At 64.8% G+C, this 55,320-nt stretch carries 55 protein-coding genes, 4 tRNA genes and 1 pseudogene (1 of these 60 only partly in view); 23 read left to right on the top strand and 37 right to left on the bottom strand.

Translation table 11 applies throughout. From position 1 onward, the window contains the following. The 5 genes from ACFTOW_RS01120 to ACFTOW_RS01100 form a co-directional block, all read right to left on the bottom strand. Positions 1–448 carry the beginning of an oxidoreductase gene (locus ACFTOW_RS01120; protein WP_379912207.1) on the bottom strand. It extends 1,622 nt beyond the left edge of the window, so only the first 448 of its 2,070 coding nucleotides appear in the window; it begins with the start codon at positions 446–448; its stop codon lies beyond the left edge, outside the window. Positions 449–538: 90 nt separating this feature from the next. Then, entirely contained in the window at positions 539–1,480 is a 942-nt protein-coding gene (locus ACFTOW_RS01115) for a LysR family transcriptional regulator (RefSeq protein WP_379912205.1), read from the bottom strand. A gap of 64 nt (positions 1,481–1,544) precedes the next feature. After that, positions 1,545–2,219, bottom strand: a complete 675-nt coding sequence (locus ACFTOW_RS01110; RefSeq protein ID WP_379912203.1) for a DUF1028 domain-containing protein — start codon at positions 2,217–2,219, stop codon at positions 1,545–1,547. 73 nt (positions 2,220–2,292) lie between these two features. Continuing rightward, entirely contained in the window at positions 2,293–2,709 is a 417-nt protein-coding gene (locus tag ACFTOW_RS01105; RefSeq protein ID WP_379912201.1) for a RidA family protein, read from the bottom strand. After that, positions 2,699–3,865 carry an aromatic ring-hydroxylating oxygenase subunit alpha gene (locus tag ACFTOW_RS01100; RefSeq protein ID WP_379912199.1) on the bottom strand — a complete coding sequence of 389 codons (1,167 nt, stop codon included), beginning with the start codon at positions 3,863–3,865 and terminating at the stop codon, positions 2,699–2,701. The genes ACFTOW_RS01105 and ACFTOW_RS01100 overlap by 11 nt, the downstream gene beginning before the upstream one ends. A 199-nt stretch (positions 3,866–4,064) precedes the next feature. Here ACFTOW_RS01100 and ACFTOW_RS01095 point away from each other — a divergent pair, with 199 nt between their 5' ends. Together ACFTOW_RS01095 and ACFTOW_RS01090 are read left to right on the top strand one after the other, a co-directional pair. Then, the gene (locus ACFTOW_RS01095; protein WP_379912197.1) at positions 4,065–5,330 is read left to right on the top strand and encodes a flavin-containing monooxygenase; all 1,266 of its coding nucleotides are present in this window, start codon (positions 4,065–4,067) and stop codon (positions 5,328–5,330) included. After that, positions 5,327–6,094: a carbon-nitrogen hydrolase family protein gene (locus ACFTOW_RS01090; protein WP_379912195.1), complete on the top strand. Its 768-nt coding sequence runs from the start codon at positions 5,327–5,329 to the stop codon at positions 6,092–6,094. Before ACFTOW_RS01095 ends, ACFTOW_RS01090 begins: the two co-directional genes overlap by 4 nt. A gap of 126 nt (positions 6,095–6,220) precedes the next feature. Here the strand turns inward: ACFTOW_RS01090 and ACFTOW_RS01085 are convergent, their stop codons facing one another. The 7 genes from ACFTOW_RS01085 to ACFTOW_RS01055 all read right to left on the bottom strand — a co-directional run bounded on the left by ACFTOW_RS01085 (position 6,221) and on the right by ACFTOW_RS01055 (position 15,367). Next, positions 6,221–7,357, bottom strand: a complete 1,137-nt coding sequence (locus ACFTOW_RS01085; RefSeq protein ID WP_379912193.1) for a M20/M25/M40 family metallo-hydrolase — start codon at positions 7,355–7,357, stop codon at positions 6,221–6,223. After that, positions 7,354–8,535: a M20 aminoacylase family protein gene (locus tag ACFTOW_RS01080; RefSeq protein WP_379912191.1), complete on the bottom strand. Its 1,182-nt coding sequence runs from the start codon at positions 8,533–8,535 to the stop codon at positions 7,354–7,356. Before ACFTOW_RS01080 ends, ACFTOW_RS01085 begins: the two co-directional genes overlap by 4 nt. Before the next feature lie 33 nt (positions 8,536–8,568). Beyond that, on the bottom strand, positions 8,569–10,221 hold the full coding sequence (locus tag ACFTOW_RS01075; protein WP_379912189.1) for an ABC transporter ATP-binding protein: 1,653 nt from the start codon (positions 10,219–10,221) through the stop codon (positions 8,569–8,571). After that, positions 10,218–11,108: an ABC transporter permease gene (locus tag ACFTOW_RS01070; RefSeq protein ID WP_379912187.1), complete on the bottom strand. Its 891-nt coding sequence runs from the start codon at positions 11,106–11,108 to the stop codon at positions 10,218–10,220. Before ACFTOW_RS01070 ends, ACFTOW_RS01075 begins: the two co-directional genes overlap by 4 nt. Further along, positions 11,105–12,049, bottom strand: a complete 945-nt coding sequence (locus ACFTOW_RS01065) for an ABC transporter permease (RefSeq protein WP_379912185.1) — start codon at positions 12,047–12,049, stop codon at positions 11,105–11,107. The genes ACFTOW_RS01070 and ACFTOW_RS01065 overlap by 4 nt, the downstream gene beginning before the upstream one ends. Before the next feature lie 102 nt (positions 12,050–12,151). Next, positions 12,152–13,777 carry an ABC transporter substrate-binding protein gene (locus ACFTOW_RS01060; RefSeq protein ID WP_379912183.1) on the bottom strand — a complete coding sequence of 542 codons (1,626 nt, stop codon included), beginning with the start codon at positions 13,775–13,777 and terminating at the stop codon, positions 12,152–12,154. A 66-nt stretch (positions 13,778–13,843) separates the two neighbouring features. Then, positions 13,844–15,367: a M81 family metallopeptidase gene (locus ACFTOW_RS01055; RefSeq protein ID WP_379912181.1), complete on the bottom strand. Its 1,524-nt coding sequence runs from the start codon at positions 15,365–15,367 to the stop codon at positions 13,844–13,846. Between the two features lie 141 nt (positions 15,368–15,508). Here ACFTOW_RS01055 and ACFTOW_RS01050 point away from each other — a divergent pair, with 141 nt between their 5' ends. Further along, positions 15,509–16,321, top strand: a complete 813-nt coding sequence (locus ACFTOW_RS01050; protein WP_379912179.1) for an IclR family transcriptional regulator — start codon at positions 15,509–15,511, stop codon at positions 16,319–16,321. A gap of 13 nt (positions 16,322–16,334) precedes the next feature. Next, positions 16,335–18,659: a penicillin acylase family protein gene (locus ACFTOW_RS01045; RefSeq protein ID WP_379912177.1), complete on the top strand. Its 2,325-nt coding sequence runs from the start codon at positions 16,335–16,337 to the stop codon at positions 18,657–18,659. Here the strand turns inward: ACFTOW_RS01045 and ACFTOW_RS01040 are convergent. Continuing rightward, the gene (locus tag ACFTOW_RS01040; RefSeq protein ID WP_379912175.1) at positions 18,599–19,567 is read right to left on the bottom strand and encodes a hydrogen peroxide-inducible genes activator; all 969 of its coding nucleotides are present in this window, start codon (positions 19,565–19,567) and stop codon (positions 18,599–18,601) included. The genes ACFTOW_RS01045 and ACFTOW_RS01040 overlap by 61 nt on opposite strands. A 175-nt stretch (positions 19,568–19,742) precedes the next feature. Here ACFTOW_RS01040 and katG point away from each other — a divergent pair, with 175 nt between their 5' ends. After that, entirely contained in the window at positions 19,743–21,917 is a 2,175-nt protein-coding gene (gene katG, locus ACFTOW_RS01035) for a catalase/peroxidase HPI (protein WP_379912173.1), read from the top strand. Between the two features lie 77 nt (positions 21,918–21,994). On the opposite strand, the gene cueR is transcribed toward katG, so the two are convergent. The 8 genes from cueR to ACFTOW_RS00995 all read right to left on the bottom strand — a co-directional run bounded on the left by cueR (position 21,995) and on the right by ACFTOW_RS00995 (position 29,958). Beyond that, a complete protein-coding gene (gene cueR, locus ACFTOW_RS01030) occupies positions 21,995–22,381 on the bottom strand; it encodes a Cu(I)-responsive transcriptional regulator (protein ID WP_379912171.1) in 387 nt (128 codons plus the stop codon). Beyond that, positions 22,378–24,870: a heavy metal translocating P-type ATPase gene (locus ACFTOW_RS01025; RefSeq protein WP_379912169.1), complete on the bottom strand. Its 2,493-nt coding sequence runs from the start codon at positions 24,868–24,870 to the stop codon at positions 22,378–22,380. The genes cueR and ACFTOW_RS01025 overlap by 4 nt, the downstream gene beginning before the upstream one ends. A gap of 100 nt (positions 24,871–24,970) precedes the next feature. Beyond that, positions 24,971–25,312, bottom strand: a complete 342-nt coding sequence (locus ACFTOW_RS01020) for a RidA family protein (protein WP_379912167.1) — start codon at positions 25,310–25,312, stop codon at positions 24,971–24,973. An 81-nt stretch (positions 25,313–25,393) separates the two neighbouring features. Next, positions 25,394–26,032: an ABC-type transport auxiliary lipoprotein family protein gene (locus ACFTOW_RS01015; protein ID WP_379912165.1), complete on the bottom strand. Its 639-nt coding sequence runs from the start codon at positions 26,030–26,032 to the stop codon at positions 25,394–25,396. Next, positions 26,029–27,768, bottom strand: a complete 1,740-nt coding sequence (locus tag ACFTOW_RS01010) for an MlaD family protein (protein ID WP_379912163.1) — start codon at positions 27,766–27,768, stop codon at positions 26,029–26,031. Before ACFTOW_RS01010 ends, ACFTOW_RS01015 begins: the two co-directional genes overlap by 4 nt. 3 nt (positions 27,769–27,771) lie before the next feature. Then, positions 27,772–28,551, bottom strand: a complete 780-nt coding sequence (locus tag ACFTOW_RS01005) for an ABC transporter ATP-binding protein (protein ID WP_379912161.1) — start codon at positions 28,549–28,551, stop codon at positions 27,772–27,774. Beyond that, positions 28,551–29,618, bottom strand: coding sequence for an ABC transporter permease (locus ACFTOW_RS01000; protein WP_379912297.1), 1,068 nt, complete (start codon positions 29,616–29,618; stop codon positions 28,551–28,553). The genes ACFTOW_RS01005 and ACFTOW_RS01000 overlap by 1 nt, the downstream gene beginning before the upstream one ends. Before the next feature lie 264 nt (positions 29,619–29,882). After that, positions 29,883–29,958 (bottom strand) — tRNA-Val (locus tag ACFTOW_RS00995). Between the two features lie 96 nt (positions 29,959–30,054). On the opposite strand from ACFTOW_RS00995, the gene ACFTOW_RS00990 reads away from it, so the two are divergent. After that, a complete protein-coding gene (locus tag ACFTOW_RS00990) occupies positions 30,055–30,519 on the top strand; it encodes a MaoC family dehydratase (RefSeq protein ID WP_379912159.1) in 465 nt (154 codons plus the stop codon). Positions 30,520–30,522: 3 nt separating this feature from the next. Here the strand turns inward: ACFTOW_RS00990 and ACFTOW_RS00985 are convergent, their stop codons facing one another. From ACFTOW_RS00985 to tgt, 5 genes are all read right to left on the bottom strand, one after another. Continuing rightward, a complete protein-coding gene (locus tag ACFTOW_RS00985; protein ID WP_379912157.1) occupies positions 30,523–31,092 on the bottom strand; it encodes a histidine phosphatase family protein in 570 nt (189 codons plus the stop codon). 65 nt (positions 31,093–31,157) lie between these two features. Beyond that, positions 31,158–31,232: transfer RNA gene (locus ACFTOW_RS00980), tRNA-Val, on the bottom strand. A gap of 19 nt (positions 31,233–31,251) precedes the next feature. Next, entirely contained in the window at positions 31,252–31,689 is a 438-nt protein-coding gene (locus tag ACFTOW_RS00975; protein ID WP_379912155.1) for an HU family DNA-binding protein, read from the bottom strand. Positions 31,690–31,971: 282 nt separating this feature from the next. Beyond that, entirely contained in the window at positions 31,972–34,383 is a 2,412-nt protein-coding gene (lon, locus tag ACFTOW_RS00970; RefSeq protein ID WP_379912153.1) for an endopeptidase La, read from the bottom strand. A 439-nt stretch (positions 34,384–34,822) separates the two neighbouring features. Next, positions 34,823–35,950 carry a tRNA guanosine(34) transglycosylase Tgt gene (gene tgt, locus ACFTOW_RS00965; protein ID WP_379912151.1) on the bottom strand — a complete coding sequence of 376 codons (1,128 nt, stop codon included), beginning with the start codon at positions 35,948–35,950 and terminating at the stop codon, positions 34,823–34,825. A gap of 108 nt (positions 35,951–36,058) precedes the next feature. Between tgt and ACFTOW_RS00960 the strand changes: the two genes are divergently transcribed. From ACFTOW_RS00960 to ACFTOW_RS00905, 12 genes are all read left to right on the top strand, one after another. Next, entirely contained in the window at positions 36,059–36,847 is a 789-nt protein-coding gene (locus ACFTOW_RS00960; protein ID WP_379912149.1) for an enoyl-CoA hydratase-related protein, read from the top strand. 82 nt (positions 36,848–36,929) lie between these two features. Next, positions 36,930–37,292: an SUF system Fe-S cluster assembly protein gene (locus ACFTOW_RS00955; protein ID WP_379912147.1), complete on the top strand. Its 363-nt coding sequence runs from the start codon at positions 36,930–36,932 to the stop codon at positions 37,290–37,292. A gap of 57 nt (positions 37,293–37,349) precedes the next feature. Further along, complete coding sequence (locus ACFTOW_RS00950; protein WP_379912145.1) at positions 37,350–38,033, top strand: hypothetical protein; 684 nt, start codon at positions 37,350–37,352, stop codon at positions 38,031–38,033. Next, entirely contained in the window at positions 38,030–38,761 is a 732-nt protein-coding gene (locus ACFTOW_RS00945) for a DUF3307 domain-containing protein (RefSeq protein WP_379912143.1), read from the top strand. The genes ACFTOW_RS00950 and ACFTOW_RS00945 overlap by 4 nt, the downstream gene beginning before the upstream one ends. Positions 38,762–38,787: 26 nt before the next feature. Beyond that, positions 38,788–39,165, top strand: coding sequence for a HesB/IscA family protein (locus ACFTOW_RS00940; RefSeq protein WP_379912141.1), 378 nt, complete (start codon positions 38,788–38,790; stop codon positions 39,163–39,165). 168 nt (positions 39,166–39,333) lie between these two features. Further along, complete coding sequence (gene tpiA / locus ACFTOW_RS00935; protein ID WP_379912139.1) at positions 39,334–40,083, top strand: triose-phosphate isomerase; 750 nt, start codon at positions 39,334–39,336, stop codon at positions 40,081–40,083. Positions 40,084–40,141: 58 nt separating this feature from the next. Next, positions 40,142–41,380: a chromate efflux transporter gene (gene chrA, locus ACFTOW_RS00930; RefSeq protein ID WP_379912137.1), complete on the top strand. Its 1,239-nt coding sequence runs from the start codon at positions 40,142–40,144 to the stop codon at positions 41,378–41,380. A gap of 77 nt (positions 41,381–41,457) precedes the next feature. Beyond that, on the top strand, positions 41,458–41,925 hold the full coding sequence (locus ACFTOW_RS00925) for an SspB family protein (RefSeq protein WP_379912135.1): 468 nt from the start codon (positions 41,458–41,460) through the stop codon (positions 41,923–41,925). Positions 41,926–42,100: 175 nt separating this feature from the next. After that, positions 42,101–42,658, top strand: a complete 558-nt coding sequence (locus ACFTOW_RS00920; RefSeq protein WP_379912133.1) for a class I SAM-dependent methyltransferase — start codon at positions 42,101–42,103, stop codon at positions 42,656–42,658. 55 nt (positions 42,659–42,713) lie between these two features. Continuing rightward, a complete protein-coding gene (fumC, locus tag ACFTOW_RS00915) occupies positions 42,714–44,108 on the top strand; it encodes a class II fumarate hydratase (protein ID WP_379912131.1) in 1,395 nt (464 codons plus the stop codon). A 57-nt stretch (positions 44,109–44,165) separates the two neighbouring features. Then, the gene (locus tag ACFTOW_RS00910) at positions 44,166–44,342 is read left to right on the top strand and encodes a DUF4169 family protein (protein WP_379912129.1); all 177 of its coding nucleotides are present in this window, start codon (positions 44,166–44,168) and stop codon (positions 44,340–44,342) included. Then, positions 44,339–44,587 carry a ribbon-helix-helix domain-containing protein gene (locus ACFTOW_RS00905; protein ID WP_379912127.1) on the top strand — a complete coding sequence of 83 codons (249 nt, stop codon included), beginning with the start codon at positions 44,339–44,341 and terminating at the stop codon, positions 44,585–44,587. The genes ACFTOW_RS00910 and ACFTOW_RS00905 overlap by 4 nt, the downstream gene beginning before the upstream one ends. Here the strand turns inward: ACFTOW_RS00905 and ACFTOW_RS00900 are convergent. After that, positions 44,562–44,969: a SufE family protein gene (locus ACFTOW_RS00900; protein WP_379912125.1), complete on the bottom strand. Its 408-nt coding sequence runs from the start codon at positions 44,967–44,969 to the stop codon at positions 44,562–44,564. The two genes, ACFTOW_RS00905 and ACFTOW_RS00900, sit on opposite strands and share 26 nt — an antisense overlap. A gap of 185 nt (positions 44,970–45,154) precedes the next feature. Between ACFTOW_RS00900 and ACFTOW_RS00895 the strand changes: the two genes are divergently transcribed. Further along, entirely contained in the window at positions 45,155–45,598 is a 444-nt protein-coding gene (locus ACFTOW_RS00895) for a hypothetical protein (protein ID WP_379912123.1), read from the top strand. Here ACFTOW_RS00895 and rnd read toward each other — a convergent pair whose 3' ends face one another. The 3 genes from rnd to purM form a co-directional block, all read right to left on the bottom strand. Then, the gene (rnd, locus tag ACFTOW_RS00890) at positions 45,599–46,759 is read right to left on the bottom strand and encodes a ribonuclease D (protein WP_379912121.1); all 1,161 of its coding nucleotides are present in this window, start codon (positions 46,757–46,759) and stop codon (positions 45,599–45,601) included. It lies immediately after the preceding gene. Between the two features lie 95 nt (positions 46,760–46,854). Continuing rightward, the gene (gene purN, locus ACFTOW_RS00885; protein WP_379912295.1) at positions 46,855–47,445 is read right to left on the bottom strand and encodes a phosphoribosylglycinamide formyltransferase; all 591 of its coding nucleotides are present in this window, start codon (positions 47,443–47,445) and stop codon (positions 46,855–46,857) included. Next, positions 47,442–48,488, bottom strand: a complete 1,047-nt coding sequence (gene purM, locus ACFTOW_RS00880) for a phosphoribosylformylglycinamidine cyclo-ligase (RefSeq protein WP_379912119.1) — start codon at positions 48,486–48,488, stop codon at positions 47,442–47,444. The genes purN and purM overlap by 4 nt, the downstream gene beginning before the upstream one ends. Positions 48,489–48,596: 108 nt before the next feature. Between purM and ACFTOW_RS00875 the strand changes: the two genes are divergently transcribed. Then, positions 48,597–48,672, top strand: a tRNA-Ile gene (locus ACFTOW_RS00875). 11 nt (positions 48,673–48,683) lie between these two features. Here the strand turns inward: ACFTOW_RS00875 and ACFTOW_RS00870 are convergent. Continuing rightward, the gene (locus ACFTOW_RS00870) at positions 48,684–49,976 is read right to left on the bottom strand and encodes an ATP-binding protein (RefSeq protein ID WP_379912117.1); all 1,293 of its coding nucleotides are present in this window, start codon (positions 49,974–49,976) and stop codon (positions 48,684–48,686) included. A gap of 40 nt (positions 49,977–50,016) precedes the next feature. Here ACFTOW_RS00870 and ACFTOW_RS00865 point away from each other — a divergent pair, with 40 nt between their 5' ends. Together ACFTOW_RS00865 and ACFTOW_RS00860 are read left to right on the top strand one after the other, a co-directional pair. Next, a complete protein-coding gene (locus ACFTOW_RS00865; RefSeq protein ID WP_379912115.1) occupies positions 50,017–50,928 on the top strand; it encodes an MBL fold metallo-hydrolase in 912 nt (303 codons plus the stop codon). A gap of 85 nt (positions 50,929–51,013) precedes the next feature. Next, a tRNA-Asn gene (locus tag ACFTOW_RS00860) sits at positions 51,014–51,088 on the top strand. 236 nt (positions 51,089–51,324) lie between these two features. Here ACFTOW_RS00860 and ACFTOW_RS00855 read toward each other — a convergent pair. The 6 genes from ACFTOW_RS00855 to ACFTOW_RS00830 all read right to left on the bottom strand — a co-directional run bounded on the left by ACFTOW_RS00855 (position 51,325) and on the right by ACFTOW_RS00830 (position 55,002). Next, positions 51,325–51,570, bottom strand: a complete 246-nt coding sequence (locus tag ACFTOW_RS00855) for a hypothetical protein (protein ID WP_379912113.1) — start codon at positions 51,568–51,570, stop codon at positions 51,325–51,327. Further along, a complete protein-coding gene (locus ACFTOW_RS00850; protein WP_379912111.1) occupies positions 51,567–52,025 on the bottom strand; it encodes a phage terminase small subunit P27 family in 459 nt (152 codons plus the stop codon). Before ACFTOW_RS00850 ends, ACFTOW_RS00855 begins: the two co-directional genes overlap by 4 nt. Positions 52,026–52,091: 66 nt before the next feature. After that, a complete protein-coding gene (locus tag ACFTOW_RS00845) occupies positions 52,092–52,382 on the bottom strand; it encodes a hypothetical protein (RefSeq protein ID WP_379912109.1) in 291 nt (96 codons plus the stop codon). Between the two features lie 144 nt (positions 52,383–52,526). After that, a complete protein-coding gene (locus ACFTOW_RS00840) occupies positions 52,527–53,726 on the bottom strand; it encodes a phage major capsid protein (RefSeq protein WP_379912107.1) in 1,200 nt (399 codons plus the stop codon). A 3-nt stretch (positions 53,727–53,729) separates the two neighbouring features. Continuing rightward, a complete protein-coding gene (locus ACFTOW_RS00835; protein WP_379912105.1) occupies positions 53,730–54,170 on the bottom strand; it encodes a hypothetical protein in 441 nt (146 codons plus the stop codon). Then, positions 54,139–55,002, bottom strand: coding sequence for a hypothetical protein (locus ACFTOW_RS00830; RefSeq protein ID WP_379912103.1), 864 nt, complete (start codon positions 55,000–55,002; stop codon positions 54,139–54,141). The genes ACFTOW_RS00835 and ACFTOW_RS00830 overlap by 32 nt, the downstream gene beginning before the upstream one ends. Here ACFTOW_RS00830 and ACFTOW_RS00825 point away from each other — a divergent pair. Continuing rightward, a pseudogene (locus ACFTOW_RS00825) lies at positions 54,989–55,320 on the top strand (IS21 family transposase); the annotation flags it as partial. The gene ACFTOW_RS00830 and the pseudogene ACFTOW_RS00825 overlap by 14 nt on opposite strands.

Here is a 55,320-nt window from a genome sequence, read left to right as displayed (position 1 = left end):
GCAGGTCGCGGATCTCGTCCTTGCTCAGGGCGCGGGCCTGCACCGGATCGTTGGTGAAGGTGCGGATCGGCATGGCCGACACGGCCAGCGGCACCTCGCGCGTGTACAGGTTGGGGCCGTTCACCCCGGAATAGGCCAGCTGGATGCCCGCCAGCGCGCCGTGTTCCTTCATCTTGCCCGCCATGCGCGCAAGCCCGGGGATATCCTTGTCCTCCCACAGGCGCAGTTCGATGAACGGCGTGATCTCGGATGTATGGTGCATCTCGCACTGCTCGGTGAAGATCACGCCCCAGCCGCCCTGCGCCTTGATCCCGCGCATCTCTGCCGCCGCCGACGGATCGCGATAGCCGCCTCCGTTGCAATGCGGCACCTGGTAGAAACGGTTCTTGGCCGTCACCGGCCCGATGGTCAGCGGCTGAAACAGGATGTCATAGCGGGGATCGCGCAAGGTCAGGCTCCTCTGGCTGGGTTCGGGGCAGGATAGCCACGGCGCGCGGAAGGCCAAGAACCCCCTGCGAAAGCACCGCTTAGGCGCAGGCTAAGGCGCGGTCACCGCGATCGCCCCGATCGAGGGCCAGCCGCCTTGCGTCACCGCCGCGCGGGCATGCTCGCCAAAGGCGCGCACCGCGTTGGATTTGGTCGCATCGCGCGCCATCAGCAGCCCCATCTGCAAGGGCCGCACCGGCCCGGCGATCGGGATGAAGCGCAACGGCTTGCCATCGGGCGACAGCGGGTTCAGCGGCCGGACATTGGCGATGGAATAGCCAAAGCCGTTGCCCACCATGCTGCGCATCACCGCCATGTCGCGGGTGCGCTCGGCCACCATCGGCTTGACGCCGATCTCGGCAAAAAAGCTTAAAAAATAGTCGGAACTCAGCGGCAGATCCAGCAGCACCATCGGATGATCCTTCAGATCCGCCACCGTCACCCTGTCGCGCCCTGCCAGCGCGTGCCCCTCGTCCACCAGCGCAAAGGGCGGCAGGGTCAGCAGCGGGTCGAAGCGCAGATCGGCAGGCACCTCAAGGTCATAGGTCAGCGCCACGTCGATTTCCGACCGGCGCAGCGCGCTGAAGATCTCAAGCTGGTTCAGCTCCAGCTGGCGCAGGCGCACATCGGGAAACGTCGCCTCGAACCCGCGCCGCAGGGTGGGCAGGACGATCTGCGCGAATGTCACCAGACAGCCCACCGCCATCGGCCCGCGCACCGTGCCCGCGATGTCGCCTGCAATATCCATTAGCGCGCCCGCCTCGCGCAGGGCCACGCGCGCCTGTTCCAGCATCTGTCGCCCGCCCTGGGTCAGCGACAGGCCCTGCGCATGCTGGCGCACGAACAGCGGCAGCCCGAACTCCTGCTCCAGCTGCGTGATCGCGGCGGAAATCGAAGGCGAAGAGACGTTGATCCGTTCCGACGCCCGCGCGATGCTGCCTGCCTCGCCCACGGCGACGAAATATTCCAGCTGCCGCAGGGTGTACCTCAGCATCCCCGATCCCCATCCGATGTCATGGGATCAGAGTGACCGCGCGCGCGACCGTTGGCAAGCGGCGCTAGTCGTCGCCGGGTACGCCGTAGGACGGGGCGGCCCGCGGGTCCAGCGCGCGCTGCACATAGGCATCAAGCTGGGGTTTGTAGACTTCCCACGCCCGCGCCACCGCCTCGATCGGGCAGCCTTCGGTCCAGTCGCAGCGCAGGTCGGCCACAGGCCATGGCACCTGGTCGACCAACATCAGGCCCGCCGAATGCACCGGCCCGGCCTCGCCCCCCGCCGCCAGCCCGGCACGCAGCGCGGCAATCAGCCGGTCGCCCAGATGGCCGGAGCTGGCCAGAAAGCCGTCAACGATGGCCTGCGGCACGCAGTCATTGGCCAGCAGGTTCCCGCCCGAGGCCACATCCGGCCCCTGCGCCTGCGTCCATATCCCCAAAGAATTCGGCCCGGAATGAATGCCCGTCTGCCCGGATCCGTCCACCACCAGAACCTGCCGGTACTCGATAAAGGCCCCGCGCCGCCGCACCTCGGCCACCGCCTGGTCCGCGCCCATGCCCCCCGCCATCATGTCCAGCGCCAGCGGCCCCAGCGTCGGGTCGGTCACGTTCTGCGACGCGACCGCCCCCACCCCTGCCCGCGCATAGGCACAGCGCGCCGCCACCGCAGGCGAGGATGACGAGATCGCCACCCCGAACATGCCCGTCTTCGCACAGCGCGCCACCAGTGAGAACGTCATGTGTTTCCTCTCTCTGAAAATATCCCGGGGGAGTCCTCGGAACGAGGACGGGGGCAGCGCCCCCAGCCCGCCCTCAATCGGGAATGACCGCCGTGCCGTCGATCTCGACCAGCCACTCGGGCCGCGCCAGCGCCTGAACCACCAGCCCGGTCGAGACCGGATGCACGCCGCGGATATACTCGCCCATGGTGCGATACACCGCCTCGCGGTGGCGCACGTCGGTGATATAGACCACCACCTTGACCAGATGCTCCATGCTGCCGCCCGCTTCTTCGATCAACTGCCGGATGTTCTGCATCACCTTGTGGGTCTGCTCCACCGGGTCATGGCTGGCGATGTTTTGCGCCGTATCCAGCTCCTGCGGGCATTGCCCGCGCAGCCAGACGATCCGCCCCCCCGTGGTGACCACCGCCTGCGCCAGATCATTGTCCAGATTCTGTTCGGGATAGGTCTCGCGCGTGTTGAATTTGCGTATCCGTTCATGTGCCATGCTGTGCCCCTGCCTCTTGCCCCGTTTCGATCCGCCCCAGCAGATACCGCGCGAAATCATAATTCGGCCGTTCCAGATGCGACAGATGCCCCGCCCGCGCCATCGGCGAGGACAGCCCGCGAAACACCTTTTCGGTGCAGCCGCGATCCTCGATGTTCACGTCGTCCAGCAGCGTCTTGAGATCCGCGAAATTCGCATCCGCATCGGTATCGCCCGCAAAATCATCCGACATGCCGCCGCCAAAGCGGATATGCACCTGCCCCGGCCCTTTGGGCAGCAGCGACAGGTACCAGAAATACCCCGGCGTCAGCGTGATCAGCAGCGAGGGGTAGACCGCGATCAGATAGGTCATCCGCCGCGCATCGCCGCTCAGCCGGTCGTTGGACGGATGCGCGCAGGCGATGCGCAGGCTCTCGTCCTTCAGGATGGTATGGTAATTGAACCCCGCCTGCCCGGGCGGGCAGACCATCTCTTCCAGCTTGCTCAGCCCCCCGATGGTGCCCGAGTGACAGACCGGCAGGTGATAGCTTTCCATGAAATTCTCGGCCAGCACCTTCCAGTTGGTGTTCCAGACATGCTCCTCGGAAAACGCCTGAGTATAGCGCGCCATTTCATAGCCCGCGATCATCGCCTCAAGGCCGGCCAGCCGCTCGGCCACCGGCACCGCGTCGGGGTTCAGCGTGATGAACACCCAGCCCAGCCACTCTTCGCAGCGCAGGTGCGGCAGGCGATAGGCATCCTTGCAGAACCCTTCGTTCTGCGTCATCGCGGGCGCCCCGCGCAGGCTGCCATCCAGGTTGTAGGTCCAGGCATGATAGGGGCACACGATACTGCGGGTGTTGCCGCTACCTTGCAGCAGCGTGGACATCCGGTGCAGGCACACGTTCGACATGGCCCGCAACATCCCGCCCTGATCGCGGATCACCGCCACAGGTTGCCCTGCCAGATCGCAGGTCAGGTAGTCGCCCGGATTGGCCAGCTGATCCGCGCGCCCCACGCAATACCAGTCACGCGCAAAGATGTGCTGCGTCTCAAGCGCCAGAAAGGCATCGGTGGTATAGACCTCGGGCGGCATCGCGCGCGCCTGTTCGAACGGCGCATTGGCCGCTGCGCGCAGCCCGTCCAGTATGGTGCTTTCGGAAATGTCCCTGGCCATCGGTTGCTGTCCCCGGTCGTGTCACCCGACGATCCGACTTTTGACCGCGCGTGCCAAGCATGGATAGCCTCAGTACCGCTTAGGGCTTGGCTAAGGCATCTTAGCGTATGCCCAACCAATGCTTCACCAAACAGTATTTTTGGCAATGCGCCCCCTGCCTTACCCTACCCGTCAAGCAATTCGAAAAAGGACAGGTGGCATGGAAAAGACACACACGGTCGTCGTGGGCGGCGGTCAGGCAGGCATCGCGATGAGCGAGCATCTGAGCAGCCACAACATCCCCCACCTCGTGCTGGAACGCCACCGCATCGCCGAACGCTGGCGCTCCGAACGGTGGGACTCGCTGGTCGCCAACGGCCCGGCATGGCACGACCGCTTTCCCAACCGCGACTTTTCCTGCGGCCCCGATGACTTTCCCGACAAGGAAAGCGTGGCAGAGTACTTCGTCGCCTATGCCCGGAAAATAGGCGCGCCGATCCGCACCGGGGTCGAGGTGACGCGCGCCGCACCGCTGGACGGGCGGCAGGGCTTTCGCGTCGAAACCTCGGATGGCGTGATCGAGGCGCAGACCGTGGTCGCCGCCACCGGCCCGTTCCAGCGGCCCATCATTCCGCCCATCGTGCCACAGGACGCGCCGGTGACGCAGATGCATTCCAACGCCTACCGCAACCCCGGCCAGTTGCCACAGGGCGCGGTGCTGGTAGTGGGCGCAGGCTCGTCCGGCGTGCAGATCGCCGAGGAACTGATGCGTTCGGGCCGGCAGGTGTATCTGTCGGTGGGCCCCCACGACCGCCCCCCGCGCAGCTATCGCGGGCGCGATTTCGTCTGGTGGCTGGGCGTGCTGGGCAAATGGAACGCCGACACACCGGCGGCGGGCGCCGAGCATGTCACCATCGCGGTCAGCGGGGCCGATGGCGGCAAGACGATCGAGTTCCGCAAGCTGGCCAACCAGGGCATGACGCTGGTGGGCCGCACCGAAAGCTACCGGGACGGCAAGATGCGCTTTGCCCCCGATCTGGCCGACAACCTGCACAAGGGCGACGCCAATTACCTGTCGGTGCTCGACGAGGCCGACGCCTGGGTCACCTCCAACGGTGCCGATCTGCCGCCCGAGCCGCAGGCCCGCGACATCCCCGCCGATCCACCCTGCGTCACCGACCCGGTGCTGGAGCTTGACCTGGCACAGGCCGGGATCACCACGATCCTCTGGGCCACCGGCTATGCGCTCGACTATGGCTGGTTGCAGGCCGACACCTACGATGATCGCGGCCGCCCCTTGCACACGCGCGGCGTTTCGCGCACACCGGGGGTCTATTTCATCGGGTTGCCATGGCAATCGCGGCGCGGGTCGTCCTTCATCTGGGGCGTCTGGCACGACGCCAAATATGTGGCCGACCAGATCGCGATCCAGCGCGACTACATGGCCTATCAAGGCGCAGAGCAGCGCCAGCAGGAAGACGCATGAAACTTGCCCTCTACCAGGGCCCCTCGCCCGCCGGAGACATCGACCGCGCCTTCGAGGTGATCGCGCGGGTTCTGTCCGCGGCGGCGACAGGCGGGGCCAGGATGGCCGTGATGCCCGAACTGTTCCTGCCCGGCTACAACCAGCCCGACCGCTTTGCCGATCTGGCCCAGCCGCAGGGCGGCGACTGGCAGAAACGGCTGGCCGATCTGTGCCGCAGCCATGGCTGCGGGTTGACCATCGGCTGGGCCGAGCGCGCGGGCGACACGCTCTACAACGCGGCCACCTGCCTTGACGCATCCGGCGCGGTGCTGGCGCATTACCGCAAGATCCAGCTTTTCGGCCCGATGGAGAACACGGCCTTCACCCCCGGCGACAGCCACTGCAGCTTCGATCTGGAGGGCCGGCGCGCCGCCGTGCTGATCTGCTATGACGTGGAATTCGCCCACCATGTGCAGGCGCTGGCCGACCGGGGCGTCACCCTGTTGCTGGTGCCCACGGCAAATCCGGCGGGCTTCGATCTGGTGGCCGACACGCTGGTGCCCGCCCGCGCCGCCGAAAACCGCATCACCATCGCCTATGCCAATTTCTGCGGCACCGAAAACGGGCTGAGCTATGGCGGCAAATCCGTCATCACCGGCCCCGATGCCCAGCCCCTTGCCAGCGCGGGCCGGGGCGAGGCGCTGCTGATCGCCGATCTCGACGCGATCGCCACGATAGACCCGGCCACCCTCGGCACGCAGGCGCGCGACCGACGACAGGTCTGATCCTTCCTCTCTCCGGAAATATCCCGGGGGAGTTTGAGGGGGCAACGCCCCCTCATTCCGCATCGCGACCGCGATGCGCCCACAGCGCGCGCGGAACGCGCGCTCCTTCAGATCAGGTCAGGCTGGTCACGTCAGCCGCATCATCATCGCCGCCATCAGCTTGCCGCGCTCGGGCAGGCTGGCCACTTCGATATGTTCGGTCAGCGTGTGCAACCCCTTGCCCCGCACGCCCAGCGAATCCAGCGTGGGAATACCCATCGCGCCGGTGAAATTGCCGTCCGAACCGCCGCCCGAACTCGATCCGGTCAGCTCGAACCCCAGCTCGGCGGCAATTTCCCTGGCCATCTCGAACATCGCCATGGTGCCGGGATGGTCAGGCTCCCACACGGGCCGGGTGACGCCACGGGTGATGCGGAACTCCACCCCGTTCTCTTCGCCGGCCAGCGCCATCATCCGCGCCACGCCATCGTCCAGATCCTTCTGCGTCTTGGCCATGCTCAGCGATTGCCCCTCGCACAGCGACGACACGCAGTTCACCCATTGCCCGCCATGGATCACCCCGACGCTGAAGGTGCAGTCCTCGCCGGTCATCGCCTCGATCTCAAGCAGCTTGCGCGCCATCAGGGCAATCGCGCTGCGCCCTTCGGACAGGCGCGCGCCGGCATGGCTGGGCCGTCCTTTGGTCATCAGGTTGAACCGCGCGATGGCATAGCGCCCGATCACTGCGCCGCCGTCGTCGCGGGCGGGCTCGGGCACCAGCACGTATTTGTTGCGCGCGGCCTCCGCCTCGATCAGCTCGCGGGTCGAGGGCGTGCCGACCTCTTCATCGGGGGTGAACAGCACCGTCACCGGCAGCGGCGTTTCCATGCCCGCGCGGATCAACTGGCGCAGCGCCTCGGTCGCGGCATAGTTGCCGCCCTTCATGTCCATGATGCCGGGGCCATAGCAGATGTCGCCCTCGCGCCTGAACGGCAGTTTCGCCAGCGTGCCGACCGGGTGCACCGTGTCCATATGGCCCAGGATCAGCACCCCAGGCTCGCCCGCCTTCGGGTGCGGGAACCTCGCCCGGACCGATCCGCCAAAGCCCAGCCGCCCCGGAATGCGCTCGACCTGCGCCATCTGCGCCAGGTCATAGGCGGCCAGATCCATCATCCGGTCCACCGCTGCCGCATCATGGGTGGGGCTTTCGCATTCGATCCAGGGCCGCAGCCCGGCCAGCATCTCATCCGCGTCGAACGGCAGTTTCAGCGGGTCCATGCTCATGCCGCCACCTCCGTTGCCATCGCCAACCGGCGTTCGACAATGCGCGCCATGATCGACGCCCCCACCGGCAGAACCGACGGGTCCAGCACGAAACCGGGGTTGTGCAGCGGCAGCGTGCCCGCGTGCCCGACCCGGCAATAGGCGCCCGGCACGACCTTGAGCATGTCGGCGAAATCCTCCGAGCCTGTCGCGGGCTCGTCCGTGTCGCTGATGTTCTCGACCCCGACGATATCCGCCGCCGCCTCCATATAGGCATCCGACAGCGCGTCATCGTTCATGAGCACGTCGAATATGTTGCGCAGGTCCAGCTCGATCTCGACTCCATACGCCTTGGCCATGCCGTCGCACAGGTCGCGCAGGCGGGATTCGGCAATCTCGCGCACCTCGTCCTTGAAATACCGGATCGTGCCGGCCAGCGTGGCGGTGTCGGGCACGATGTTGTAGGCGCTGCCGGCATGGCTTTGCGTGACGGAGAACACGCAGGCATCCAGCGGCGCCACGTTGCGCGCCACGATGGTCTGGATCTGCGCCACCAGCATCGCCGCGATCACCAGCGGATCGCGCGAGTGCTGCGGCATGGCGGCATGGCTGCCCCGCCCCTGAATCTTGATGTCAAAGAACGAGGCACCCGCCATCGCCGCGCCCTTGCAGATGCCCACGGTGCCCGGCTGGCCGTTGGGCGAGTTGTGCATGCCATAGACCTCGTCACAGGGGAACTTGTCGAACAGCCCCTCGGCCAGCATGCCGCGCGCCCCGCCAAGGCCCTCTTCGGCGGGCTGAAAGATGACCACTGCTGTGCCGTCGAAATCGCGCGTCGCGGCCAGATGTTTCGCCGCGCCCAGCAGCATGGTGGTGTGGCTGTCATGGCCGCAGGCATGCATCACGCCTTCGGTTTTGGACGCATAGGGCAGGTTTGTCCGCTCGTCGATCGGCAGCGCATCCATATCCGCGCGCAAGCCAATCCGGCGGGTGCCACCTCCCTTGCCCTTGATCAGGCCCACGACGCCGGTTTTCGCGATACCGGTGTGCACCTCGTCCACGCCATAGGCGCGCAGCTTTTCGGCCACCACCTGCGCGGTGCGCGTCTCGGTAAACCCGATTTCGGGATGGGCGTGCAGATCCTTGAAGATCTCGGTCAGCTCGTCTGTGCTGTCCGCGATCACGGGGAGAACGGGCATGGATGGTCCTTTCGGGTTGTGTGTTGTTGTGCCTCAGCCGTGCACCGCATCTGCGGCGGGGCCTTCGGAAAAGGGTCGGAAATTGGCGAAATCCCAGTGCCGGCCTGGGGCGGCGGACAGCAGTGCCTTGGTATAGTCCTGCTGTGGATCGCCTAGCACCTGCCCAGCGGGGCCGTATTCGACGACGCGGCCGTATTGCATCACCATCACCTCGTCGCAGATCTGCGCCGCGACGCCCAGATCATGGGTGATGAACAGGATGCCAAGGCCCAGACGTTGCTGCAATTCGGCCAGCAGGTCCAGCACCTGCGCCTGCACCGAGACGTCCAGCGCCGACACCGCCTCGTCCGCCACCAGAATGTCGGGATCGACCGCCAGCGCGCGCGCAATCGCGATACGCTGCCGCTGACCGCCGGAAAACTGGTGCGGAAAGCGGTCGATGGCGGTGGCCGGCAGGCCCACCAGTTCCAGCAATTCGCGCGCACGCTCCATCGCCTTGGCGCGTGGCACACCGAAATTCAACGGGCCTTCGATGATCGAGTCGCCCACCTCCAGCCGGGGGTTGAGCGAGCGCATGGGATCCTGGAACACGATCTGGATCTTGCTGCGGCGCTGTTTCAGATCGCTTTGCCTCATGGTGGCGATATCCTCGCCGCCCACCATGATCTCCCCCGATGTCGGGTCGATCAGCCGCATGATGCAGCGTGCCACGGTGGATTTGCCCGAGCCACTTTCGCCCACGATACCCAGCGTGCGGCCCTGCGTGACCGACAGGTTCACGCTTTGAGCGGCGTGCACCTCGCGCGAGCGGCTGAGGAACCCGCCACCGCCATAGGTCTTGCACAGGTCTTTCGTTCTCAGCACGACCTTGTCCGACGCCGCCGGGCTGGGCGGGCGCGGCACATGGCTGGGCACGGCGCGCAGCAGGTCGCGGGTGTAATCGGTGCGCGGATGGCGCAGCAACTGGTCGATCGGCTGCGTCTCCATCTCTTCGCCCAGTTGCAGCACGGTGACCGTATCCGCGATTTCAGACACCACGCCCATGTCGTGGGTGATGAACAGAACGGCGGTTCCCTGATCCTCGCGCAGCTCGCGGATCAGCGACAGGATCTGCGCCTGCGTGGTCACATCAAGGGCGGTTGTCGGTTCATCCGCGATCAGAAGTTGCGGCCGCATGATCAGCGCCATCGCGATCATGATGCGCTGCCGCTGCCCGCCCGACAACTGGTGCGGAAAGCTGCGATACATCTTTTCCACATCGGGCAGGTGCACCGCCTCCATCATCTCCAGCGCACGTTTCTTTCGGGCCGACTGGCTCATGTCGGAATGAAACTCCAGCACCTCCTCGATCTGCTGACCGACGCGGGCGACCGGGTTCAGCGCTGTCATCGGCTCCTGAAAGATCATCGACATCGCCGTGGCGCGCAGCTTGCGCAGCCGCTGGGGCGAGGCGTTCAGGATGTCCTCGCCCTTGATCCTGATCGACCCTTCGATGGGTTGCAGCACCTTGGGCAACAGGCCCATCGTGGCAAGTGCGGTCAGCGACTTGCCCGAGCCGGATTCGCCCACCAGACAGGTGGTCTGCCCCGGTTCGATCGACAGGTTCAGCCCCTTGACCACCTGATTGTCGGGATTGCCTTCCAGCGCGATGCGCAGGTTGCGGATGTCCAGAAGTGTATCGCTCATCTGTCGATCCCCCGTTTTGCCATGCGCGGATCCAGCGCGTCACGCACCGCGTCCCCCAGAAGGTTGATGGCCAGAATGGCCAGCGACACCACCAGACCGGGCCACAGAACGATGCCCGGGTTGATCTGGAAATAGATCCGCCCCTCGGCCATGATGTTGCCCCAGCTTGGGGTTTCGGGGCTGATGCCTGCGCCGAGAAACGACAGGATCGCCTCGACCAGGATGGCAGAGGCGCAGATATAGGTGCCCTGAATGATCAACGGCGCGATGGTGTTGGGCAGCAGATGCCGCCGCATGATCAGGAAGGTGGACGAGCCCGCGGCGATGGCCGCCTCGACATACGGCTCTTCGCGCGCGGACAGCACGACCGACCGGACCAGCCGGACGACGCGTGGCACCTCGGGGATGGTGATGGCAATCAGCACGGTCCAGAGACCGGCCCCCCACAGCGACACGATGGCAATCGCCAGCAGGATGTTGGGGATCGCCATCAAGCCATCGACCATGCGCATCAGCACGGCATCCATCCAGCGGATGTAGCCTGCCAGCAGACCCAGGATCAGCCCCGACAACACGGCGAACACCGCCGCCCCCAGCCCCACGACCAGCGAAATCCGCCCGCCATAGATCACGCGCGAGAACATGTCGCGACCAAAGGCATCGGTGCCCAGCCAGTAGACGTCGGACGGCGCCTGCAAACGCTGCGACGGCGTCAGCCGTACCGGATCATGCGGCACGATCCAGGGCGCGAATATCGCGGCCAGCACGATGATCGTCAGCACGATCGACGCCACGAACACCACCGGGCTGGAAAACACGATGTCGCGGGCGCGTGACAGCGGCGATGGCTTGGCCGCGCTTGTGGATATGGTGGATTGATCGGTCATGCGTAACGGATCCTCGGGTCAAGCAGCACATAGGCGATGTCGATCAGCAGGTTGATCACCACGTAGATCAGCGAGGCCAGCAGGATCACCGCCTGAATGACGGGGTAATCCCGCGCCAGCACCGCATCCACGGTCAGACGGCCCAGCCCCGGCAGGTTGAACACGCTTTCGGTCACCACCACGCCCGAGATGATCAGGGCAAAACCGATGCCGATGACGGTGATGATCGGCACCGAACAGTTGCGCAGCGCGTGGCGTGTCAGCACCCGCCATTCCGGCAGGCCCTTGGCGCGCGCCGTGCGCACATAGTCATCGCCGAGGATCTCCAGCATCGAGGTGCGGGTGATGCGTGCGATCAGCGCGATATACAGCAGTGTCAGCGTGAATGTCGGCAATGCTATGCGGTGCAGGAAGTCGCCCAGCCCGTCGCCGATGGGGCGGAACCCCTGCACCGGGAACCAGTTGAGCTGCATCGCGAACAGCGAGATCATCAGATAACCGATGACAAAGACCGGCACGGAAAATCCCAGGACCGAGATCACCATCACGAACTTGTCGATCAGTGTGCCCTGTTTCCAGGCCGCGATCACCCCCAGCGGCACAGCGATCAGCACCGACAGGATGATCGTGGTCAGCGCCAGGCTGATCGTCGGCTCCATCCGCGCCGCGATCAGGTCGATAACGGGCCGGTTCGAAATCACCGAAACGCCGAAATCGCCACGCAACAGGTCAGCGACCCACGAAAAGAACTGGATGTGCAGCGGATCGTTCAGACCCAGCGCATCGCGGATACGCTCAAGCTGTTCAGGCGTCGCGGTGTCACCGGCGATGATCGCCGCAGGGTCGCCCGGCGTCAGCCGCAGCATCAGGAATACGAACAGCGCCACGAACCCCATGACGGGAATGGCGGCAAGGATACGTTGCACGATATAGCCCAGCATCGGCACGACCTTTCATTGCGCGGGCAGCGTCCCGGCGCGGTATTGCAGGAAAAAACAAAGGTCCGCGCCACCCGCCGGTGGCGCGGAACCAAAGATCACGGATCAGTTCTTGGTGATGTTCCAGAAGAACGGTGCGGGCCCGTCCAGCACGCCCTCAAGGTTCGTCGACCAGGCCGTGGGGATGAAGTACTGACCGATGGGGGCATACATGCCCTCTTCGTAGGCCAGTTCCTGAATCTTGGCAGCGATCTCCTGCTGCTCTTCCAGGGTTCCCGCTGTGGCGTATTCCATCCGCAGTTCCTCGATCTCGGGCACTTCGGGCCAGCCGAACCAGCCGCCTTCGGCGCCCTTACCGTTGACCATGTTGTTGACCAGCGGGTTGAACACATCTGCGCCCACCCAGTTGGTCATGAACATGTTCCAGCCACCATCGCTTGGCTCGGCCTGGCTGGCGCGACGACCTACGAGGGTCTGCCAGTCCATCGCCTGCAGATCGACGGTAAAGCCGACATCGCGCATGGCCTGCGCCACGACAACCGGCTGCGTGCGCAGCGAGCCCACGTCGGTGGGGTGCATGATCACGATCGGCGTGCCGTCATATCCGGCCTCTTCCAGCAGTTGCTGGGCCATCTCCTTGCCATTGCCGGTGGTCAGGGTTTCCGATCCGACTTCGGTCGCCAGCGGGGTGTCACAGACGAACATCGCGCCGCACAGCTTGTAGTACTGCGGATCCCCCACCAGCGCATCCAGCACGTCCTTTTGATAGACCGAGGCGATGGCCGCCTTGCGGATCAGCGGGTTGTCCATCGGCGGATGCAGCGCGTTCGGGCGCATGATCGTCTGATAGCCAAGGATGTTGAGGTTGCGGGTGTTGATATCGGGGTTGGCATCCAGGATCGGCAACAGATCGTTGGGCGGGCTTTCCCAATAATCGATCTCGCCGGCCATCAGCGCGTTCAGCGTCGTCTGATCGTCGGGAAACACCACCCATTCCACGCGGTCGACATTGACGTTCTTGCCGCCAGCCGCCCAGCTCGAAGGCTCCTCGCGCGGCACATACTCTTCGAACTTCTCATAGACCGCCTTGACGCCGGGCTGGAACTCTTCCTCGACCCACTTGAAGGGGCCGGACCCGATCTGCTCGGGGACTGCCTCGGTCGAGGGGGTTTCGGCCAGCCGCGCGGGCATGATGAACGGCACGTTCGACGACGGTTTGGCGAGGCTGTCGATGACCAGGCCATAGGGTTCCTTCATCTGCATGATGAACAGGTTGGGGTTGTCGGCGTCACCGCTCATGCTGTCGACGAATTCCATCATGACCTGGCCCATGCCATCCCGCTCGCCCCAGCGTGCGATCGAGGCTGCAACGTCCTCGCCGGTCACGGGTGCGCCATCGTGGAACATCAGACCCTCGCGCAGGGTGAAGGTATAGGTCAGCCCGTCGTCCGACACCTCCCACGTATCGACCATCTGCGGCTGCGGGGCCACGTTTTCATCCAGCGCGAACAGCGTATCATAAATCATGTAGCCGTGGTTGCGGCTCATGTAGGCGGTGGTCAGGATCGGGTCCAGCACGCGCAGCGACGAGTGTTTCACCGCCACCAGCGTCTCTGCACTCAAAGGTGCCGCCGCCGCGGCAAAGCCCAGCAGCGCCACGGCCATCGCCGAATGGCGCAGGGCACCGCCCATCGTCTTGGGCAGGTGGGACAGGTTCAGTCGTTTGGTCATCTTAGTCTCCCGTTGGTTGATCTTTGCGCCGGGTCTGACACCCTTTATATGGCGCGGTTCTTGAACTCAGGCGTGCGCCGGCGTGGTCCCTTTCGGTTGAAAGGCACGGCCCAGCGGTTCCAGCCGCATTCCCGGCGCAAGCCGGGTAAAGGGCAGGCTGGCAGGGCTGACCGGCATCGGCCCGGGGGCGGTACAGGTCAGGATGGTTTCGGCGATCGTGTCGAAATCAGCGCGGAAATGAACCGAACTCTTGTTGACGAGGATCGCCTGTTCCGTCGGGTCGATGCCGACCATGCGGTACATCTGCTGATCGGCCATCTGCGCCTTGTGGCTGGTCACCACCACCCGCACATCGCCGATGCGCAGGCAGGCGGACGGGCCCAGATTCAGATGCGCACCGCCATAGAAGGGCCCGGTGGCGTGGCACTGCCCGTCAGACAGGGTTTCGACTATGAAAGTCGCCTGAAACGGTGCATCGCCGGGGATGTTCGAAAACCCGCCAAGGGCGATCTCGACCTCGGCCCCCTCGCCCGCCTTGTGGGCTGCTGCTGCCGCCTTTGGGTCGACCATGTTGCCAAGCGCGCCGCTGGCACGATTGGCCACCATCGCGCGCAGCATGCCGGTGGTGTTGCTGTCGCCGCCTGCACCGGGATTGTCCTGCGTGTCGGCAATGACGATCGGGCGGGTGGCGGTCTGCGCCAGGCGCATCGCCTCGCGCACGCCTGCGTCGGGGTCGAACGTCTGGCCTGCGAACTCGGTTTCTGCTGCCAGAACAGCGGCTTGGATGCGATCGGCTGCGGCGTTGGCGGCATCCTGCGTGTCGCCGTAGCAGATCACTGTCGGGCCGCAGCCGGGGAAATCCGCGGCCGGAAAGCCGAAGAAGAACGAGGTGCTGGGAGCAGCCGCGGATTCGCACTCGGCCACCAGATCATAGATGCCGCGCGCGGGTTCGGCCCGCGTGCTTTGCCAGGCGATCGGGATCAGAAAAGGCAGGCGGCGGAAGGCTTTGGCCGTTGGCACGCCGCGATCCATCAGCAGGTCAAGCTGCACGGCGGCGCGCCGTCCAGTCTCGGCCATGTCGACATGGGGATAGGTGCGGAATCCCACCAGCACATCCGCCGCATCGACCATTTCCTGCGTGATATTTCCATGCAGATCCAATGCACAGGCGATACGCACGTCCGGGCCCACCGCCTCGCGCACGCGGATCAGGAAATCGCCCTCGCCGTCCTCGACATGTTCGGCCACCATCGCACCGTGCAGGTCCAGAAACACGCCGTCGAGCGGACCCGCCGCGCGCAGGCCCGCGATGATCTCGTCCGTGATGCTGTCATAGGCGTCGCTTGCCACGTGGGCCGACGGGATCGCACCGGCCCACAGGATCGGCACCATGTCCCAGCCTTCCGACGCGCCGTGATCGACCGCCCCGCCGATGCCGAGGTTGATGCCACGCCCGCGCGTCAGAACATCCGCCCCGCGCGCCATCGGCATGTATCCACCGCCTTGCACGAAATCGGACATCTGCGCGCGGGTCGGCGCAAATGTGTTGGTCTCGTGCAGGAACCCTGCCAGCGCCACCCTGCGCGTCATGAACTTCCCCACCTGTTTGCCGCGTGCCGACCGCGTCTGTCCGTCCAAGTGTATTGCAATGCGATACACTTGCATTGTACTCTGAGCGTAGAGTGCAGATTTACCCTATGTCAACTTTGTAATTGCCGGAGGATACCCGGGATGACGCGAAACACGACCCGCGCCGAACCCGGTGCCCGTGATCTGACCGAGGACCAGCGCACCGATCCGTTGTTCGTGCGCGGGGTCGAGCGGGCCATGAAGGTGTTGTCGGTGTTTCACCATTCCGACCGCCCCATGTCGCTGTCGCAGATCGCCCAGACCGCAGGCGTGGACCGCAGCGCCGCCCAACGAATGGTGCATACGCTGCGCAGCCTGGGCTATATCCGGCGCGATCCATCCGGCCACGGGTTCGTGCCCGGCATCCGCATCCTGGATCACACGCTGGATGTGCTGCGGCTGGACCCTCTGGTGCGGCGGGCGACGCCGGTGCTGCAGGAGTTGCGCAAGTCGGTGCGCGAACGGGTGGATCTGTCACTATTCGATGATCTGCGCGTTGTTTACGCGGTTCGCCTGCAAAGTAAGCGCCAGACATTCTATACCACGCTGGTGGGACACAGCGTACCGATGTTTTGCAGTTCGGGCGGCTGGGCGATTCTGTCGAAACTGCCCGACGACCGGGTGCGCGACATTCTGGAGCGATCCGACAGGCAGCCCTTTACCCCCCACACCGTGACCGGGATTCCCGACATCCTTGCCAAGGTCGAGCAAACCCGCGAGCGTGGGTTTGCCGTCGGGGTCAGCCAGATCCTGACCGGCGAGATCGCCTTGGGCTTTCCGGTTCTGGATGCCGGCGGCACGCCGTTGGCGGCGATCCATGTGGCCGGATCGCAGGCCGAATGGACGCCCGAGGATTTTGCCGCGAATTTCGCCCCGCTCGCCTCGGAAGCGGCGCGCGCCATCAGCCAGTTTTGAAAGGCACCTTTCCATGACCGACCTGACCCTGCCCGGCCTGCACGCCCCTGCCACCATCCGCATCGACCGCTGGGGCCTGCCGCATATCACCGCCGACAGCACGCGGGATGCGTTTTTTGTGCAAGGGTTCAACGCGGCGCGCGACCGGCTGTGGCAGATCGATCTGTGGCGCAAGCGGGGTCTGGGCCTGCTGGCGGCCGACTTTGGCCCCGGCTACCTGATGCAGGACCGCGCGGCGCGGCTGTTTCTGTATCGCGGCGACATGGGGCCGGAATGGGCGGCCTATGGCCCGGATGCGCAGGACATCTGCACCGCCTTTGCCCAAGGCATCAATGCGGGCGTCGATCTGGTGCTGGCGGGCACCCTGCCCTTGCCGCCCGAGTTTGCCGAGCTTGGCACAAAACCATCCCACTGGGCGCCCGAGGATGTGGTGCGCATCCGCACGCATTGCCTGTCGCGCAACGCCGCGTCGGAACTGGCGCGCAAGATCGTGCAGGGGCTGGCAGACCCCGAAGCCGACCTGATGCGCGCACCGTTGACCCCGCCCGTGCCGGACGAGGAATGGGCCGTGGCCCATCCCGCCGACCTGCCACCCGATGCGCTGGCGGTCTACGAGCTGGCCACCGCGCCTGTGACCTTCAGCCCTGAACGCCTGAACGCCCGGCTGGAGGATGCAGCCCTCTGGTCTGCCGTCGATCCGCGCAAGACGGTGGTTGCGCGCGAAACCCCGCCCGAAGGGTCGAACAACTGGGCCATTGCACCAGACCACACCGCCACCGGCCGCGCGATCATGGCCAGCGATCCGCACCGCGCCCATGCCGCGCCGTCGCTGCGCTATATGGTCCATCTGACAGCCCCTGGGCTGGACCTCATCGGCGCGGGCGAGCCGTCGTCACCCGGCATCATGGCCGGTCACAACGGGACGGCAGCCTTCAGCCTGACCATCTTTGTCGCGGATCAGGAGGATGTCATGGTCTATGACACCCTGCCCGGCGATCCCATACGCTATCGCCACGAGGATGGCGACGAGAGCATGACCCGCGTGGACGAGGTGTTTGCCGTCAAGGGCGCCCCGGATCAGACGCTGCCGCTGTGGTTCACCCGGCATGGTCCGGTGGTCTGGCAGGACAGCGCGCGCAACCTGGCGCTGGCCGTGCGCACGGTGTTCACCGATCCGGGCAGCGCGCCCTACATGGCCAGCCTGAAATCCATGCGCACCACAGATCTGGGTGGGTTCCGCGATGCGCTGCGGACCTGGGGCGCGCCCTCGGTCAACATGGTCTATGCCGATACTGGTGGCGACATCGGCTGGCAGGCGGCGGCCTATGTGCCGCGCCGCACCGGCTGGCGCGGGCTGACCCCGGTGGCGGGCGACGGGCGGTTCGAATGGGCGGGCTACATGACCGCCGCCGATCTGCCGGGGGTGGAGAACCCCGATACCGGCTTTGTCCAGTCGGCCAATGAAATGAACCTGCCTGCATATTGGGACCATGACGCCGCCCCGGTGGGGTTCGAGTGGCTGGAGGACAACCGCGCCAAGCGCATCACGGATGTTCTGGGGGCCGGTGGCGGCCATGACGTCGCCAGCACCTGCGCGTTGCAGACGGATACGTTTTCGGATTATGTCACGCGGCTGGTCGCGCTGATCCCCGAGAGTGCCCCGGCGGCGGCGCGCGATCTGCTGCGCGGCTGGGACGGGCATGCGACGACCGACAGCGCGGCCACCCTGCTGGCCGAGCTGTGGGTGTCTTGCCACCTGCGCCCGGCGCTGCTGGAGCGGATCGCCCCCGACATGGGCCTCCGCCGGTTCTTTGGCGCGGGCAGCATCGCCACCACGGTCAGGATGCTGGAAGGCGCGCATCCGGGTCTGGCCGCGCGCGCGGGTCTGGACGATGACGCGGCGCGCGCGGCGGTTCTGTCGCAGACGCTGGAGGCCGCTTGGGCAGACGCCAACGCACGGTTCGGGGACGATCCGGCACAGTGGCGCTGGGGTGATCTGCACAAGGGGTATTTCGATCATGCGCTGACGCCGGTGCGGCCCGGGTTCGACGTGGGGCCATTCGACAAGGGCGGCAGTTCCAGCACGGTGATGATGGCCCATTACGAGGCGTCGGATTTCCGCGTGCGCAATGGTGCGTCGGTGCGGATGGTGGTGGATGTGGGTGCGTGGGACAACAGCGTCTGGATCAACGCGCCTGGACAGTCGGGCGTGCCGGGCACCGCGCATTACGACGATCTGGCCCCGCTCTGGGCGCGCGGCGACTATGTGCCGATGTGCTATTCCGAAGAGGCGGTGGCCGCGGCCACGGTATCGACCATCTCGCTGCTGCCGGGCTGAGCGCGCGAACCGATCCGCCCGGCCATATGCATCTGCCGCAGGGTTTCGGCCATCTGCGCCAGATGCGGGGCCAGCGGCGAGGTGCCGCGCCAGACCATGCCGATGCGCCGCTTGGGGCGTGGCCGCGCCAGCCGCGCGACCGAGACGGCGGCCGATCCGGTTTCGGTCTGGACCGCCATTTCGGGGATCAGTGTCACGCCGATGCCCACGCCCACCATCTGCACCAGCGTGGCCAGCGTGCTGCCCTCCATCAGATCGCGCGGCGTGGCCTGCCCGATGTTGCAGAACGACAGCGCCTGATCGCGAAAGCAGTGCCCCTCTTCCAGCAGCAGCAGGCGCATTTCGCGCAGGCGTTCGGCGGGGGGAACGGGTTTGGCCGCGTCGGTCAGCGGGCGGACCAGCACGAATTCCTCGTCAAACAGCGTCTCTTCGTGCAGCGACGGCTCGGACACCGGCAGCGCGACGATGGCGACGTCCAACGTCATGTCCAGCAACTCGTTGATCAGGGTCTGGGTGATCGCCTCGCGCGGGCGGATGTCGAGCGCGGGAAAGCGCAGGGTCAGATCCTTGATCAGCGCGGGCAACAGATAGGGCGCGATGGTGGGAATCACCCCGATCCGCAGCCGACCCGCCATCATGTCGCTGGCCGCGCGGGCCAGATCCTCGACCTCGTCCACCGCATGCAGGATGTCCTGCGCGCGTTCGGCCAGCGCCTCGCCCAGGCGGGTCAGGCGGATCTGGCGTGTGCTGCGTTCGATCAGCGGCGCGCCCACCAGCGCCTCGAGTTCTTTCATCTGCACCGACAGGGCGGGCTGGGATATCGAGCAGGCCGCCGCCGCACGTCCGAAATGGCCGTGCCGGGCCAGTGCGGCGAAGTATCGAAGGTGGCGCAGGGTCAATCCATTCATAATCCACGATTATCATATTCATTACGATTTCCAAATTCTTTCTAATGCAAACCAGTGTTAGTGTCACGCTCGACAGAACAAGGGAATCGCTGCGACCCGGGCACCGCGCCCGCAGGTTCGCAACCGCAGGCCCTTGTGATGAGAGATAGCAAACCAAGACAGTAAGGAGAGCCAAATGGACGGGAACGACATGCCGACAGGCAAATGCCCGGTGATGCACGGCGGGAACACCGCCACCGGGACATCGGTGGTAAGCTGGTGGCCCAATTCGCTGAACCTGGACATCCTGCACCAGCACGACACCAAGCCCAATCCGCTGGGCCCCGATTTCAACTATGCCAAAGAGCTTGAAACGCTTGATTTCGACGCCCTGAAGGCCGATGTGCACGCGCTGTTGAAAGACAGTCAGGAGTGGTGGCCGGCAGACTGGGGCCACTATGGCGGCCTGATGATCCGCCTGTCCTGGCACGCGGCGGGCACTTACCGGCTGTCCGACGGTCGTGGCGGCGGGGCCACCGGCAACATCCGCTTTGCGCCGCTGAACTCGTGGCCCGACAACGGCAACCTGGACAAGGCGCGCCGCATCCTTTGGCCGATCAAGAAGAAATACGGCAACAAGATCAGCTGGGCCGACCTGATCCTGCTGGCGGGCACCATCGCCTATGAGGACATGGGGCTGAAAACCTATGGTTTCGCCTTTGGCCGCGAAGACATCTGGCACCCGGAAAAGGACACCTATTGGGGTGCCGAGATGGAGTGGCTGGCCCCGTCGGACACCCGCTACGAAGACGTGATGCAGCCCGACACGATGGAAAACCCGCTGGCCGCCGTGCAGATGGGCCTGATCTATGTGAACCCCGAAGGCGTGAACGGCCAGCCCGATCCGCTGAAGACCGCAGCACATGTGCGCGAGACATTCGCCCGCATGGCGATGAACGACGAGGAAACCGCGGCCCTGACCGCCGGTGGTCACACCGTCGGCAAGGCGCATGGCAATGGCGACGCCGAAAAGCTGGGCGCCGAGCCCGAGGCGGCCGGTCTGGAAACGCAGGGCTTTGGCTGGATGAACGCCAACCTCGACGGCAAGGCCACCAATGCGATCACCAGCGGCATCGAGGGCGCATGGACGACCGAGCCGACCAAGTGGGACATGGGCTATTTCAAGCTGCTGTTCGGCTATGAGTGGGAGCTGACCAAATCGCCCGCCGGTGCCAACCAGTGGCAGCCCGTCGACATCAAGGAAGAAGACATGCCGGTGGATGCCACCGATCCGACCAAGCGTGTCATGCCGATGATGACCGACGCCGACATGGCGATGAAGATGGACCCGACCTATCGCGCGATCTGCGAAAAGTTCATGGCCGACCCGGCCTATTTCGACGATTGCTTTGCGCGCGCATGGTTCAAGCTGACTCACCGCGACATGGGGCCGAAAGTGCGCTGGATCGGGCCGGACGTGCCTGCCGAAGACCTGATCTGGCAGGATCCGGTGCCTGCGGGTTCGACCGGCTATGATGTTGATGCAGTCAAGGCAAAGATCGCCGCGACCGACCTGAGCATCGCCGACATGGTGGCGACCGCCTGGGACAGCGCGCGGACCTTCCGCGGATCGGACATGCGCGGCGGTGCCAATGGCGCGCGCATCCGTCTGGCCCCGCAAAAGGACTGGGAAGGCAACGAGCCTGACCGCCTGGCGCGTGTCCTGTCGGTGCTGGAGCCGATTGCCGCCGACACCGGTGCATCGCTGGCCGATGTGATCGTGCTGGCCGGCAATGTCGGGATCGAGCAGGCAGCCAAGGCGGCCGGCATGGACGTCACGGTGCCCTTCGCACCCGGTCGGGGCGACGCGTTGGCCGAACAGACCGATGCCGACAGCTTTGACGTCATGGAGCCGGTGGCCGACGGTTTCCGCAACTTCCTCAAGAAAGACTATATCGTCACGCCCGAGGAACTGATGCTGGACCGCGCCCAACTGCTGGGCCTGACCGCGCCGGAAATGACCTGCCTGATCGGCGGCATGCGCGTGCTGGGCACCAACCACGGCGGCACCGGGCACGGGGTTTTCACCGACCGCGTGGGCGCGTTGACGAACGACTTTTTCGTCAACCTGACCGACATGGGCAACAAGTGGGAGCCGACCGGCAAGAACAGCTATGCCATCGTCGACCGCCAATCGGGCGACACCAAATGGACCGCGACGCGCGTCGATCTGGTGTTCGGGTCGAACTCGATCCTGCGCGCCTATGCCGAGGTCTATGCACAGGATGACGGCCACGCGAAATTCGTGGGTGATTTCGTCAAGGTCTGGACCAAGGTGATGAACGCCGACCGGTTCGATCTGGCAGCGTAAACCGCCCTGCACACAAGGCAGGATAAAACGCAAAGCCCCCCGCGTGACATCGCGGGGGGCTTTGTCGTTTCAGCCACTCAGGGGTTGGCCAGCCCTTTCAGGATCGGGCAATCGGGGCGGTTGTCGCCCGCGCAGGCCCGCACCAGATGCGACAGCGTCGCGCGCATGTCCTGCAACTCGGCGATCTTGGCGTCGATCCGGGCCAGGTGATCCTGCGCCAGATGCTTGACCTCGGCGCTGCTGCGGCCTTCGTCCTCGTACAGCGCCAAGAGGGTGCGGCATTCGTCGATGGTAAACCCCAGCGCGCGGGCGCGTCCGATAAAAGCCAGCTTGTGCAGGTGCGTTTCAGCAAAACTGCGATAGCCGTTGTCGCGCCGGTCGGGGCGGATCAGGCCGATATCCTCATAATACCGGATGGTTTTCGCGGGCAGGCCCGAGCGTTCTGCCACCTCGCCGATGTTCATGCGTGTGCCTCCTGCAAGGGGTGTGCGGGCGCGCCCTGCCCTTCGTCCATGACCGGGCGCAGGCGACGCAGGCGCAGCGCGTTGCTTAGCACAAAGACCGAGGACAGCGCCATCGCCCCAGCCGCCAGCATCGGCGACAGCATCAGCCCCAGCGCCGGGTACAGCACCCCCGCCGCCACCGGGATCAGCGCCACATTGTAGCCGAAGGCCCAGAACAGGTTCTGCCGGATGTTGGTCATCGTCGCGCGCGAGATGTGATGCGCGTTGACCACCCCGCGCAGATCGCCCGAGATCAGCACCACATCCGCCGCCTCGATCGCGACGTCGGTGCCGGTGCCGATGGCGATGCCCACATCCGCCGCCGCCAGCGCCGGCGCGTCGTTGATCCCGTCGCCGACAAAGGCCACGGTGCCATGGCGGCGCAGATCGTCCAGCGCGGCCTGCTTGCCATCGGGCAGCACGCCCGCGATCACCTGATCGATGCCGACCTCGGCGGCGATGGCCTGCGCCGTCGCCTCGCCGTCGCCGGTGATCATCGCCACCCACAGACCCTGCGCCTGCAGGGCGGCGATCGCCGCGCGGCTGCCGGGCTTGACCGGATCGGCCACGCCGATCACCGCCGCCAACTGCCCGTCGATGGCCGCAAACAGCGCGCTGCGCCCCTTGCGCGCCAGTGCCAGCGCGGTATCTGCGTGATCGCCCATGTCGATGCCCTCGCGGGTCATCAACCGTTCCGCACCCACCAGCACCCGGCGACCGTCCACCAGCCCGCTCAGGCCATGGCCGGTGATGGAGTCGAACTCTTCCAGCGTCGCCGGGGCGACCCTTTCGGTCTTGGCCGCGCGGGTGATGGCGCTGGCGATGGGGTGTTCCGAGCGCGATTCAACCGCCGCCAGATGCGCCAGCAGGTCAGCGCGCGACCAGTCGCCCAGCGTGACCAGATCAGTCAGTTCGGGGCGGCCTTGGGTCACGGTGCCGGTCTTGTCCAGCGCCACCACCTTGACCGCGCCCAGCTTTTGCAGGGCATCACCCTTGCGGAACAGCACCCCCATCTGCGCCGCGCGGCCCATGCCGACCATGATGGATGTGGGCGTGGCCAGACCCATCGCGCAGGGGCAGGCGATGATCAGGACCGACACGCCCGCCACCAGCGCCAGCGTCAGTGCCGGATCGGGGCCGAAGACCAGCCAGACCAGCACGGTCAGCGCAGCCGCCACCATGACGGCAGGCACGAACCACAGGGTGATGCGGTCGACCATGCCTTGTATCGGCAGCTTGGTGCCCTGTGCGTCCTCGACCATGCGGATGATCTGGGCCAGCACGGTATCGCGGCCCACGGCGGTGGCGCGGATGCGCAGCGACCCTGCCCCGTTCACCGTGCCGCCGGTCACCGTGTCGCCGGCGCCCTTGGCCACAGGGGCGGGTTCGCCGGTCAGCATCGATTCGTCCACGCGGGTGGCACCGTCGATCACCTCGCCATCGCTGGGCACGCGTTCGCCCGGGCGGATCACGATCACGTCGCCGGTTTGCAACGCCTCGACCGCCACGGTGACCTGCTCGCCATCGCGTTCCACCCGCGCCTCGCGCACCTGCAAATCCAGCAGCGCGCGGATCGCGGCACCGGTGCGGCCCTTGGCCCGCGCCTCGAGCCAGCGACCCAGCAGGATCAGGGTGACGATGACCGCTGCCGCCTCGAAATACACCGCGCGATTGGCCTCGGGCAGCAGGGCGGGCGCGAAGGTGGCGACCAGCGAATAGACGTATGCCGCCATCGTCCCCAGCGCCACAAAGCTGTTCATGTCCGGCGCGCCCTTGGCAAGCGCCGGCAGGCCGATGCGGTAGAACCGCCGCCCCGGCCCGATCAGCACCAGCGTGACCAGCGCGAACTGGATCAGCCAGCTTGTCTGCATGCCGATGGTATGGGCAATCCAGTGGTGAAAGGCGGGAAACAGATGCCCGCCCATTTCAAGCACGAACACTGGCAGGGTCAGCGCGCCTGCGACGATGGCATCGCGCGCCAGCACCTGCGCCTCTTGCGCCTTTTCCTCGCTGCGGTCGCGGGCGTCGCCGCCTTGCGACAGGTCCGCAGGATATCCCGCCTGCGCGGTGGCGGCGGTCAGCGCGGCAGCATCCGTCACACCGGTCAGATAGCGCACATGCGCCGTTTCCGCCGCAAGGTTGACGCTGGCCGACAGCACACCGGGCACCGCCGACAGCGCCTGTTCGACCCGACCCACGCACGAGCCGCAATTCATGTTGCTGACCTGCAATACCGCCTCGGAGGTGCGGGCGGGGTATCCGGCCTGCGCAAGCGTGTCTGCCACTTGCGGCAGGTCGGCGGCATCGCGCAGCGTGACATTGGCGGTTTCCCCGGCAAGGTTCACGCTGGCGCTCTGGACGGCGTCCGCGCCGGTCAGCGCGCGATCGACCCGCGCGGCGCAACCGCCGCAGGTCATGCCGGAAATCTGTAGTGTGGTCTGGAACGACATCGCGCCCTCCTGCTGCTTTGAGGCACAGATAGGGGTTCCAGTCACCGGAAGGTCAAGGGGGCGGCGCAGAAAGAACCGCCCCCCGTCCGTCAGCGGCGGATCAGTCGCAGGCGGCGGTCACGATGACCTCGACCTTGTAGTCCGGGGTTGCCAGCCTGGCCTCACCGGCCGCGCGTGCGGGGCTGTGGCCTGCGGGCACCCAGGCGTCCCAGACCGCGTTCATTTCCGCGAAATCGGCCATGTCGGCCATCCAGATCACGGCTTGCAAAATGCGCGTCTTGTCAGAGCCGGCCAGTTCCAGCAGGCGGTCGACCTGCGCCAGACAATCACGGGTCTGTTCGGTGACCGATGCGCCCTTGCCGACCTGCCCCGCCAGATAGACGGTGCCGCTGTGTTTGACTGCCTGGCTCATCCGTGCGCCGGTCTCAATCCGTTCGATCATGGGCTTTCCTTTCGTGATGCCGTTGTGGCATCGGCGTAGCCCGCAACGGCGCCCATCGCAAGAGAAGCGCGCAGCCGCCCCTCAGCCGCTGACCCGCAAGCCCATGAGGCCGACGGCCCAGCCGACCAGATCCTTCAACGCGGCCGAGGTGGCCCGATCAAAGCTTTCCACGACGTCCTGCGTGTCGCTGGACGTGGCGGCGGCAACGGTGTTGATCGTGCGGCTGCCAAGGATGCTGCTGTCGGATTCGCGCACCAGCCGCGCGACCAGCCGCACGCGGGTGGTCACGGCTTCGCCGTCGGGGGCAAGTTCGGCCTGAAAATCCGTCAGTTCCGACACCAGCACATAATCGCCCGATCCGCCCAGGGGTCTTCGGCCCACATAGCGCAGGGCGTTGGTATCCTCGAACGACCGCAGCATCAGGGTCTGGAGCATGACCGGGGCCGTGTCCGTCCACCTGGCCTCGGGCAGGTACTGCGCCTCGAACGGGCCGGGGCGGATCATGATCCTGTCGGTGTCCAGCGCGCCGCCCGTGGTCGGGGCCTCGATCGCCAGTTCACGGCGCAAAGAGCCGCGCACGGCGGGGGCGGGCAGGTCGGCGGGCGCGCGCAACTCGTACGCCTGCAACGGCGTGGTGGCATCGGTCAGCGAGGAAATCGCCGAGCACCCCGCAAGTGTCATCGTGGCAGCGACGAGAAAGGCCTTGGGGAATAGGGTCATCGTCTGAACTCCGGTGACTGACGGTTGAGGAAAAAGCGGGCAGGATCGCGCTCGATCTGGCGGGCCAGACCTTCGAGATTGGAAATCAGCGCGCGGGTTTCGCTGGCAAGGCGGGTGTATTGCGCCAGCCCGTTGGCGGCAAAGTCGCCGATCGGCCCGCGCGAGTCAGAAACCAATCGGCTCAGCTCGACAAAGGTGGCGTTCGCGGTTTCCGCGGCGCGGCGCAGGTCTGCCGTGACCTCGGGGATGTCCTGCGACACCTGCGCGATGGCCCCGTCCAGACGGGTCATGATCTGGCGCATGTCGGCGGTGATGCCGTCGATATCCTCGTTGATCACGCGATCGGCACCGGCAAAGGCGCTTTCCGCCGCGACCAGCGTGCGTTCGCCGGTGACAAGGGCGCTGTTGATCGCGTCCAGCGTCTGGTTGGCGTTGGCGAACGTGTCGGTCACCTGCGCCATCGCATCCGTGGCCCCTTCGGCCAGACCGTCGATCCGCCCGGCGGCGTCGGAAATCTGCTGGCCCACTTCGGAGGTGACGCGATTGGCGGTCTGGGTCGCGTTGCGGATGTCGGCCACGATTGCGGGCAGATCGTTTTCGGCGGCTTCGCTGATCATGCGGACTGTGCTGTCGGCATTGGCGATCATGGCGCGGGTTTCGGCCACCAGTGCCGCGCCATTGTTGGTTACCAGACCATCAAAGGACACGGCCGCCTGATCGATGCTTTCGAGTGTTTCTGACAACCGGGCAATCGTCTCTTCGGTCGCCTGCAGGGTTGATTGCGCCTCGGTCAGACGCGCGGTGGCGGCGGCGCCCGTGGCGGTGAATTCTGACATCAGGTCGCGCGCATCCGCGACAAGAACCTGGGCCTGGTCGCGCAGGAAAAAGGTGGTTTCGGTCAGATCCTGAATGATCACCGGCAGATCGCCGGTCATGAAAACCTCGGCCGCATCCATCGCCACCCGTGCGCTGGACAGGGTGGCATCGCCCACATCCAGCGAGGAAATCACCCGCTCGGACAGCCGGGTGAAGGATTCCAGCGTGGTATCCACGTTTGCAAGCGTGCCCTCGACGGCGCTGACCACGGGTTCCAGCTCTTCGGCGAAGCCCGCGATATCCACCGAGGCGCTTGCGATCGTGGTGCTGACAACGGCGAAATCGTCCAGCGCTTGGCTCAGCCCTTCTGACGACTGCTCCAGATTGTCCAGAATGCCCTGCACCTTCTGCTGGTTTTCCTCGCTCAGGATGTCGCTGACCCTTTCCATGACGGAAAGCGCCTCGGCGATGATCTCTGGCGCGTCTTCGCTCAGCGTTTGCAGGACCGAGCGGCCCGCCTCGATTTCCGGTATGGCGCCGTCGGCGGTGTCACGCAGGAAGGGCGCATTCGGATCGCCCGAACTGATACCGACATAGGACACGCCCGTCACACCAAGCGATTCAATGGTGGCAATACTGTCGGCGCGAATGGGCGTGCCGCCCGCCACCTCGAGCCGCACAAGAACCGTGCCATCGTCATCGGGCGACAGGCGCACATCCGCAACCTGCCCCACCGGCAGCCCGGCAAACCGCACCTCGGAGGCGCGTGACAGGCCGGAGACCGAGGTATAGCGCACGTCGTAATATTCGAACTGGCGGTCCAGCTCGTACTGGGCAAACCACAGGAAAAACCCCAAAAGCCCGAAAAAGCCCGCCAGGGCAAAGGCCCCGATCAAAACGTAATTTGCCCGTGTTTCCATAGATTATTCGTTCCCGTCCTTGGCCACCATCGCCGCGCGTGCGCGCGGACCGTGGAAATACTCGTGCACCCACGGGTGATCGACTTTCATCATATCGGCCATCGTGCCGGTGACCAGCACGCGCTTTTCGGCCAGCACGGCGATCCTGTCGCAAGTCGCATGAAGCGTATCAAGATCATGGGTGACAAGGAACACCGTCAGCCCCAGTTGCCGTGACAATCCCTTGATCAGCGTGTCGAATTCCGAGGCCCCGATGGGGTCGAGCCCCGCCGTCGGCTCGTCCAGAAAGACGATCTCGGGGTCCAGCGCCAGCGCCCGCGCCAGCCCGGCCCGCTTGCGCATCCCGCCGGACAGCTCGGAGGGATACTTGTCCCCCGCCGACCACGGCAGGCCCGACATCGAGATCTTGAGATCGGCCAGAGCCCGGCGCAGTTTCGGGGTCAGCCCGTCGACGGCGCGCATCGGCACCTCGACATTCTCGCGCACGGTCAGCGACGAAAACAGCGCGCCGTCCTGAAACATCACGCCGGTGCGGCGGTCCAGCATGGCGCGCTCTTCCTCGTTGGCGGCTGTCGCGTCGATGCCGAACATGTGCACCGTGCCCGCCTGTGGACGCCGCAGACCGGCGATCGTGCGCAGAAGAACGGACTTGCCGGTGCCCGACCCGCCAACCACGCCCAGCACCTCGCCGCGCCAGACATCCAGATCAAGGTTGTCATGCACGACCGTCTGGCCGAACTGGCTGCGGATGCCGCGCAGGGAAATGATCGCCTCGCGCTCCATCACATCTCCATCTGCGCGAAAAAGACGGAAAACAGCGCATCAGCCACAATCACCGCAAAGATCGCCGTCACCACCGCACTGGAGGTCATCCGGCCCAGCGATTCCGCATCGCTGCCGACCTTCATGCCCGCGTGGCAGCCGACAAGCCCGATGATCAGGGCAAAGACCGGGGCCTTGACCATGCCAACGATCAGATGCGAGGTTCCGGTGCCTTCGATAAGACGGGTCTGGAACATCGCCGGGGAGATCCCCAGCTCGATCCATGACATGATCGCGCCGCCCAGCAGCCCCATGATATTGGCGATCAGCCCGAGGATCGGCAGCATCAGCAGCAGTGCCAGGATGCGCGGCACGAACAGCGCCATCGCCGGGTCGATCCCCAGAGTCTGCATGGCATCGATCTCCTCGCGCATCTTCATCGAGCCGATGGCCGCGGTAAAGGCCGATGCCGTGCGCCCCGCGACGATGATCGCCGTCAGCAGGATGCCAAGCTCGCGCAGGATCGACACCGCGATCAGATCGACGACAAACACCTCGGCCCCGAACTGGCGCAACTGCGCCGAGCCCTGAAAGGCCAGCACGACACCGATGAGGAACGCCATCAGCGACACGATGGGCACGGCGCGCAGGCCGACCTCGTGGCAGTGATGCACCAGCGCGGTCAGGCGAAACTCGCGCGGGTGGACAACGGCACGCCCCATCCGGGCCAGAAAGATGCCCAGAAAGCCTGTCAGTTCCATCAGAAAGACAAAGCCCGACACCACACCTCTGCCGATCGATTCCATCCGGTCGATCAGGCTGACGGCGGTGTCCGGGGCCTCGGGCGTGTCGGGAAAGGCGTCGGTCACGGTGGCCAGCAGGTCCCTCTGGCGCTGATCGGCGCCGTCTATCTCGGCGCCGAACCCGGCATCGGCCATGCGTTGGCGGAACGTGACAATGGCCCAGGCCCCCGCCGTGTCCAGCATGGTGACCGAGGACATGTCGATGGTCGTGTCCTTGGGCGACAGGGCAGTCAGCTCTTCCTCGACCCGGGCAAGTGTGCGCACGGTCAGGGCACCCGACAGCATCAAGGAGCGGCTTTCGCCACTCTCTTCAACCACGATGTCTGCAATATCCGACCCGACGTCCTGCACAGATACCCCCGAAAAACAGCGACCTAGCACAGATATCTGCCTAGTGGTAGTCACGAAACCACCCGGGGCGCGTGGCGTTCCAAGACCGCCCACGATCGCCTGTTTCGCCATCGAAGGCGTCGACGCCGGCACTATTCATCGCGGGCTATTTGGAGTGGTCTGGCTACCCTGCAGTCCCGGCGTGGGTGGCCTGTGGGCTGGTGGGTGATGAGAGACTCGAACTCCCGACATCTTCGGTGTAAACGAAGCGCTCTACCAACTGAGCTAATCACCCGGTGCGCTGCGTTTAGCCAAAGCGCGCGACGCATGCAAGACAGGATTGACAGCGATGCGCCCTGCCCCTTTCCTGCCGGCAAAAAGGACCACCGCGATGACGTTCGACCCCACACAGCACAGCATGCTGCCGACCCGGCATTTCGACGATTTCGCGGTGGGCGAGGTGTTTCGCGCCCCGTCGCGCACCATGACCGAGGGCGTGTTTGCCGCCTTTCAGGCCAGCAGCGGCGACAATCACCCGATCCATTACGACCGCGTCTATCTGGCCCGGCTGGGTCATCGCGACCTGATGGCCCACGGCTATCAGACGCTGATCCAGGCGGCGATCGGCGCCAGCCCGCTGGCGCATCAGATGGGCGAGGCGCTGATCGGCTTTCTGGCGCAGTCCAGCCGGTTTCTGGCGCCGGTCTATTGCGGGGATACGCTGTATCCCGCGTTTGAAATCACCGGGCTGCGGCGGCAGGCCAGCACCGGCGTTATGGAACTGGCGGTGACCATCCACAATCAGGACGGGGTGCTGGTGGTGTCAGGCACGCAGGACTACCTGATGCGGCTTTGACCCTCAGGCGTGGGTGATCTCGCGCCCGTCGCGCAATTCCCAGACGACGCCTTGATCGCGGCTCATTGCCTCCATCTGGGGCATCGTGGCATTCAGGACCAGACCGCGCAGGATGGTCAGCGCGACACCATGGCTGACCACCACGGCCGGGCCGGTCAGATCGTCCAGAAATCCGGCGATGCGGGCGCGCAGGGTATCATGCGTCTCGCCGGGGCTGTTCAGGCACAGGTGCAGGATCGACCCGGCAGAGAACGCCTCGGGCTCGGCCAGCTTGAGTTCGGCGTAATACTGCCCCTCCCAGCGGCCCATCTGGACCTCTTTCAGCCGGTCGTCAAAGCACGGCACCAGCCCGGCGGCCGGCAGTGCAATCTCGGCGGTCTGGCGCGTGCGCCGCAGGGGCGAGACATGGGCCACAATGCCGGCGGGCAGATCAAGCCCGGCAAGGATCGCGCCCTGCCGGGCGGCCTGTTCGCGGCCCAGATCGGTCAGGTCGGATTCCATCTGGCCCTGAATCCGGCGGTCGCGGTTCCAGTCGGTCTGGCCGTGGCGCAGCAGGTAAAGCGGGGGAATCATTGCGGGGCCTTTCGGTTGCCAAAAACGAAAATGGCGCGCCGACCATGGTCAGCGCGCCCGAATTCTGGTGGGTGATAAGAGATTCGAACTCCTGACATCTTCGATGTGAACGAAGCGCTCTACCACTGAGCTAATCACCCGGTGACGGCGGTATTAGCGTCACTCGGCTGCGTCTGCAAGGGGGTCCGCATCAGGTTTTCCCAGCGTTTCGTTCTGGCGCAATTTGCACATCACGACCTTGGCGCCGGACAGCTGCTTGATGCGGTTGATCTTCATCTTGCCCAAGGGTTGCAGGTTCAACTCGCGCCCCTGCCCCATCTCCTCGCCCAGCACGGCCAGCATCGCCTCGACCACGGGCTTGGCGTCTTTCTTTTTGATGCCCGAGCGCGCAACCACGGCGTCGATCAGTTCTTTCTTCTTCATCTCGGGGGATGCAGCGTCGGGCACCGTGCTGGTGACGACCGTGGGTTCGGGCGCTGCCTGCTCGACCGAGGCGATGGCCGCGGATTTCGCCGCGGTGCCGCTTGCGGCGGCGGATTTCGACGTGGTCTTGCGGGTGGTGGTCTTTGCGGGTGTCTTGCGTGTGGTCGTGGCCATAGCTGTCACTGCCCCTGGATTGTTTGCCTTTCACGGACCTTAACGCGCTTCCTTTCGCGCCTCTAGCGGGAAATAGGCGGCGAACGCCATTGCATATGGGGTTTTTGCGAATTTACCACCATGGGTGAGAGGGTGCCTGAAATTTCAACCTGACCGCCGCCGGTTTGCAGAGGTCGTCGCGCAGAGGGCCGCGTTTGCGCCGGATTGACCCGCCGCCGCATGGGGACCAACAAAAAAGGCGCGCCATTGTGGCACGCCTTTTCCGGTTCTATCCGAAAGGGATCAGTGGGCGACCGCCCCCGGCCCTTCGTTCGGGCTGCCTGCCGTGGCACGGGCCAGTGCGGCCTCTTCCTCGGCGGCTTCGTCCCAGTCGATGGCTTCGGGCTGACGCACAAGCGCGCGTTCCAGAACCTCGCTGACGTGGCTGACCGGGATGATCTCGAGCCCCTGTTTGACGTTGTCGGGGATCTCGACCAGGTCCTTTTCGTTCTCGGCAGGGATCAGCACCGTCGTGATCCCGCCACGCAGGGCGGCCAGCAGTTTCTCTTTCAATCCGCCGATCGCCAGCGCATTGCCGCGCAAGGTAACCTCGCCGGTCATGGCGATGTCCTTGCGCACCGGGATCTTTGTCAGGACCGACACGATCGACGTGACCATGGCCAGACCGGCGCTTGGCCCGTCCTTGGGCGTTGCACCCTCGGGGACGTGAACGTGGATGTCCCACTTGTCGAGCATCGGCGGCTTCACCCCGATGCGCGGCGCGATCGACCGGGTGTAAGAGGACGCCGCGTCGATGGATTCCTTCATCACGTCGCCCAGCGTGCCGGTGGTCTTCATCCGGCCCTTGCCCGGCAGGCGCAGCGCCTCGATCTGAAGCAGGTCCCCGCCCGCGCTGGTATAGGCCAGCCCGGTCACGACACCGATCTGGTCTTCCTTTTCGGCCAGACCATAGCGGAACCGCTTGACGCCCAGATAGTCATCCAGGTTCTCGGCGGTCACCTCGACCGATTTCAACTCGCCCTTGACGATCTGGGTGATCGCCTTGCGGCACAGCTTGGCCAGTTCGCGTTCCAGGTTCCGAACGCCGGCCTCGCGGGTGTAGCGGCGGATCATCTCGTCCAGCGCATCATCGCTGACCAAGAATTCGCCCTTGCGCAGGCCGTGGTTCTTGATCCGCTTGGGCACCAGATGCTGTTTCGCGATCTCGCGCTTTTCATCCTCGGTATAGCCCGCCAGCGTGATCACCTCCATCCGGTCCAGAAGCGGCCCCGGCATGTTGTAGCTGTTGGCCGTGGTCAGGAACATCACGTTGGACAGGTCGTACTCGACCTCAAGATAGTGATCGACAAAGGTGCCGTTCTGTTCGGGGTCCAGCACCTCAAGCATGGCGGACGCCGGATCGCCCCGGAAATCCTGCCCCATCTTGTCGATTTCATCCAGCAGGATCAGCGGGTTGTTCGTCTTGGCCTTTTTCATCGCCTGGATGATCTTGCCCGGCATCGACCCGATGTAGGTGCGGCGGTGCCCCCGGATCTCGGATTCGTCGCGCACGCCGCCAAGGCTGATGCGGATGAATTCACGCCCTGTCGCGCGGGCCACGGATTTGCCAAGGCTGGTCTTGCCCACACCCGGAGGGCCGACAAGGCACAGGATCGGGCCTTTCAGCTTTTGACTGCGGCTTTGCACGGCCAGATATTCGACGATGCGTTCCTTGACCTTTTCAAGACCATAGTGATCGACGTCCAGAACCTCCTGCGCCTTGCCAAGGTTCTTCTTGGTGCGGCTTTTGACGTTCCACGGGATCGACAGCATCCAGTCGAGATAGTTGCGCACGACGGTCGCCTCGGCGCTCATCGGGCTCATGTTCTTGAGCTTTTTCAGTTCGGCGTCGGCCTTGTCGCGGGCTTCCTTGCTCAGCTTGGTGGCATGGATGCGCTCTTCCAGCTCGGCGATTTCGCCCTCGCCTTCCTCGCCATCGCCCAGCTCCTTCTGAATGGCCTTCATCTGCTCGTTCAGGTAATACTCGCGCTGGGTCTTTTCCATCTGGCTTTTCACGCGGGTCTTGATCTTTTTCTCGACCTGCAGAACGCTTATCTCGCCCTGCATCAGACCATAGATCTTTTCCAGACGCTCGCTGACGCTCAGGGTTTCCAGCAGTTCCTGCTTTTGCCCCACGTCGATGCCCAGATGCCCGGCGATCAGGTCGGCCAGCTTGGCCGCATCGGTGGTTTCCGAGACGGCGACAAGCGCCTCTTCGGGGATGTTCTTTTTCACCTTGGCGTAGCGTTCGAATTCCTCGCCGGCACCGCGCAGCAGTGCCTCGATCACGGCCTCGTCGCCCTGCTCTTCGTGCAGCAGCTCGGCGCGCGCCTCGAAGAACTGGTCGTTTTCCAGGAACTCGGCGATGCGCACACGGCTTTGGCCTTCGACCAGCACCTTGACGGTGCCATCGGGCAGCTTGAGCAGTTGCAGCACATTGGCCAGAACGCCCGAGGTGTAGATGCCATCGGCATCCGGGTCATCGGCTGCGGGGTCGATCTGGCTGGACAGCAGGATCTGCTTGTCGTCCTGCATCACCTCTTCCAGCGCGCGCACGGATTTTTCACGACCCACGAACAGCGGCACGATCATGTGGGGAAACACCACGATGTCGCGCAGCGGCAGTACGGGGTAAGATGAATTCAGCTCTTGCATGCTCGGTCCTTTATCTGCGGCGAACGTTGCAGGCCCCAACTTTGGCAGCCTGCCCGCCCCCTCTTGGCTCAGAGGGTATATTTGGGGCACTGACCTGCCAGTTTCAACCAGATACACGCCCTGTGTGATCACACACTGCCGCCACGAATGGCCCAAGGCAAGGGCGCAGTGGGGGTAAACGACGGGTTGTCACGGCCATGCAGCCCTGTCGGGCTGGTGCCAGTGCGGCATGTGGTCAGCCCTGTTGCACAGCAGGCGGATCAATCCGCCAGCCTATCCCAGACCCCAGCCTATCCCAGACCAAAGGCCGCTATCACCGCAACCGAGGCCCACGCCATCGAGAATATCGCGAAATGCATGTTGAAATCCACCTGTGTCAAATGCGGGCAGGCTAGCGCAGCACCGCATCCGGTCATAGTGGGGATTCCCTGACCAAGGGTTAAACCGGGTCGATATCGCCCTGGGCGCGGGTGGCGTGAAACTCGGCCTCCCACGTGGCAAAGGTGCCTGCGGCGATCGCCGCGCGCATACCCGCCATGATCTGCTGGTAATAATGCAGGTTGTGCCAGGTCAGAAGCATCCCGCTTATCATCTCTTGCGCGCGAAACACGTGATGCAGATAGGCCCGGCTGTAGTTGCGGCAGGCCGGGCATGTGCATTCGGCGTCCAGCGGGCGCGGGTCATCGGCGTGGCGGGCGTTCTTTATGTTGACCTGCCCCCGCCGTGTCCAGGCCTGCCCGGTGCGCCCCGAGCGGCTGGGCAGCACGCAATCCATCATGTCCACGCCCCGCTTGACCGCGCCCACGATGTCGTCGGGCTTGCCCACCCCCATCAGATAGCGTGGCTTGTCGGCGGGCAGCTGGCCCGGCGCATAGTCCAGACAGGCGAACATCGCCTCCTGCCCCTCGCCCACGGCCAGCCCGCCGATGGCGTAGCCGTCAAACCCGATCTCTTGCAGGGCCTGGGCGCTTTGCTCGCGGAAGTCCTGCTCCAGCCCGCCCTGCTGGATGCCGAACAGCGCATGCCCCGGACGGTCGCCAAAGGCGTCGCGCGACCGCGCGGCCCACCGCATCGACAATTGCATCGACGCCTCGATCCGCTTGCGATCCGCGGGCAGCGCGGGGCATTCGTCGAAACACATCACGATGTCGGACCCCAGCAGGCGCTGGATCTCCATGCTGCGTTCGGGCGTCAGCGCGTGTTTCGATCCGTCGATATGGCTGCGAAAGGTCACGCCCTCTTCGGTCAGCTTGCGCAGCTCGGCCAGGCTCATCACCTGAAACCCGCCCGAGTCGGTCAGGATCGGCCCCTGCCAGTTCATGAAGCTGTGCAGCCCGCCCAGTCGCGCGATGCGTTCCGCCGTGGGCCGCAGCATCAGGTGATAGGTGTTGCCCAGCAGGATGTCCGCGCCCGTCGCCGCCACGCTTTCGGGCATCATCGCCTTGACCGTCGCCGCCGTGCCCACAGGCATGAAGGCCGGCGTGCGGATATCGCCGCGCGTGGTGCGGATCACCCCAGTGCGGGCGCGCCCGTCGGTTGCCTGCAATTCATATGTAACGCGCGTCATGGCCGCCCCCTTGATGAGTGCCGCCCTTCTATGACGGCCCGTGCGCAAAAGCCAAGGCTTGCCGCCGCGCCAAAGGATTGCCACATTGATGCAAAGGGAGAGACCGCCATGAACCAGATGCACCAGCCGCCACTTGTCACCCACACGCTGACCCAAGGCTTGCGCCAGATCACCCTTGGACGCGCGCCAGCGCATCCGCTGTCGCTGGCGATGATCACCGCGCTGCATTCGGAACTGGACGACGCGGCCGACGATCCCGACACGCGCGTGGTGGTGATCGACGGGCCGGGGCACATCTTTTGCGCCGGCCATGACCTCAAGGAAATCGCGCAGCACCGCAGCGATGCGGATCAGGGCCGCGCCTTTCTGACCGAGCTGTTCAACGCCTGCGCGCAGATGATGCTGCGCCTTGCGCGCCTGCCCAAGCCCACCATCGCCATGGTCGATGGCATCGCCACGGCGGCGGGGCTGCAAATGGCGGCATCGTGCGATCTGGTGTTTGCCAGCACGCGGGCAACCTTCTGCCTGCCGGGTGTCAAGAACGGCGGGTTCTGCACCACGCCGGCGGTGGGCGTGTCGCGCGCGGTCTCGCGCAGTCAATTGATGGAGTTGGCGCTGTCGGCCGAACCGCTGGACATCGACTGGGGCCTGCGCGCCGGGCTGGTCAACCGCGCCTTTGAAAGCGCGGCGTTGCAGGCGGAAACGATGGCCTTTGCCACCACGCTGGCCGGGCGCAACCCGGCGCCCATTGCCGCGGGCAAGGCGGCGCTGGATGCGCATCTGGGCCTGCCGCTGGATCAGGCCTATCATCTGGCGACGGACGTGATGATCGGCCATTTCATGGACCCTGCGCGCCTGCAGGCCGAGGCGACGGGCAAATCGGGCCTGCGATCGTGACAAGACGCCCAAGGCTGGACGTCCCGTCTTATAAATCTTATATGAACAGTCAGGAAACCGGACCGATCCAAAGGCAGCCATTATGACACATTCCGCAGAACCGCTTGAAGGCGCGCCGCTGATCAAGCCATCAAGCACCGAGCATCCGCTCTATGACAAGATCGTCGAGGCTTGCCGCAGCGTTTATGACCCGGAAATCCCTGTGAACATCTACGACCTGGGATTGATTTACACGATAACAGTCTCGGACGAGAACGCGGTACACGTCGCCATGACCCTGACCGCCCCCGGCTGTCCGGTGGCCGGTGAGATGCCCGGCTGGGTCGCGGATGCGATCGAACCCGTGGACGGGGTGAAACAGGTCGATGTGGATCTGGTGTGGGAGCCTGTCTGGGGCATGGACATGATGTCGGACGAGGCGCGGCTGGAACTCGGCTTCATGTAGGGCAAGCCTTTTGGCTGGCTTTTTTCGATTGCAAGCCTTATAACTTGCTTTCAGATAATGCAAGTCAAGGCCCTTGCCATGCCCGATGCGACCACCCACGAGTTTGCCGCTGTTTTAACTGGCGACATTCGCGAGTCGCGCAAGATGGGCGATCAGGCGTTGCGCGACGCCATGGAGGTGATCGCGAAGGCAGCAGATGACATCGAAAACGATCTGACCTTAAAAGTGCGTTTTGATCGTCACCGTGGCGACGGATGGCAGGTCGTTCTTCCACGCGCGCAAGCCGCCCTGCGCGCCGCCCTGCGCATCAGCGCCGCGCTGACCGCACAAGGCGACGGGCTGCAAACCCGTATCGCCATCGGACTGGGCACCGCCATCATCCCGGCCAATGGCGATCTTGGGGCAGCCAGCGGCACCGCGTTTGTCGAAGCCGGCGACATGCTGGACACCATGGACCGGCACGAGACCATCGTCATCGACAAACAGGTTGGCACCGTCGCGACCGCGATGATCGGCCTTCTGGACTGGCAGGCGCAGAACTGGACCGCGCCGCAAGCCGCCGCCCTGTTCGAGGCGTTGCGCCATCGCACCCCTACGCAGGAAGAAATCGCCACCAAATTCGGCGTCAGCCGTCAGGCCATCCAGTTGCGGCTGGCCGGGACCGGTCTGCCCGCGATCCGCGAGGCGATTTACGCTTTTGAACGCCATATCCGTGACTTACGGGACAAAACCCAACCATGACTTCCGCCGCCCTTGCCACCTTTACCGCGCTGCTGCTGGCGCATGTGCTGGCGGATTTCGTGCTGCAAACCGGCGCGATGGTGCGGCACAAACGGCACCCCGGCATGTTGCTGCTGCATGGGGTCATCGTCTTGCTGACCGCGCAGGCCGCCACGGGCCAGATCGCCGCGCGCGAATTGCTGGTGCTGGCGGTGGCGCATGTGGGCATCGACGCGGTGAAAACCTGGGGCGGGTTTGACCGGATCGGCGGCTTTCTGGCCGATCAGGGGGCGCATATGCTGACCCTGCTTGCGGTTGCACTCTACGCGCCGGGCCTTTGGGAAAGCGGGATTTATGCCGGGCAGGACTGGCTGCTGCCCGCGATGGCGCTGACATCGGGCGCGATCATCGCCACCATCGCGGGGCAGTATGCAGTGGGCCTCCTGATGCGCCCGCATGGTGCGCGCGTGCGCAACAACGGATTGCGCGATGGCGGGCGGTTGATCGGGATGCTGGAGCGCGGATTGATCTTCGTGCTGATCGGGCTGGGCCAACCGCTGGGCGTGGGGTTTCTGGTGGCCGCCAAATCCATCCTGCGGTTCGGCACCGCCACGCGCGACCAGCGCACTGCCGAATATGTGATCATCGGCACGCTGGCCTCATTTGGTTGGGCGATTCTGGCCAGTTACGGCACGCTGGCACTGATCCATCTGCTGCCCCCGCTTGAGATTGCGCGCCCTCTGCCCTAGATTGGGCATAACAAAAGGAGTGACCCATGTTCTCGATCCCAGGCAAACAGGCCGTCACCATCACCGACAAGGCCGCCGTCCAGATCCGCAAGCTGATGGATCGCGACGGTCACAAGGGCCTGCGCATCGGCGTCAAGAAGGGCGGCTGCGCGGGCATGGAATACACCATGGACTACGCCGCCGATATCGACCCCCATGACGAGGTGGTCGAGCAGGATGGCGCGCGGGTGATGATCGCCCCGATGGCGCAGATGTTCCTGTTCGGCACCCGGATCGATTATCAGGTGTCGCTGCTGGAATCGGGGTTCAAGTTCAACAATCCCAACGTCGAGGACGCCTGCGGCTGTGGCGAGTCGATCAAGTTCAAGGACGTCAACGAGCTGAGCGCCGAGCAGCAGGGCTGAGACCCCGACCGCGGACAATGCACGCAAAGCGCCCGGCGGCTCCGTCGGGCATGACCATTGCCGTGCGATCGGGCCACGGCATCGGCCCGATTGTGCCTCATCGCCTTGACCCGCCCTGCCATATGCCAAAGATACACCGGAAGAAAACAAACGACACCGGGGGCATGGATGCGACGCAGACTGGCGGCAGGCAATTGGAAGATGAACGGCACATCCGCCGATCTGGAGCAGATCACGGCGCTGATGGCCGCCCATCCGGCCCCGACCGTTGATCTGCTGCTGTGCCCGCCTGCCACGCTGATCCATGCGGCGGCGCGGCGGGTGGCTGACCATCCGATGATGCTGGGCGGGCAGGATTGCCACGCCGAACCTTCGGGCGCGCATACCGGCGACATTTCCGCCGAACAACTGGCCGATGCCGGGGCGCGCGCGGTGATCCTTGGCCATTCCGAACGGCGGCAGGGCCATGCCGAGCAAAATGCGCAGGTCTGTGCCAAGGCCCGCGCCGCGCAGGACGCCGGGCTGATGACGGTGATCTGCCTGGGCGAAAGCCTGGACCAGCGCGAGGCGCAGACCACGCTGGAGGTGATCGGTGCGCAACTGGCGGATTCGGTGCCCGACACGGCAACCGCCGACACGCTTGTGATCGCCTACGAACCGATCTGGGCCATCGGCACAGGCCGCATACCCACCCCCGACCAGATCGCGGAGGTTCATGATTTCATCCGCGCGCGACTGCAGCAACGGTTCGGCGCCGACATGGGCAGCGCGGTCCGGCTGCTGTATGGCGGATCGGTCAAGCCCGACAATGCCGCCACGGTCTTTGCCGTGTCCAACGTGGATGGCGCACTGGTGGGCGGGGCCAGCCTCACCGCGGATCAGTTTTCCCCCATCATCACGGCGCTTGAAACCGCCTGAGCGGTTGTCATCAGCCCTGGTCATGTTACCTCTGGCGCGACCCTGCGAAAGGCCTGCCATGACAGCCCCCAGCCTGACCCAGCTTGCCCGCGTGTTCGGGCGTATCGGTGTGCTGTCCTTTGGCGGACCTGCGGCGCAGATCGCGCTGATGCACCGCGAACTGGTCGACACGCACAAATGGCTGGATGAGCAGCGGTTCCTGCGCGCGCTGTCGTTCTGCATGCTGCTGCCGGGGCCCGAGGCGATGCAACTGGCCACCTATGCCGGGTGGCGGATGCGCGGCACGGTGGGGGGCCTGATCGCGGGCGGGTTGTTCGTGCTGCCGGGGGCCGTGGTGATCGCGGTTCTGGCCGCTCTTTACATTCAATACGGCGCGCAACCCTATGCGCAGGCTTTGTTTCTGGGGATCAAGGCCGCTGTTCTGGTGATCGTGCTGAACGCGCTGATCACTCTGTCGAAACGCGCGCTGACCGGGCCTGCGGCCTATGCGCTGGCGGCGGGTGCCTTTATCGGGATCTTCGCGCTTGGCCTGCCCTTTCCGCTGATCATCGGGCTGGCCGCGCTGTGGGGCTGGTTCACCGCGACCGAGGACGCCGCCCCGCCCCCGGCCCGCGTGCCCACGGCGCAGACCCTGCGCACGGTGGCGATCTGGGGTGCCGTGTGGCTGGTGCCGCTGGCCGCGCTCTGGGCCAGCGGGGCGCGGTTTCTGACCGAGGTTGCGCTGTTCTTCTCGCAACTGGCGGTGGTGACCTTTGGCGGGGCCTATGCGGTGCTGGCCTACATGACCCAGACGATCGTGACCGACAAGGGCTGGCTGGACACCGCGCAGATGATCGACGCGCTGGGGTTGGCCGAAACCACGCCCGGGCCGCTGATCCTGGTGACCCAGTTTGCGGGCATTCTGGCAGGGTTCGGCGCGGGTGGCTGGGCCATGGCGGCTGCGGCGGGGATGGTGACGCTGTGGATGACCTTTGCCCCGTGTTTCCTGTGGATTTTCGCCGGTGCGCCATACATCGAATGGCTGGCCGCCCTGCCGCGCCTGTCCGGGGCCTTGCGCGCGATCACCGCCGCCGTTGTGGGCGTCATACTGTCGCTGTCGGTGTGGTTTGCCCTGCATGTGCTGTTCGGCACCGTGGACCAGACCGCCTGGGCGCCCATTCCCGTTTGGGACAGCCTGAACATGACCGCGCTGGCCCTGACGGCACTGGCCGCGCTGTTGCTGGTACTGGCGAAACTGCCACTGCCACTGGTGCTGGCGCTGATGGCTTGCGCGGGTCTGGGCAGCCAGATGCTGTGATCGCCCCTGTTGCTGTACCCCCCTTTTGTTTCACCCCGAATCCCCTATGATCGCGGGAAAGAGAAAGTGACCTGCGAATGTCGACACCGATTGATTATGGCAAGCTGATGCACCGCGCGATGCGCGGTTTGATTCAGGAAGTGCTGACAGGCGTTCAGAAAAATGGCCTGCCGGGGGCGCATCACTTTTTAATCACGTTCGACACCACGCATCCCGATGCGCAATTGGCCGACTGGCTGCGCGATCGCTATCCCGAGGAAATGACCGTCGTCATGCAGCACTGGTTCGACGGGCTGGAAGTCATGGATGACGGTTTTGCCGTGACGCTGAATTTCGGGGAAAGCCCCGAGCCGCTGTATATTCCCTATGACGCGATTCAGACCTTTGTCGACCCGTCGGTGGAATTTGGCCTGCGGTTCGATTCGCATGGCGGCGACGAGGACGAGGATGATGACGATCCCGATCCCTCGGGCCGCGACGACGGCGATCACGAGACCCGCAAGCGCGATGCGCAGGTCGTCAGCCTGGACAGTTTCCGAAAATAGACGTCGGGTGGGTCGCCGGCCCGCCAAATCCGTTTATGCGTTGTCACGTCCCCCGGTGGCACATGCATTGCGATGGCCTGTCAGGCCCGCGTCACGGTTTATCCCCACCCGTCGCGTGCGCGTTACAATCGCCTGCTTGTCTGGCCGCGAACCATTCGCACACCGGGGTCAGACCATGCCGAACGACATTGCCACTTTTCTGGGCGAAATGATGCGCCATCCCACCAAGGTTGCGGCGATCGCGCCCTCATCCTCTGCCGTGGCGCGGCGCATGGCCGAAGGGCTGGAGCATGTGCAGGGCCCTGTTGTCGAACTCGGCCCCGGCACCGGCAGCTTTACCCGCGCCATTCTCGAGCGTGGCGTGGCCCCCGAGCGTCTGACCCTGCTGGAAACCTCGGCCACGTTCTGTGAAACCCTGCGGCGCAAATTCCCCGGGGTGACCGTGCTGAACCGCCCGGCGCAGGATATCGCGCAGATCGGGCTGGAAAACGTCGGCGCCGTGATCTCGGGCGTGCCGGTGCTGGCCCGCCCCCGGATCCAGCGCACCGTGGTCCGTCCTGCATTCGAGGTTTTGGCGCAGGACGGTTTCTTTACCCAGATCACCTATGCCAATACCGCGCCGATCCCGCCGGACATGCAGGCCGAGCTGGGCGTGACCTGCACCAAGCTGGGCACCGTCTGGGCCAACCTGCCGCCTGCCCGCGTGTTTGTGTTCCGCCGCATGCATCATTGAACTTTCGGCACGGTCGGGTAAATGGTTGGGCCAAACCGCCAAGGAGTGCCCCTTCATGACCCAGACCCGCAGCGAATCCGACAGCTTCGGCCCGCTTGACGTGCCCGCCGACAAGTATTGGGGCGCGCAGACCCAGCGCTCGATCATGAATTTCCCCATCGGGTGGGAGCGTCAGCCGATTGCCATCGTGCGCGCGCTTGGCGTGGTCAAACAGGCCTGCGCGCAGGCCAACAAGGTCAATGGCACGCTGGATGCCCGGCTGGCCGATGCGATCATTCAGGCCGCGGGCGAGGTGATCGAGGGCAAGTTCGACGACAATTTCCCGCTGGTCGTCTGGCAGACCGGGTCTGGCACGCAGTCGAACATGAACGCCAACGAGGTGATCGCCAACCGCGCCATCGAAATCCTGGGCGGTGTGATCGGCAGCAAGGATCCGGTGCATCCCAACGATCACTGCAACATGGGCCAGTCGTCGAACGACACCTTCCCCACCGCGATGCATATCGCAACCGCAATGTCGGTGCGCGACGTGCTGCTGCCCGGTCTGGAAAAGCTGGCACAGGGGCTTGAGGCGAAATCGGCCGAGTTCAAGGACATCATCAAGATCGGCCGCACCCATACGCAGGATGCCACGCCGCTGACACTGGGGCAGGAGTTTTCGGGCTATGCGCACCAGATCCGGCAGGGCATCGCGCGGGTCCATGCCTGCATGCCTGGAATCTATGAGCTGGCACAGGGCGGCACCGCCGTCGGCACCGGTCTGAACACGCGCGCGGGCTGGGGCGAACAGGTGGCGGCCAACATGGCCCAGATCACCGGCCTGCCCTTTGTCACAGCGCCCAACAAGTTCGAATCGCTGGCGGCCCATGACGCCATGGTGTTCCTGTCAGGCGCGCTGGCCACGGTCGCGGGCTCGGCCTACAAGATAGCCAACGACATCCGGTTTCTGGGGTCGGGCCCCCGGTCGGGTCTGGGCGAGCTGATCCTGCCGGAAAATGAACCCGGCTCGTCGATCATGCCCGGCAAGGTCAACCCGACGCAGGCCGAGGCGCTGACGCAGGTGGCAGCACATGTCATGGGCAATGACGCCGCGATCAAGTTCGCAGGCTCGCAAGGCCATTTCGAGCTGAACGTCTATAACCCCATGATGGCCTATAACCTGTTGCAATCCATACAGCTTTTGGGTGATGCCACCGACAGCTTCACCGAGCGCATGCTGCTGGGCATTCAGGCCAACGAACCGCGCATCGAAAAACTGATGCGAGAATCCCTGATGCTGGTCACCGCGCTGGCCCCCGAAATCGGCTATGACAACGCCACCAAGGTCGCCAAGACCGCGCATAAGAACGGCACCACCCTCAAGGAAGAGGCGATCGCGCTGGGATTCATCGATGCCGAGACATTCGACCGCGTGGTGCGCCCCGAAGAGATGATCGGGCCAAAGGCCTGAGCACCGCAGACGCGCGCGCCCTTTACGGCGCGCGCGCTTTGCAGCATTCTGGTCGCCATGAGCCGGATCGTGAACCTAAACAAGGCCCGCAAGGCCCTCGGCAAGGCGAGGAAGCGGTCGCAAGCCGATGAAAACGCTGTGAAATTCGGGCGCACTAAGGCCGAGAAACAGCGTGAGGCCGCGCAATCCGGGCTTGAGACCGCCAGACTGGACGGGCACAAGCGCGAGCCATGACCGCGCGCCCTGTAAAACGCTCGCTGACCCTGCAAGGCCACCGCACCAGCGTGTCGCTGGAAGAGGCCTTCTGGCAGGCGTTTCGTGAAATTGCAGCCGAACAATCAAAGCCAATCAATGCCTTGGCCGCCGAAATTGACGCATCACGTGAAGAGGATATCGGCCTCGCCTCGGCCATCCGGCTGTATGTTCTGGCGCATTATCGCGCACAGGCCACGGTCAGGCCGCAGCCGCCGTCGCCCTGATCCGTTCGATCATCGCGCGCAGCCCGTTGGAGCGTTGCGCCGACAGGTGATCGTTCAGCCCCAGCCGCCCCAGTTCGGCCTGCGCGTCGATGGCGGGCACCTTGTCCACCGCCACGCCATCATACAGCGCATGCAGCACCGCGATCAGCCCGCGCACGATCATGGCATCGCTGTCACCACTGAAATGAAACCGGCCGTCTTCAGGCGTCACATGCAGCCAGACCTGGCTGGCGCAGCCATCGACCTTGGTGGCGGGCACCTTCAGCGCGTCCTCCAGCGGGTCCATCGCCTTGCCCAGCTCGATGACATGGCGATAGCGGTCTTCCCAATCGTCCAGAAACTCGAAATCGCCGACGATCTCTTCGAACTTTTCGGTTGCCATGCTGCCCTCTTTTGCCAATCGGGTCACAGGTAAGGCGGACTGCGTCCCCGGTCCAGCCTTGATGCGTCTTTTCAACATCGCGCGTATGCTCTAAACCCGGGACAAGGCAAGGATAGGCAGACCCAATGCGCAGACCCCTCGTGGCCCTACTGGTCCTCTCGACAACGCTCACCGCATGCGGAGCCGTGCGCGAGTCGCGCATGAACCCGTTCAACTGGTTCGGTGCCAGCCGACAGGCCCCGGCGACCGATACGCAGGCTCAGACCAACCCGCTGATCCCGCAGCGGCGTGGCGGCGCGTTCCGTCGCCCCGAGGTCGGCTATATGGGGCAGCCGCTAGATCAGGTCACCACCTTGGCGATCGAGCAGGTGTCCGACGGGGCCATCGTAAGGGTCGAAGGGATTGCGCAGCGTGCAGATGCCTATGACATCCGGCTGGTGCCCGTACCGACCGAGCGCGCCGGAGAGCTGCATTTCGCACTGCAGGGCCAGTTTCCCGAGCTGACCAGCAGCAGCATCCGCCTGCCCCGCCCGGTCGTCGTCGCCACGCATCTGGGCGAGCAGGAACTGGCCGGTGTCCGCCTGATCCGCGTCAGCGCCGCGCGCAACGCCCGCGAAAGCCGCCGCTGATCAGTCCAGCGACACGATCCTGACATTCGGCCCCTTGGCTGCAAGGGCGATTCGACCTTCGCACAGGCGTTCGGCATCCGCGCCGAACACCTCGCGCCGCCAGCCGTTCAGGGCCGGTACATCGCGGTATCCGGCCGCCAGCGCGTCCAGATCGGTGGCATTGGCAATCAGCTTGGCCGCGACACCCGCACTTTCGGTCTTGGCCTTCAGCAGCACCCGCAACAGATCGGCCAGCGCCGGGTTCACCTGCTGTTTCTCGCGCAGCGTGGGCATCTGGGGATACTCCTCGGGCGGGCAGTTCACCCCAGCCTCGACCGCTGCCAGAATGCCGTCGGCGATGTCCCCCTTACGCGCCTCGCGCAGCAGCAGACGCGATTTGGCCAGATCGTTCAGGCTGCGCGGCTTGGTCGAGGCCAGTTCGACCAGCGCATCATCCTTGTAGATCCGGCTGCGCGGCACATCCTTGGTCTGGGCATATTCCTCCCGAAAGCGCGCCAGTTCCCGCACCACCGCCAGAAACTTGCCCGAGGTCGTGCGCGTCTTGACCCGCAGCCAGGCATCCTCGGGCCGCGCCCGATAGGTTTCGGGGTTGGTCAGCATGGTCAGCTCTTCGGCCACCCATTTCTCGCGGCCCTTTTTCGCAAGCTCTGCTGCCAGATACTCGTAGACCAGGCGCAGATGGGTCACATCGGCCAGCGCATAAGCCTTTTGCGCCTCCGACAGTGGACGGCGCGACCAGTCGGTAAAGCGGCTGGATTTGTCCACGGTTTCGCGCGCGATCTTGCGCACCAAGGTTTCATACCCGACCTGATCGCCAAACCCGCAGACCATTGCCGCGACCTGCGTGTCGAACAGAGGTTCGGGAAACACCTGCGCATCGACGAAAAAGATCTCCAGATCCTGACGCGCGGCATGGAATACCTTGACCACCGACGTGTCGCGGAACAGCGCGTACAGCGGTTCCATCGACATGTCGTTGCCGATGGGATCGACCAGAACCGCGCCCTCGTCGCCCTCGCCGGGCATCGCCAACTGGACCAGACAGAGTTTTGAATAATAGGTGCGCTCGCGCAAGAACTCTGTGTCTACAGTGACATAAGGGTGCTTCCGGGCCTCGGCGCAAAACGCGGCAAGGTCGTCTGTGGTGGTGATGGTTTTCATGCGTCTCGGCCTGATACTTCGCGCGCGCCGGGGCGTCGCCTGCCATTGTGATGATGCGGTGTAATCGAATGGCAACCGAATGAAAACCCGTTCGCCTAAAGCCTCAGCATCCCCCGCTGCCCAAGGGCAAACCGGCGCAGCACCGCCGGATATAGCCGATGTTCTGCCTGCAACACCCGTGCGGCCAGGGTTTCGGGTGTGTCGCCCGGTTCCACCGGCACCTGCGCCTGCCCCAGGATCGGTCCGCAGTCCAGTTCGGCGGTCACCCCGTGCACGGTGCAGCCGGCCTGCGCATCGCCGGCCGCCAGCGCCCGCGCGTGGGTGTTGAGCCCGGTGTATTTCGGCAATAGCGACGGGTGAATGTTCAGCATCCGGCCCGCGTAGTGATCGATGAACAGCGGCGTCAGGATACGCATGAAACCAGCCATGCACAGGATATCGGGCGCATGGGGGTCAATCGCGGATATCAGCGCGTTTTCAAATCCTTCCCGATCGCCCTTGAAGTCGCGGTGTTCCACCACAGCGGTGGGAATCCCCATAGCCCGCGCCCGCGCCAACCCGCCTGCGTCCGGCACGTTGGACAGCACCAGACAGGGCCGGGCCGGGTGATCGCCCTGCATGTCCTCGGCCAGCCGAACCATGTTCGACCCACTGCCAGAGATCAGGATGGCAACCCGTTTGGTCACTGCCACGTGCCGGAGTACCGCACGCCCGCAGCGCCGCCGACATGGCCCAGCACATGCACGGTCTCGCCCGCCTCCCGCAGCAGTTCGGCCAGCGCATCGGCCCGGTCGGGGGCCACAACCAGCACCATGCCGATGCCGCAGTTGAAGGTTTTCAGCATCTCGGCCTGCTCCATGCCGCCGGTCTGCATCAGCCAGCCGAACACGCCGGGCAAGGGCCACGCGCCCATGTCGATATCGGCGCCCATGTCATCGGGCAGGACCCGCGGCAGATTCTCTGTCAGCCCGCCGCCGGTGATATGGGCCAGCGCATGCACGCCCCCTGCCCGAACCGCCGCCAGCGCCTGCTTGACATAGAGCCGCGTCGGCGCCAGCAGCGCCTGACCCAGAGTGCCATCCTCCCAGGGGCAGGCCGCGTCCCAGCCCAGCCCCGACACCTCGACCAGCTTGCGCACAAGGCTGTAGCCGTTGGAATGCACCCCGTCGCTGGCCAGCCCCAGCAGCACATCGCCCGCCGCCACCCCCGCAGGCAGGTCGGCCCCACGTTCCATCGCGCCCACGGCAAAGCCGGCAAGATCGAAGTCGCCGCCGTGATACATGCCCGGCATTTCCGCCGTCTCGCCGCCGATCAGCGCGCAGCCCGACGCCTCGCAGCCCTGCGCGATGCCGGTGATGATGTCGGTCGCCGCCTCAAGCTCCAGCTTGCCGGTGGCGAAATAATCCAGGAAAAACAGCGGCTCGGCTCCCTGACACACAAGGTCGTTCACGCACATGGCGACAAGATCGACGCCGATGGTGCTGAAATGACCGGTGTCGATGGCGATGCGCAGCTTGGTGCCCACGCCATCCGTGGCCGCCACCAGAATTGGGTCGGTGTAGCCTGCCGCCTTTAGGTCGAACAACGCGCCAAAGCCCCCCAGCCCCGACATCACACCGGGGCGCGCGGTGCGCTTGGCGGCAGGCTTGATCCGCTCGACCAGGTCGTTGCCTGCATCGATATCGACGCCCGCCTGCGCGTAGGTGATGCCGTTCTTGCCACTGGTCATGGGATGCCCCCCTGTTGTCATTTCCGCGCGAGGTAAATCATCATGTGATCCAAGGCAACGGCAAAGCCTTGACCCCTGCCCCGGTCCTGCTAACAACTGCCTCAGGTCGGGCCTGTAGCTCAACGGTTAGAGCAGGGCGCTCATAACGCCTTGGTTGGGGGTTCGAGTCCCTCCGGGCCTACCACTTCCCGACCGTCAGCGCGCGATCACGATATCGGCGCGCAGCCCGCCCAGCTTCTCACTTTCCCCCAGACGCAGTACGCCCCCGTGCGCCCGGGCGATATCGGCCGCAATGGCCAGCCCCAGCCCCACGCCCGAGCCGCGGTTCTGATTGCGCGCAGTGTCCAGCCGCGTAAAGGGCCGGATCGCATCGCCGCGCTGCTCGGGTGGGATGCCGGGGCCGTCATCCTCGATCCGGATTCGCAGAGATTTGTCGGTCAGCATGACTGACACTTCGGCCTTGGTGCCATAGCGCACCGCGTTGCCGATCAGGTTGTCCGCCGCGCGCCGGATCGCAATCGGGCGCAACGACACGGTGCCCTGCCCGACGGCGCTGATCAGGGTCACATCCTGCCCCTCTCGCTGATGGTCGGCCACAAGCGCCTGCATCAGCGCGATCGGGTCGGTCGGTTCCGCCTCGCCCTCGGACGCGCCCTTGGCAAAGGACAGGAACTCGTCGATCATCCGGCCCATTTCCTCGACATCGCGCTCCATCGGGATGCGGTCTTCGTCATCGACAAAGGCCAGCCCCAGCTTCAGCCGGGTCAAGGGCGTGCGCAGATCGTGGCTGACGCCGGACAGCATCAGCGTGCGCTGTTCGATCTGGCGCTCGATCCGGGCGCGCATGTCCAGAAAGGCATTGCCGGCGGCCCGCACCTCCAGCGCGCCCGAGGGGTGATAATCGACCACCCTGCCCCGGCCAAAGGCCTCGGCCGCGCCGGCCAGCCGCGTGATCGGGCGCAACTGGTTGCGCATGTAGATAAAGGCGATCACGGTCATCAGCCCGCCAAAGAACACCATGTTGACGAACAACTGGTGCGGGTTGCGGGCCGAAAGACGCCCGCGGGCCAGCTCGATCTCGACCGCCTGCTGCCCCTCGGGCCGCAGGGTCAGGATGGCCCGACGGGTGTCGGGCAGTTCCACCGCATCCAGCGTCGGCAGCGCATCATACAGCGCACGGGTGACGTTGCCGGCAGTCAGGTCGTACCACACCCGCACGTCATCAGCGCTGTCGGGCCGGGCCGGCCGCAGTGTGAAATCCAGCGCATCGGCCAGCGCAGCCCGATCGTCGCCCGGCGGAACCGCCATCACCAACCGGACCTGACGCGCCACATCCTGCGTCATCTGCACCGACACGCCCTCGAAATGGCGCTGGATGAACACCACGGACACGACCAGTTGCACCACCACAACAGGCAGCACCAGAATCAACGCGGCGCGGCCATAAAGACCACGCGGCATATAGCGTTTGAGCAAGTGAAACGACATGCGCTAAACCTAGCCCTGACCGCGACAAAGAGGAAGCGCCATGACCCTGCCCGAAGATTTCGATCCCCCCATAGGCGAGGCCGAGGCGTTGCAGCCAGGGTTGCGCCGCATCGTGGCCCCCAATCCATCCCCGATGACGTGGCGCGGCACCAACACCTACCTGCTGGGCACCAGAGGGCTGGCGGTGATCGACCCCGGCCCGGATGACCCTGCGCATCTGGCCGCGATCCTGCGCGCGTTGGGCCCCGGCCAGCACATCTCCCATATCCTCGTGACCCATGCGCACCTGGACCACTCGCCGCTGTCGCGTGCGTTATCACGCGAAACCGGCGCGCCGGTTCTGGCCTATGGCGATGCGCAGGCGGGGCGCAGCGCAGTGATGCAGATGCTGGCCGATCAGGGGCTGGCGGGCGGTGGCGAGGGCGTCGATGCAGCCTTTGCGCCCGATCAGGTGATTGCAGATGGTCAGGATATCAACGGCGACGGCTGGAGCCTGCGTGTGCTCTGGACGCCGGGACATTTCGGCAATCACCTGGCCTTTCTGTGGGGCGATGTAGCCTTCTGCGGCGATCTGGTGATGGGATGGGCCACGTCGCTGGTCTCGCCCCCAGATGGGGACCTGACCGACTTCATGGCCTCCTGCGATCGTCTGCGCGCGGCCGCCCCACGCGTGCTGCACAGCGGCCACGGCGCAGCGATGACCGATCCCATGGCCCGCATCGACTGGCTGCTGGCCCACCGCCGCACCCGCGAGGCTGCCATTCTGGATGCCCTCGCCAAAGGCCCCAGCGACATCCGCAGCCTGACCCGCATGATCTATACCGACACGCCGCCGGAGTTGCTGCCAGCGGCCGAGCGCAATGTCTTTGCGCATCTCGTTGATCTGCTTCAAAAATCGCAGGTCCGACCCCATGGATTGCTTTCGGCTTCGACCATTTTCGAAAGGCTCTGAGACGCCTTTTTGCGAAAAGCGAAGAATTCCGCCAAAAGCCTCTGGACGAGCGGAGTCGCTTTTGTTAGATCGCCTTCCACAGTGTTCCGGCGTAGCTCAGCGGTAGAGCAGTTGACTGTTAATCAATTGGTCGTAGGTTCGATCCCTACCGCCGGAGCCAAAAAACCTCAAGAAAACAAGACGATACAGCAGGCCCGCGCAAGCGGGTTTCGTCGTCTCTTGGGGTTTGTCACTGGATTTGTCACCAGTTTTTGCGATGGAGCCTTCGCGGGCTTTTTCTGCGATTCTGGCACCGGTAGCGGGGTTTTGCTTTCTCTCTCCGTGACCTCGCAAGAAAATCAAAAGTCACGGGCCGGTAACGCGGGCGGGCGAATTGCCCGCTAAGGCTCCGGGCTGTCAGTGCAGATTCGCCACCGCTTCGGCTTCCAGCCGCGCGCGTTCCTGCAGCATCATGTCCTTGATGCGCTGGATATGCGCTTGCGCGCCCTGCGCGGCCTCTCTGCCGGTCTTGCCCTCTGCGCGCAGCTTGGCGTCCATCGCCTGCGCTTCGCGCGCCAGTATGCCTTGAAACAGCGCGTCGAAGGCGTCCAGCATCCGGTCATGTGCTGCGCGGGCGGCGGGTGATAGTTGGTCGCGGGTCATGTGAAATACTTCTGTGCCGGGTCATCGCCGGGCAGATCGGGCAAGCCCGACACTTTCGACCGGGCGGCGGGTGTCATGCCAAATTCGGCCAACAGACTTTGAACGCGGCGCGCTGAATCAGCACGTTGCGCAACAGCAGGATGCGCGCGATGCATCACGGCCCCCGCCTCGGTCACGGCCTGATATGTCGCGCCATACTTCGCAATGGTTTGGCCTGCCTCAATCCACTCGGCCAGCGCCTCACACAACAGCGCAAGCGCGATTCGGTCGGAATTTGCAGCGATGCCCATATCGGACAACAGCCCGGCCAGATCGGGCCAATGCTGCGCCGCTTGATCTGACAAAAAAGCGGGCGGGTCCAGATCGCGCAGGCGTGCGACCTCTGGCGCATCCGGTGCCACCTTGCCGCCTGTCAGGGCGCGAAGGGCGGGCGGTTTGCGTTTGCGTCCGGGCATGGGTTTTTTCCTTTCAAATCGACTTACGCGCAACAAGACTTCCACCGCTGGTCCTGTGTCGAAGGGTCATAAGGTTTTCGGCCCGCCCTGTGTGCGGCGTTCAAGTTCGGCCTCGACCATTGCCCACATGCACGACAACTGCGCCTCGATCTGGTCAAGGGCTTGGGTCATGTGGCCTGCGGTCGCGGCGCGTGTGTGTGCGGCATTGGCGCGGCTGCGGTCGATCCTTGCGACCATTGCCACAAGCTGCGCGAATGTCAGGCTTTGCATCTGTGCCGATTGCGCGGCCATGCCCTCGACAAGATGCGCGGGCAGGTCCAGCGTGGTAATGATGTTTCGGCTCTCTCTGGTCTGCATGGTCTGCCTCGATTGTTGCGGGTTAAGATGCGCGCGCACCGGGGAAAAGGGTTCCGGTCGCGCGCTGTCGCGGTTTTCCCACTCACGACTTACGGGGATGCTGTGGCGGTCTATCCAGCGCCGGGCGCATCCTGCCTGTCTGGATTAGGTCGCGGCGATCTTGACCAGCTTCACCGCGTCACTGTCATAGATCACGCCACCAACGCGGCGGCGAACATAGAACCGCACATAACCGGGCTTCGTGATGTTATCGTCGGTCGTGACGCGCAAGCCGCCAGAATCCGCGATCAGATACCCAGCGCGCATGTCACCAAACGCAATGGGAAAGGCGTTTGCCTCAACCGCTGGCATGTTCTCATCAAACACAACCGGGCGGCCAAGCAGGGTTGAAGGCGTATCGGCGCTAAGGCTTTGTTGCCAGATTGACCGCCCGTCCGCGTCCTTCATCTTGGAAAGCACAGCGCCTGTCGCGCTGGACATTACCCAAGTCGCGCTTTGCCGATGCGCGGCCTTCAAAGCGAAAAAGGTATCGTTCAGCCCGTCGATGGTCAGTGCAGCCGCCTCGCCTGTCGGCACATACTGCAGTGTCCCGGCTGTGCGGGTGGAATCGCCTGTCGTTACCGGCGTTGGACCAGCCAAAAGCCCGGTCGGCTTGTTCGTGCCATTTCCAGAAATGAAGGCTGCGCCCTCTGCCTGGGCGATCTGTTGCGCCGCGGCGTTCAGAAACCAAGCGTTGATGTTCACCGCGCTGTCGAGCAACAGTTCTTCGGTAGCCTCGATCAAGGTGTGGACCGTGCCAAAGGTCGGCGCGCGACTGTCGAGTGTAGGTTCGCCCGTCCCGTCGCGCGCATCGGTTTCCCCAACCCATGCGCTTGTCGCGTTGTTGCGGTTGACCAGAAACCGCGTGCCGGTTGATGCAACAGTGTAGTTTGCGGCCAAGCGGCGCATTGCCCCGATTTCGAGAATGCGTTCTTGGATAGCCTCGAATACAGGCTCCGGCACCGCAAAGCCGCCTGCCGCCCCGGTTTGGGTCGATCCCTCGGCGCGATAGTCCATTTCAACGCCCATCAGATCGGCTTTGCGATTGCTGTCTTGCGGCGCGCGCAGCCAGTCCGCGAAGGCTTTGGCGTGCGGCGTAATCACGTTGCCCGCGCGCCCATTGGTCGGCGTGTAGTTCGGCCCGCGCTTTGCAGTCTCATAGGCCAGCGCGGCGGTTTCTTCCACTTGGTCAAGCCGCTTTGCGTGATCCTCGACGGCACGCGCAGCCGCTTGCATTTTCGGCACGGCTGCACTGATTTTCTGCAGGTCGCGGGCCATGTCGGCCATGTTTGGTTGATTGGTCATGTCTCACAACTCCGTAAGGGTTTCGGCCAAGGCGCGGGCCAATGCGGCGGCGTCCTCTGCCAGATCGGTTTCGGTGGTTTCCCCTGACAATGCGGGCCATCCGCCCCGCGCAACCTTTTCAGCGGCTGCGCGCGCCAGCCCTGCCTTGATAAGCAGGTCGCGCAGATCGGCACGCGACTGCAGCACAAGCGCGGGCTTGCGGGATGCGTCCGGTTGCTTTTCCTGCGGTGTATCTGGTGAAGAAGGCATAACGCCACCATTGGACAAGGGAAGGTCGCGGGCAGTCTTGCCCGGCTTGCTATCCTCTGCCCCGCTGTCGCGGTGACGTTCGGTCGGGATGCCCGCGCGAAGCGGTGCATATCTGCTAATCGTAGTGCCTTCCTTTGCATCACTGGTCAAGATGTTGTGCCTTTCATTTCCATGCGTCCGGGTGGTGCGGGTCATCTATTGTGGCGGTTTCCGGGTTTGGCGGGTTTGGCGGGTTACTTTCCCCCCATTGATATTTTTTTGGGCTTTCCCTTTTTTCCGTGTGACTGGAAGAAAACCCGCTAAAGCCGCTAAACCCGTTTTCTGCGGTCTTTATCCGGTAGAAGCGTGATCCGGCGTTCTTGTCCTGTCGCCCTGTCAGGCGCAGCCCATGCACGATTCTGCCCTCTCGGAATTTCAGGACGCGGCCAAGGCTCTTGACCGATGCAAGCGCCCTATCGCCTGCAAGGTCCAGCAGCGCCATTTCCAGCGGGCTTTGCGTGATGCTGGCCTTCGCGGCGGCCTGCGTTTCCTTGGCGGTAAATTCAGCGCCCCCAAATTGATCGCGCAGCGCGTCCAGCAGGGCAAAAAGCGCATCGGCTTCCGGGTCTGCGGCCTGCGCCTCGCGCACAAGATCCATGGGGTCGCCAAACTCAAACGGGCGCAGCGCCATGTCCGCCCAGATGACGGTCTGTCGCACCAGTTCGTCCCAAGCCTCGAAGGATGCCAGCCGCCCCGGTGCGGGCTTTGCCAGATGCGTAAACCGCGCCCGGATCAAGATGCAGGCGGCGGCCAGCATCGCCATGCGGTTTTCCAGCACCCATTGCAGCGGGTCCAGGTCGAATTGCCGGGCAAAGGGTTGATCGGTTTCCGGGTCGATCCGGCAGATGATGACGCGGCGCGGCAAGTCGCCTGCCAGTGACAGATTATTGCCGGTCAAGATCAACAGCGCCCGGTTCGGGATGCGGATCGCCTCGGACTTGCCCAGCACACGGTCAACCATCGCGTCGGCGGTGATGAATGCCGCCATCGCGGCGCTGTCGAAAGTCCCGGTCACGTTGTCCCAGATCAGGGCTTTGCAGCCGGTGCGCAGCGCCGTGAACAACCTCTTGCGGGTTTCCTCATCATCCCGGCCTTGCGTATGCGGCCATGCGGGGCATCACGTCTCGTTGCGCGCCTATGCTGATCGGCTTGTCATGATCGCAAACGACGAAATTATCGCTGAACATAAGCGGCGCTTTACACGCAATATCAGCTACTTCGAGCCCTGGCACTATGTGCCGCTGCTTGATCGCAAGCCCGGTGCGCTGCGTGATGGCGCCCCTTTTGTTGGCTGGGAATTGCCCAA

Source organism: Lacimonas salitolerans (genome assembly GCF_042677865.1).
GTDB classification, from domain to species: Bacteria; Pseudomonadota; Alphaproteobacteria; order Rhodobacterales; family Rhodobacteraceae; genus Lutimaribacter; species Lutimaribacter salitolerans.
The sequence above is the reverse complement of the archived record's forward strand: the minus strand, read 5'-3'. Positions and strand labels throughout refer to the sequence as shown.

Excerpts from the sequence above, each read along its gene's own strand:
- ACFTOW_RS00955 (WP_379912147.1), top strand. The coding sequence starts at position 36,930 with ATGACACATTCCGCAGAACCGCTTGAAGGCGCGCCGCTGATCAAGCCA.
- ACFTOW_RS01095 (WP_379912197.1), top strand. The coding sequence starts at position 4,065 with ATGGAAAAGACACACACGGTCGTCGTGGGCGGCGGTCAGGCAGGCATC.
- ACFTOW_RS00845 (WP_379912109.1), bottom strand. The coding sequence starts at position 52,382 with ATGCAGACCAGAGAGAGCCGAAACATCATTACCACGCTGGACCTGCCC.
- ACFTOW_RS01080 (WP_379912191.1), bottom strand. The coding sequence starts at position 8,535 with ATGCCCGTTCTCCCCGTGATCGCGGACAGCACAGACGAGCTGACCGAG.
- ACFTOW_RS01045 (WP_379912177.1), top strand. The coding sequence starts at position 16,335 with ATGACCGACCTGACCCTGCCCGGCCTGCACGCCCCTGCCACCATCCGC.
- ACFTOW_RS01025 (WP_379912169.1), bottom strand. The coding sequence starts at position 24,870 with ATGTCGTTCCAGACCACACTACAGATTTCCGGCATGACCTGCGGCGGT.
- ACFTOW_RS01075 (WP_379912189.1), bottom strand. The coding sequence starts at position 10,221 with ATGAGCGATACACTTCTGGACATCCGCAACCTGCGCATCGCGCTGGAA.
- ACFTOW_RS00840 (WP_379912107.1), bottom strand. The coding sequence starts at position 53,726 with ATGACCAATCAACCAAACATGGCCGACATGGCCCGCGACCTGCAGAAA.
- ACFTOW_RS01085 (WP_379912193.1), bottom strand. The coding sequence starts at position 7,357 with ATGAGCATGGACCCGCTGAAACTGCCGTTCGACGCGGATGAGATGCTG.
- tgt (WP_379912151.1), bottom strand. The coding sequence starts at position 35,950 with ATGACGCGCGTTACATATGAATTGCAGGCAACCGACGGGCGCGCCCGC.
- cueR (WP_379912171.1), bottom strand. The coding sequence starts at position 22,381 with ATGAACATCGGCGAGGTGGCAGAACGCTCGGGCCTGCCCGCGAAAACC.
- ACFTOW_RS00910 (WP_379912129.1), top strand. The coding sequence starts at position 44,166 with ATGAGCCGGATCGTGAACCTAAACAAGGCCCGCAAGGCCCTCGGCAAG.
- ACFTOW_RS01015 (WP_379912165.1), bottom strand. The coding sequence starts at position 26,032 with ATGACCCTATTCCCCAAGGCCTTTCTCGTCGCTGCCACGATGACACTT.
- ACFTOW_RS00920 (WP_379912133.1), top strand. The coding sequence starts at position 42,101 with ATGCCGAACGACATTGCCACTTTTCTGGGCGAAATGATGCGCCATCCC.
- purM (WP_379912119.1), bottom strand. The coding sequence starts at position 48,488 with ATGACCAGTGGCAAGAACGGCATCACCTACGCGCAGGCGGGCGTCGAT.
- ACFTOW_RS01040 (WP_379912175.1), bottom strand. The coding sequence starts at position 19,567 with ATGAATGGATTGACCCTGCGCCACCTTCGATACTTCGCCGCACTGGCC.
- ACFTOW_RS00835 (WP_379912105.1), bottom strand. The coding sequence starts at position 54,170 with ATGACCCGCACCACCCGGACGCATGGAAATGAAAGGCACAACATCTTG.
- ACFTOW_RS01010 (WP_379912163.1), bottom strand. The coding sequence starts at position 27,768 with ATGGAAACACGGGCAAATTACGTTTTGATCGGGGCCTTTGCCCTGGCG.
- ACFTOW_RS00940 (WP_379912141.1), top strand. The coding sequence starts at position 38,788 with ATGTTCTCGATCCCAGGCAAACAGGCCGTCACCATCACCGACAAGGCC.
- fumC (WP_379912131.1), top strand. The coding sequence starts at position 42,714 with ATGACCCAGACCCGCAGCGAATCCGACAGCTTCGGCCCGCTTGACGTG.
- rnd (WP_379912121.1), bottom strand. The coding sequence starts at position 46,759 with ATGAAAACCATCACCACCACAGACGACCTTGCCGCGTTTTGCGCCGAG.
- ACFTOW_RS01000 (WP_379912297.1), bottom strand. The coding sequence starts at position 29,618 with ATGCTGTCGGGTGCCCTGACCGTGCGCACACTTGCCCGGGTCGAGGAA.
- ACFTOW_RS00960 (WP_379912149.1), top strand. The coding sequence starts at position 36,059 with ATGAACCAGATGCACCAGCCGCCACTTGTCACCCACACGCTGACCCAA.
- ACFTOW_RS00905 (WP_379912127.1), top strand. The coding sequence starts at position 44,339 with ATGACCGCGCGCCCTGTAAAACGCTCGCTGACCCTGCAAGGCCACCGC.
- ACFTOW_RS00900 (WP_379912125.1), bottom strand. The coding sequence starts at position 44,969 with ATGGCAACCGAAAAGTTCGAAGAGATCGTCGGCGATTTCGAGTTTCTG.
- ACFTOW_RS00985 (WP_379912157.1), bottom strand. The coding sequence starts at position 31,092 with ATGATTCCCCCGCTTTACCTGCTGCGCCACGGCCAGACCGACTGGAAC.
- ACFTOW_RS00830 (WP_379912103.1), bottom strand. The coding sequence starts at position 55,002 with ATGGCGGCATTCATCACCGCCGACGCGATGGTTGACCGTGTGCTGGGC.
- ACFTOW_RS00990 (WP_379912159.1), top strand. The coding sequence starts at position 30,055 with ATGACGTTCGACCCCACACAGCACAGCATGCTGCCGACCCGGCATTTC.
- ACFTOW_RS00855 (WP_379912113.1), bottom strand. The coding sequence starts at position 51,570 with ATGACCCGCGACCAACTATCACCCGCCGCCCGCGCAGCACATGACCGG.
- ACFTOW_RS01110 (WP_379912203.1), bottom strand. The coding sequence starts at position 2,219 with ATGACGTTCTCACTGGTGGCGCGCTGTGCGAAGACGGGCATGTTCGGG.
- ACFTOW_RS01115 (WP_379912205.1), bottom strand. The coding sequence starts at position 1,480 with ATGCTGAGGTACACCCTGCGGCAGCTGGAATATTTCGTCGCCGTGGGC.
- ACFTOW_RS00925 (WP_379912135.1), top strand. The coding sequence starts at position 41,458 with ATGTCGACACCGATTGATTATGGCAAGCTGATGCACCGCGCGATGCGC.
- katG (WP_379912173.1), top strand. The coding sequence starts at position 19,743 with ATGGACGGGAACGACATGCCGACAGGCAAATGCCCGGTGATGCACGGC.
- ACFTOW_RS00975 (WP_379912155.1), bottom strand. The coding sequence starts at position 31,689 with ATGGCCACGACCACACGCAAGACACCCGCAAAGACCACCACCCGCAAG.
- ACFTOW_RS00870 (WP_379912117.1), bottom strand. The coding sequence starts at position 49,976 with ATGTCGTTTCACTTGCTCAAACGCTATATGCCGCGTGGTCTTTATGGC.
- ACFTOW_RS01100 (WP_379912199.1), bottom strand. The coding sequence starts at position 3,865 with ATGGCCAGGGACATTTCCGAAAGCACCATACTGGACGGGCTGCGCGCA.
- ACFTOW_RS00950 (WP_379912145.1), top strand. The coding sequence starts at position 37,350 with ATGCAAGTCAAGGCCCTTGCCATGCCCGATGCGACCACCCACGAGTTT.
- ACFTOW_RS01050 (WP_379912179.1), top strand. The coding sequence starts at position 15,509 with ATGACGCGAAACACGACCCGCGCCGAACCCGGTGCCCGTGATCTGACC.
- ACFTOW_RS01065 (WP_379912185.1), bottom strand. The coding sequence starts at position 12,049 with ATGCTGGGCTATATCGTGCAACGTATCCTTGCCGCCATTCCCGTCATG.
- ACFTOW_RS01055 (WP_379912181.1), bottom strand. The coding sequence starts at position 15,367 with ATGACGCGCAGGGTGGCGCTGGCAGGGTTCCTGCACGAGACCAACACA.
- ACFTOW_RS00850 (WP_379912111.1), bottom strand. The coding sequence starts at position 52,025 with ATGCCCGGACGCAAACGCAAACCGCCCGCCCTTCGCGCCCTGACAGGC.
- lon (WP_379912153.1), bottom strand. The coding sequence starts at position 34,383 with ATGCAAGAGCTGAATTCATCTTACCCCGTACTGCCGCTGCGCGACATC.
- ACFTOW_RS01070 (WP_379912187.1), bottom strand. The coding sequence starts at position 11,108 with ATGACCGATCAATCCACCATATCCACAAGCGCGGCCAAGCCATCGCCG.
- tpiA (WP_379912139.1), top strand. The coding sequence starts at position 39,334 with ATGCGACGCAGACTGGCGGCAGGCAATTGGAAGATGAACGGCACATCC.
- chrA (WP_379912137.1), top strand. The coding sequence starts at position 40,142 with ATGACAGCCCCCAGCCTGACCCAGCTTGCCCGCGTGTTCGGGCGTATC.
- ACFTOW_RS00865 (WP_379912115.1), top strand. The coding sequence starts at position 50,017 with ATGACCCTGCCCGAAGATTTCGATCCCCCCATAGGCGAGGCCGAGGCG.
- ACFTOW_RS01105 (WP_379912201.1), bottom strand. The coding sequence starts at position 2,709 with ATGGCACATGAACGGATACGCAAATTCAACACGCGCGAGACCTATCCC.
- ACFTOW_RS01060 (WP_379912183.1), bottom strand. The coding sequence starts at position 13,777 with ATGACCAAACGACTGAACCTGTCCCACCTGCCCAAGACGATGGGCGGT.
- ACFTOW_RS01090 (WP_379912195.1), top strand. The coding sequence starts at position 5,327 with ATGAAACTTGCCCTCTACCAGGGCCCCTCGCCCGCCGGAGACATCGAC.
- ACFTOW_RS01020 (WP_379912167.1), bottom strand. The coding sequence starts at position 25,312 with ATGATCGAACGGATTGAGACCGGCGCACGGATGAGCCAGGCAGTCAAA.
- ACFTOW_RS00945 (WP_379912143.1), top strand. The coding sequence starts at position 38,030 with ATGACTTCCGCCGCCCTTGCCACCTTTACCGCGCTGCTGCTGGCGCAT.
- ACFTOW_RS01005 (WP_379912161.1), bottom strand. The coding sequence starts at position 28,551 with ATGGAGCGCGAGGCGATCATTTCCCTGCGCGGCATCCGCAGCCAGTTC.